Source organism: Celeribacter baekdonensis B30 (genome assembly GCF_000299875.1).
In the GTDB taxonomy this organism is placed as follows: Bacteria; Pseudomonadota; Alphaproteobacteria; order Rhodobacterales; family Rhodobacteraceae; genus Celeribacter; species Celeribacter baekdonensis_A.
On record NZ_AMRK01000016.1, the window covers coordinates 1 to 56,253 of the forward strand.

Annotated in this window: 55 protein-coding genes, 1 tRNA gene and 2 riboswitches (1 of these 58 only partly in view); of the genes, 27 read left to right on the plus strand and 29 right to left on the minus strand. The window is 58.6% G+C overall.

Annotated features, from left to right (window positions below):
- Positions 1–48: 48 nt before the first annotated feature.
- On the minus strand, positions 49–963 hold the full coding sequence (locus B30_RS19045; protein ID WP_009573827.1) for a LysR substrate-binding domain-containing protein: 915 nt from the start codon (positions 961–963) through the stop codon (positions 49–51).
- Between the two features lie 75 nt (positions 964–1,038).
- On the opposite strand from B30_RS19045, the gene pcaD reads away from it, so the two are divergent.
- From pcaD to B30_RS19070, 5 genes are all read left to right on the plus strand, one after another.
- A complete protein-coding gene (gene pcaD, locus B30_RS19050; protein WP_009573828.1) occupies positions 1,039–1,821 on the plus strand; it encodes a 3-oxoadipate enol-lactonase in 783 nt (260 codons plus the stop codon).
- A complete protein-coding gene (gene pcaC, locus B30_RS19055) occupies positions 1,818–2,204 on the plus strand; it encodes a 4-carboxymuconolactone decarboxylase (protein ID WP_009573829.1) in 387 nt (128 codons plus the stop codon). Before pcaD ends, pcaC begins: the two co-directional genes overlap by 4 nt.
- Positions 2,197–2,925 carry a protocatechuate 3,4-dioxygenase subunit beta gene (pcaH, locus tag B30_RS19060; protein ID WP_009573830.1) on the plus strand — a complete coding sequence of 243 codons (729 nt, stop codon included), beginning with the start codon at positions 2,197–2,199 and terminating at the stop codon, positions 2,923–2,925. The genes pcaC and pcaH overlap by 8 nt, the downstream gene beginning before the upstream one ends.
- A gap of 1 nt (position 2,926) precedes the next feature.
- Complete coding sequence (gene pcaG, locus B30_RS19065; RefSeq protein WP_009573831.1) at positions 2,927–3,532, plus strand: protocatechuate 3,4-dioxygenase subunit alpha; 606 nt, start codon at positions 2,927–2,929, stop codon at positions 3,530–3,532.
- A gap of 68 nt (positions 3,533–3,600) precedes the next feature.
- Positions 3,601–4,653: a 3-carboxy-cis,cis-muconate cycloisomerase gene (locus B30_RS19070; RefSeq protein WP_009573832.1), complete on the plus strand. Its 1,053-nt coding sequence runs from the start codon at positions 3,601–3,603 to the stop codon at positions 4,651–4,653.
- Here the strand turns inward: B30_RS19070 and pobA are convergent.
- Positions 4,650–5,819, minus strand: coding sequence for a 4-hydroxybenzoate 3-monooxygenase (gene pobA, locus B30_RS19075; protein ID WP_009573833.1), 1,170 nt, complete (start codon positions 5,817–5,819; stop codon positions 4,650–4,652). The genes B30_RS19070 and pobA overlap by 4 nt on opposite strands.
- Before the next feature lie 91 nt (positions 5,820–5,910).
- On the opposite strand from pobA, the gene B30_RS19080 reads away from it, so the two are divergent.
- Positions 5,911–6,768, plus strand: coding sequence for a helix-turn-helix domain-containing protein (locus B30_RS19080; RefSeq protein WP_009573834.1), 858 nt, complete (start codon positions 5,911–5,913; stop codon positions 6,766–6,768).
- On the opposite strand, the gene B30_RS19085 is transcribed toward B30_RS19080, so the two are convergent.
- From B30_RS19085 to B30_RS19130, 10 genes are all read right to left on the minus strand, one after another.
- Positions 6,765–8,321: an acyl-CoA dehydrogenase family protein gene (locus B30_RS19085; RefSeq protein WP_009573835.1), complete on the minus strand. Its 1,557-nt coding sequence runs from the start codon at positions 8,319–8,321 to the stop codon at positions 6,765–6,767. The genes B30_RS19080 and B30_RS19085 overlap by 4 nt on opposite strands.
- Positions 8,318–9,193 carry a 4-hydroxyphenyl-beta-ketoacyl-CoA hydrolase gene (locus B30_RS19090; protein WP_009573836.1) on the minus strand — a complete coding sequence of 292 codons (876 nt, stop codon included), beginning with the start codon at positions 9,191–9,193 and terminating at the stop codon, positions 8,318–8,320. The genes B30_RS19085 and B30_RS19090 overlap by 4 nt, the downstream gene beginning before the upstream one ends.
- A 10-nt stretch (positions 9,194–9,203) precedes the next feature.
- Positions 9,204–11,021, minus strand: a complete 1,818-nt coding sequence (locus B30_RS19095; protein WP_009573837.1) for a feruloyl-CoA synthase — start codon at positions 11,019–11,021, stop codon at positions 9,204–9,206.
- A gap of 39 nt (positions 11,022–11,060) precedes the next feature.
- A complete protein-coding gene (locus tag B30_RS19100; RefSeq protein WP_009573838.1) occupies positions 11,061–11,516 on the minus strand; it encodes a MarR family winged helix-turn-helix transcriptional regulator in 456 nt (151 codons plus the stop codon).
- A gap of 13 nt (positions 11,517–11,529) precedes the next feature.
- Positions 11,530–12,852: a TRAP transporter large permease gene (locus B30_RS19105; RefSeq protein ID WP_009573839.1), complete on the minus strand. Its 1,323-nt coding sequence runs from the start codon at positions 12,850–12,852 to the stop codon at positions 11,530–11,532.
- Entirely contained in the window at positions 12,852–13,391 is a 540-nt protein-coding gene (locus tag B30_RS19110; protein WP_009573840.1) for a TRAP transporter small permease, read from the minus strand. Before B30_RS19110 ends, B30_RS19105 begins: the two co-directional genes overlap by 1 nt.
- A 3-nt stretch (positions 13,392–13,394) precedes the next feature.
- Positions 13,395–14,435 carry a TRAP transporter substrate-binding protein gene (locus B30_RS19115; RefSeq protein WP_100220156.1) on the minus strand — a complete coding sequence of 347 codons (1,041 nt, stop codon included), beginning with the start codon at positions 14,433–14,435 and terminating at the stop codon, positions 13,395–13,397.
- Positions 14,436–14,532: 97 nt separating this feature from the next.
- Complete coding sequence (locus B30_RS19120) at positions 14,533–15,306, minus strand: crotonase/enoyl-CoA hydratase family protein (RefSeq protein WP_009573842.1); 774 nt, start codon at positions 15,304–15,306, stop codon at positions 14,533–14,535.
- Between the two features lie 23 nt (positions 15,307–15,329).
- On the minus strand, positions 15,330–16,094 hold the full coding sequence (locus tag B30_RS19125; RefSeq protein ID WP_009573843.1) for an SDR family NAD(P)-dependent oxidoreductase: 765 nt from the start codon (positions 16,092–16,094) through the stop codon (positions 15,330–15,332).
- Between the two features lie 208 nt (positions 16,095–16,302).
- Complete coding sequence (locus tag B30_RS19130; RefSeq protein WP_009573844.1) at positions 16,303–16,773, minus strand: MarR family winged helix-turn-helix transcriptional regulator; 471 nt, start codon at positions 16,771–16,773, stop codon at positions 16,303–16,305.
- 166 nt (positions 16,774–16,939) lie between these two features.
- On the opposite strand from B30_RS19130, the gene B30_RS19135 reads away from it, so the two are divergent.
- The 8 genes from B30_RS19135 (at position 16,940) to B30_RS19170 (ending at position 24,363) form a co-directional block, all read left to right on the plus strand.
- Entirely contained in the window at positions 16,940–17,974 is a 1,035-nt protein-coding gene (locus B30_RS19135; protein WP_009573845.1) for a TRAP transporter substrate-binding protein, read from the plus strand.
- A gap of 78 nt (positions 17,975–18,052) precedes the next feature.
- Positions 18,053–18,550, plus strand: coding sequence for a TRAP transporter small permease (locus B30_RS19140; RefSeq protein ID WP_009573846.1), 498 nt, complete (start codon positions 18,053–18,055; stop codon positions 18,548–18,550).
- Complete coding sequence (locus B30_RS19145) at positions 18,543–19,934, plus strand: TRAP transporter large permease (protein ID WP_009573847.1); 1,392 nt, start codon at positions 18,543–18,545, stop codon at positions 19,932–19,934. Before B30_RS19140 ends, B30_RS19145 begins: the two co-directional genes overlap by 8 nt.
- 136 nt (positions 19,935–20,070) lie before the next feature.
- On the plus strand, positions 20,071–21,273 hold the full coding sequence (locus tag B30_RS19150) for a 3-hydroxybenzoate 6-monooxygenase (protein ID WP_009573848.1): 1,203 nt from the start codon (positions 20,071–20,073) through the stop codon (positions 21,271–21,273).
- 28 nt (positions 21,274–21,301) lie between these two features.
- Complete coding sequence (locus B30_RS19155; protein ID WP_009573849.1) at positions 21,302–22,000, plus strand: fumarylacetoacetate hydrolase family protein; 699 nt, start codon at positions 21,302–21,304, stop codon at positions 21,998–22,000.
- A 15-nt stretch (positions 22,001–22,015) separates the two neighbouring features.
- Positions 22,016–22,663 carry a maleylacetoacetate isomerase gene (maiA, locus tag B30_RS19160; RefSeq protein WP_009573850.1) on the plus strand — a complete coding sequence of 216 codons (648 nt, stop codon included), beginning with the start codon at positions 22,016–22,018 and terminating at the stop codon, positions 22,661–22,663.
- 27 nt (positions 22,664–22,690) lie between these two features.
- Positions 22,691–23,794: a cupin domain-containing protein gene (locus B30_RS19165; RefSeq protein ID WP_009573851.1), complete on the plus strand. Its 1,104-nt coding sequence runs from the start codon at positions 22,691–22,693 to the stop codon at positions 23,792–23,794.
- Positions 23,794–24,363 (plus strand): maleylpyruvate isomerase N-terminal domain-containing protein, encoded by a 570-nt coding sequence (locus tag B30_RS19170; RefSeq protein ID WP_009573852.1) that lies wholly within the window; start codon positions 23,794–23,796, stop codon positions 24,361–24,363. Before B30_RS19165 ends, B30_RS19170 begins: the two co-directional genes overlap by 1 nt.
- Before the next feature lie 9 nt (positions 24,364–24,372).
- Here the strand turns inward: B30_RS19170 and B30_RS19175 are convergent, their stop codons facing one another.
- From B30_RS19175 to B30_RS19190, 4 genes are all read right to left on the minus strand, one after another.
- The gene (locus B30_RS19175) at positions 24,373–24,987 is read right to left on the minus strand and encodes an AAA family ATPase (protein ID WP_009573853.1); all 615 of its coding nucleotides are present in this window, start codon (positions 24,985–24,987) and stop codon (positions 24,373–24,375) included.
- Complete coding sequence (locus B30_RS19180) at positions 24,987–25,778, minus strand: ATP-binding cassette domain-containing protein (RefSeq protein ID WP_009573854.1); 792 nt, start codon at positions 25,776–25,778, stop codon at positions 24,987–24,989. Before B30_RS19180 ends, B30_RS19175 begins: the two co-directional genes overlap by 1 nt.
- On the minus strand, positions 25,775–26,854 hold the full coding sequence (locus B30_RS19185; protein ID WP_009573855.1) for an ABC transporter permease: 1,080 nt from the start codon (positions 26,852–26,854) through the stop codon (positions 25,775–25,777). Before B30_RS19185 ends, B30_RS19180 begins: the two co-directional genes overlap by 4 nt.
- A gap of 83 nt (positions 26,855–26,937) precedes the next feature.
- On the minus strand, positions 26,938–27,948 hold the full coding sequence (locus B30_RS19190) for a sugar ABC transporter substrate-binding protein (RefSeq protein WP_009573856.1): 1,011 nt from the start codon (positions 27,946–27,948) through the stop codon (positions 26,938–26,940).
- A gap of 173 nt (positions 27,949–28,121) precedes the next feature.
- Between B30_RS19190 and B30_RS19195 the strand changes: the two genes are divergently transcribed.
- Positions 28,122–29,294 carry an ROK family transcriptional regulator gene (locus tag B30_RS19195; protein WP_009573857.1) on the plus strand — a complete coding sequence of 391 codons (1,173 nt, stop codon included), beginning with the start codon at positions 28,122–28,124 and terminating at the stop codon, positions 29,292–29,294.
- Between the two features lie 449 nt (positions 29,295–29,743).
- Here B30_RS19195 and B30_RS19200 read toward each other — a convergent pair whose 3' ends face one another.
- From B30_RS19200 to trxC, 3 genes are all read right to left on the minus strand, one after another.
- The gene (locus B30_RS19200) at positions 29,744–30,319 is read right to left on the minus strand and encodes a recombinase family protein (protein ID WP_009573858.1); all 576 of its coding nucleotides are present in this window, start codon (positions 30,317–30,319) and stop codon (positions 29,744–29,746) included.
- Positions 30,320–30,479: 160 nt separating this feature from the next.
- Positions 30,480–30,555, minus strand: a tRNA-Ala gene (locus tag B30_RS19205).
- Between the two features lie 94 nt (positions 30,556–30,649).
- Entirely contained in the window at positions 30,650–31,111 is a 462-nt protein-coding gene (gene trxC / locus B30_RS19210) for a thioredoxin TrxC (RefSeq protein ID WP_009573859.1), read from the minus strand.
- Between the two features lie 85 nt (positions 31,112–31,196).
- On the opposite strand from trxC, the gene B30_RS19215 reads away from it, so the two are divergent.
- Positions 31,197–31,376: a hypothetical protein gene (locus B30_RS19215; RefSeq protein ID WP_009573860.1), complete on the plus strand. Its 180-nt coding sequence runs from the start codon at positions 31,197–31,199 to the stop codon at positions 31,374–31,376.
- On the opposite strand, the gene gcvP is transcribed toward B30_RS19215, so the two are convergent.
- The 4 genes from gcvP to gltX form a co-directional block, all read right to left on the minus strand.
- Complete coding sequence (gene gcvP, locus B30_RS19220) at positions 31,377–34,223, minus strand: aminomethyl-transferring glycine dehydrogenase (protein WP_009573861.1); 2,847 nt, start codon at positions 34,221–34,223, stop codon at positions 31,377–31,379.
- Between the two features lie 12 nt (positions 34,224–34,235).
- Entirely contained in the window at positions 34,236–34,607 is a 372-nt protein-coding gene (gene gcvH, locus B30_RS19225; RefSeq protein WP_009573862.1) for a glycine cleavage system protein GcvH, read from the minus strand.
- Positions 34,608–34,630: 23 nt separating this feature from the next.
- A complete protein-coding gene (gene gcvT, locus B30_RS19230; protein ID WP_040403005.1) occupies positions 34,631–35,758 on the minus strand; it encodes a glycine cleavage system aminomethyltransferase GcvT in 1,128 nt (375 codons plus the stop codon).
- Positions 35,759–35,866: 108 nt separating this feature from the next.
- A riboswitch (glycine riboswitch) is annotated at positions 35,867–35,956 on the minus strand.
- Position 35,957: 1 nt separating this feature from the next.
- A riboswitch (glycine riboswitch) is annotated at positions 35,958–36,045 on the minus strand.
- A 128-nt stretch (positions 36,046–36,173) separates the two neighbouring features.
- The gene (gene gltX / locus B30_RS19235) at positions 36,174–37,496 is read right to left on the minus strand and encodes a glutamate--tRNA ligase (RefSeq protein ID WP_009573864.1); all 1,323 of its coding nucleotides are present in this window, start codon (positions 37,494–37,496) and stop codon (positions 36,174–36,176) included.
- Positions 37,497–37,593: 97 nt separating this feature from the next.
- Between gltX and B30_RS19240 the strand changes: the two genes are divergently transcribed.
- The gene (locus B30_RS19240; protein ID WP_009573865.1) at positions 37,594–38,022 is read left to right on the plus strand and encodes a metallopeptidase family protein; all 429 of its coding nucleotides are present in this window, start codon (positions 37,594–37,596) and stop codon (positions 38,020–38,022) included.
- Between the two features lie 110 nt (positions 38,023–38,132).
- Complete coding sequence (locus B30_RS19245; RefSeq protein WP_009573866.1) at positions 38,133–39,062, plus strand: MBL fold metallo-hydrolase; 930 nt, start codon at positions 38,133–38,135, stop codon at positions 39,060–39,062.
- A gap of 63 nt (positions 39,063–39,125) precedes the next feature.
- Here B30_RS19245 and B30_RS19250 read toward each other — a convergent pair whose 3' ends face one another.
- Together B30_RS19250 and B30_RS19255 are read right to left on the minus strand one after the other, a co-directional pair.
- Complete coding sequence (locus B30_RS19250) at positions 39,126–40,124, minus strand: DUF6976 family protein (RefSeq protein ID WP_009573867.1); 999 nt, start codon at positions 40,122–40,124, stop codon at positions 39,126–39,128.
- Positions 40,125–40,136: 12 nt separating this feature from the next.
- Complete coding sequence (locus B30_RS19255; RefSeq protein WP_009573868.1) at positions 40,137–40,346, minus strand: hypothetical protein; 210 nt, start codon at positions 40,344–40,346, stop codon at positions 40,137–40,139.
- 206 nt (positions 40,347–40,552) lie between these two features.
- Here B30_RS19255 and B30_RS19260 point away from each other — a divergent pair, with 206 nt between their 5' ends.
- A complete protein-coding gene (locus B30_RS19260; protein ID WP_009573869.1) occupies positions 40,553–41,506 on the plus strand; it encodes a 1-phosphofructokinase family hexose kinase in 954 nt (317 codons plus the stop codon).
- Here the strand turns inward: B30_RS19260 and B30_RS19265 are convergent.
- The gene (locus B30_RS19265) at positions 41,503–42,747 is read right to left on the minus strand and encodes an Hsp70 family protein (protein ID WP_009573870.1); all 1,245 of its coding nucleotides are present in this window, start codon (positions 42,745–42,747) and stop codon (positions 41,503–41,505) included. The two genes, B30_RS19260 and B30_RS19265, sit on opposite strands and share 4 nt — an antisense overlap.
- A 183-nt stretch (positions 42,748–42,930) precedes the next feature.
- Entirely contained in the window at positions 42,931–44,589 is a 1,659-nt protein-coding gene (locus tag B30_RS19270; protein ID WP_009573871.1) for an NAD+ synthase, read from the minus strand.
- Positions 44,590–44,884: 295 nt separating this feature from the next.
- On the opposite strand from B30_RS19270, the gene B30_RS19275 reads away from it, so the two are divergent.
- Complete coding sequence (locus tag B30_RS19275) at positions 44,885–46,345, plus strand: MORN repeat-containing protein (protein ID WP_040403009.1); 1,461 nt, start codon at positions 44,885–44,887, stop codon at positions 46,343–46,345.
- Between the two features lies 1 nt (position 46,346).
- Here B30_RS19275 and B30_RS19280 read toward each other — a convergent pair whose 3' ends face one another.
- Both B30_RS19280 and B30_RS19285 read right to left on the minus strand, forming a co-directional pair.
- On the minus strand, positions 46,347–47,009 hold the full coding sequence (locus B30_RS19280; RefSeq protein WP_009573873.1) for an SDR family NAD(P)-dependent oxidoreductase: 663 nt from the start codon (positions 47,007–47,009) through the stop codon (positions 46,347–46,349).
- An 83-nt stretch (positions 47,010–47,092) separates the two neighbouring features.
- On the minus strand, positions 47,093–48,364 hold the full coding sequence (locus tag B30_RS19285; protein ID WP_009573874.1) for an NAD(P)/FAD-dependent oxidoreductase: 1,272 nt from the start codon (positions 48,362–48,364) through the stop codon (positions 47,093–47,095).
- Between the two features lie 498 nt (positions 48,365–48,862).
- Between B30_RS19285 and B30_RS19290 the strand changes: the two genes are divergently transcribed.
- The 7 genes from B30_RS19290 to rodA form a co-directional block, all read left to right on the plus strand.
- Positions 48,863–50,440, plus strand: coding sequence for a 2-isopropylmalate synthase (locus B30_RS19290; protein ID WP_009573875.1), 1,578 nt, complete (start codon positions 48,863–48,865; stop codon positions 50,438–50,440).
- 74 nt (positions 50,441–50,514) lie between these two features.
- The gene (locus B30_RS19295) at positions 50,515–50,970 is read left to right on the plus strand and encodes a zinc-binding dehydrogenase (protein ID WP_009573876.1); all 456 of its coding nucleotides are present in this window, start codon (positions 50,515–50,517) and stop codon (positions 50,968–50,970) included.
- Between the two features lie 280 nt (positions 50,971–51,250).
- A complete protein-coding gene (locus B30_RS19300) occupies positions 51,251–52,288 on the plus strand; it encodes a rod shape-determining protein (RefSeq protein WP_009573877.1) in 1,038 nt (345 codons plus the stop codon).
- Positions 52,289–52,350: 62 nt separating this feature from the next.
- Positions 52,351–53,259, plus strand: a complete 909-nt coding sequence (gene mreC / locus B30_RS19305; protein ID WP_009573878.1) for a rod shape-determining protein MreC — start codon at positions 52,351–52,353, stop codon at positions 53,257–53,259.
- Between the two features lie 52 nt (positions 53,260–53,311).
- On the plus strand, positions 53,312–53,791 hold the full coding sequence (locus B30_RS19310; protein ID WP_100220157.1) for a rod shape-determining protein MreD: 480 nt from the start codon (positions 53,312–53,314) through the stop codon (positions 53,789–53,791).
- Positions 53,788–55,707, plus strand: a complete 1,920-nt coding sequence (gene mrdA / locus B30_RS19315) for a penicillin-binding protein 2 (protein ID WP_009573880.1) — start codon at positions 53,788–53,790, stop codon at positions 55,705–55,707. The genes B30_RS19310 and mrdA overlap by 4 nt, the downstream gene beginning before the upstream one ends.
- Positions 55,704–56,253, plus strand: partial view of a rod shape-determining protein RodA gene (rodA, locus tag B30_RS19320; protein WP_009573881.1) — the start only. 599 nt of this gene lie beyond the right edge of the window; 550 of the gene's 1,149 nt are visible here — the first part of the coding sequence; its start codon is at positions 55,704–55,706; the stop codon falls past the right edge of the window. The genes mrdA and rodA overlap by 4 nt, the downstream gene beginning before the upstream one ends.

A 56,253-nucleotide genomic window follows, 5' to 3' on the forward strand; every position in this document is an offset into this window, starting at 1 on the left:
GTCGGCCAAGGCATCGCGATCGCGTTGGAGGCCGTGTAAGATCGAAGATCAGCGGGCGGACATCTGTTCTGCCCGCCGATGAAGCAAGCTCGCCAAAAGATCGGCAGGGGTGTTTTGACCAAAGGCGAATTTGCGCGTCAAACCGACCGCGCCGGACATGTAATCGGCCTTCATATCAAGCGTCCCCAATGTGCCCGCCGCCAATTCCCGCGCCACCACGCCGCGCGAGATGAACCACAGCATATCCGAGTGCTCCAACAACGTCAGCGCCACCGGCAAAGCCACGGTTTCAAACACCGGACGCAGCGCCGACAGCCCCATTGCAGAGAGATATTGATCGACCGTGGCCCGGATGATCGCGCCGGGATTGGGCAGGATCAGCGGATAGGTCGAAAGCGCCTGAACCGGATCACGACCCAAGGCCGGATGACCGGCGCGTGCGACCAATTCAATCGGCTCATCATAGAGATATTCAAAGGACAGGCCGGGCATGTCCTTGGACCCCGGCATGCGCCCAATCATCAGATCAATTTTACCCGACCGCAGCATGTCGATCAGGTAGCGATTGGGGCCGGTCATCACGCCAATGCGCGCCTCTGGCCGCAGATCGTGAAATTCCAAAGCGACCGAGGGAAAAAATCCACCCGCAACCGTGGGCAGGACGCCAACCTTGACGAGATCGCGATGCGACGGGCCACTGAGCACCCGACACCCGGCCTCAAGGCTTTGCAGGGCAGCAATAGCATGACGGCGAAACGCCTCGCCACCGGGGGTGAGGATCGCGCGCCGCCCTGTGCGTTCAAACAACTCCGTGCCAAGCTGCGCCTCAAGTTCCGACACGGTTTTCGAGAGCGCCGGTTGCGAGACATTGCGCACCCGCGCCGCAGCAGAGATCGTGCCCGCCTCAGCAACGGAGAGGAAGGCTTCGAGGTGGCGGAGTTTGAGACCGTTAGGTATATTCATTTGGTTATGCTTTTTGCATGATATTGTATTTTTTCCAATGAAAATATTATGGCAATCTAAAGCAAGGAGGATCACATGCACGCATTCACCCGCCCTTGGGGCACACAGCATTTGAGCCAGACAGAGGGCGAGGGAACCGCTTTGGTGTTCCTGAACTCTTTGGGCACCGACCTGCGGATGTGGGACGCGGTTTGCGCGCGCCTACCAAAGGAGTGGGCCACGCTACGGATGGACAAACGCGGCCATGGCCTGTCCGAGACAGCGCCCGAGGGCTATGGCATTCCCGATTTGGCCAAAGACGTTTTGGCCGCGATGGACCACGCCGGGATTGAGCGCGCTGTGATCGTCGGCTGTTCCATCGGCGGGCTGATTGCGCAACATATCGCGCTGATGGCGCCTGAGCGGGTGATCGGTCTGGTTCTGTCCAACACCGCGCCGCAACTGGGCCCGGCTGAGGGTTGGTTGTCGCGCATCGAGGCCATTCGCAGCACTGGCATGGCCGCGATGGCCGAGGGGATTTTGCCGCGGTGGTTCGGGCCGGATTTCCTAACCCACCCCGATGCAGCACTTTGGCGCACCATGCTCGCGCGCACCGATCAGGACGGCTACATTGCCACCTGCGCCGCGATTGCGGGCACCGACATCACCGAGCGCCTCGGCGAAATCACCCAACCCGCGCTGGTCATCGCTGGCAAGCACGATCTGGCCACGCCCGCGCCCGTGGTCGAGGCCCTCGCGCGCGCCCTGCCCCGCGCCGATTTCATGATGTTCGACACCACCGGGCACCTGCCCGCAATTGAAACACCCAATGCCTTTGCTGAGGCACTTGTCCGATTTGTCGAAAGGATCACCGCATGAGCAAGACATTCGATCAGGGGATGAAAACCCGCCGCGAGGTCTTGGGCGATGCCCATGTCGACCGCGCCGAGGCTGCGAAATCCGAATTTGACCTGCCGTTTCAAACGCTGATCACCGAGGGCGCCTGGGGCACGGTGTGGTCGTCGGACAAAATCTCGCGTCGGGAGCGGTCGATGTTGACCATCGCGCTTTTGGCCGCGACCGGAAATTTTGAGGAAATTCCGATGCATATCCGCGCCACCGCGCGCACGGGCGCATCGAAAGAGGATGTGGCGGAGGCGCTGCAACATGTGGCGATTTACGCGGGTGTGCCAAAGGCAAATCACGCGCTGAAATTGGCCAAGCAGACCTTTGCCGAAATGGAGGAGAGTGGAAATGACTGATATGGGTCCCTTGATCCCGCGCAATCGCGCGATCCATCCGGTGCCGTATGACCCGGATTATAAGACGAGCGTGTCGCGCTCGCCCAACCTGCCGCTTTTGTCGATGGAAAGCAGCCCGTCCGAGGAAACCGGCCCGACGTTCGGCCATAACAAACTCGGCGCTTTGGACAACAACCTGATCCTGAACTGGACCAAGGGCGCGGCTCCGGCTGTGGGCGAACGCATCCTCATGCATGGTCGGGTTTTGGACGAAATGGGTCGCCCTGTGCCGAACACATTGATCGAAATTTGGCAAGCCAACGCAGGCGGGCGCTATCGTCATAAAAAAGACAGCTATTTCGCCCCGCTTGATCCGAATTTTGGCGGCTGCGGTCGGACCATTACCGATGAAAACGGATATTATGAGTTCCTGACTGTGCGCCCCGGTGCCTACCCTTGGCCGAACCGCGCCAATGATTGGCGGCCGATGCACATCCATATTTCGGTCTATGGCCACAGCTTCGGCCAGCGCCTGATCACCCAAATGTATTTTGAGGGCGATCCTTTGATCAATCACTGCCCGATTGCGGCGACAATCAAAGACCGCAGCTCGCTGGATCGTCTGGTCGCGCCGCTGGATTTCTCGAAATCGCGTCCGCTCGATTTCCTCGCCTATAAATTTGACATCGTGCTGCGCGGTCGCCGCCAGACCATGTTCGAGAACAAGCTGGAGGGCATGTAAGATGGTCCAGAAACTTGACACATTGATTGAAACCGCCTCTCAGACGGCGGGCCCCTATGTCCACATCGGCTTGATGCCGACCTACGCGGGCAATGGCGGCTATTACGACGAAGAAATCGCCACGACGCCTTTTTTGGACGAGAGCAAAGCCCAAGGCGAAGTCATCGAGATTGTCGGTTCGGTGTTTGATGGCACCGGCTGGGCGATGCGCGATGCGCTTATTGAGTCCTGGCAATGCGATGCGGCTGGCGTGTTTCCGGGAACTGAAGGTGCTGATCCGGCCTTTACCGGACATTGCCGGTTTGCCGCCGATGCCGAGACCGGCGAATTTACGCTGCGCACCGTGAAACCCGGCGTTTATACGGGCCGGGGCGGCGTCACAAGCGCGCCGCATATCTCCCTTTGGGTGGTGGCGCGCGGGATCAACATTGGTCTCAACACCCGAATTTATTTCGAGGATGAGGACAATGCCAATGACCCGCTGTTGAACCGGATCGAACAGCGCCCGCGCGTGGACACATTGATCGCAAAAAAGACCGCCGAGGGCACATATCGCTTTGACATTCGCCTTCAGGGCGCCGGTGAGACAGTGTTTCTCGACCTGTAACTTTTGCACAATTCAAACTATAAGGGGCGGAAACCACCGCCCCTTTCGCCGTAAACAAGGACAATTCGATGAGCAGCTCTGTTTTTGATCACCCGTGGTTGTCCGGTCTGTTTGGCGATTCTGAGATGGCCGCGATCCTGTCGCCTGAGCGGCAGATGGCGCATATGTTGGCATTCGAAGCCGCATGGTCGCGCGCCTGTGGCACAGCGGGCATATTTGATCCGGCGCTGGCGGAAGAAGCCGCGCGCGCGATTGAACGCGCGACAATCGACTTTGCCGATATTGCCGAGGGCATGGCGCAAGACGGCGTGCCCATCCCGCGCCTGATTGCGCAACTCAAAACCATCGCCCCCGCCGCAGCTCTGCACAAAGGCGCGACCTCGCAAGACGTGGTCGACACGGCTTTGGTGCTCTGCCTCCGCGAGGCGTCCTTTTTGATTGCCGGGCGATTGATGGCGTTGGAAACCGCATTGAAAGCGCTGGAAGACCGGTTTGGCGATACGCCCTTGATGGGTCGTACCCGAATGCAGGCAGCCACCGAGATCACCGTGTGGGATCGGGTTTTGAGCTGGCGGTTGCCGCTTGCGGATCACCTCAAAACGCTCGATCAAAAGCGCACCGATGTTGAAAAAGTGCAAATCGGCGGCGCCTCGGGCGACCGCAAGGCGCTTGGGGATCAGGCCGATCTGGTTGTCGCTGAGGTCGCAAAAACCCTTGGTCTCGCGCCCACAGACAAGGCATGGCACAGCATGCGGCATGGCCTCACAGGCTACGCCTCTTTCCTCTCCCTCATCACCGGAAGCCTTGGTAAAATCGGCCAAGACATTGCCCTTATGTCGCAACAAGGCATTGAAGAGATTGCCCTTTCGGGTAGCGGCGGCTCATCAGCCATGCCGCATAAACAAAACCCCGTCGCGGCCGAGCTTCTCGTCACCCTCGCGCGGTTCAACGCCACGCAGGTCTCAGCCATGCATCACGCCATGATCCACGAACAGGAACGCTCGGGCGCGGCATGGTCACTGGAATGGATGGTCCTGCCGCAAATGATGATGGCCACGGGGCGGTCTCTCGCCATGGCCATCACCTTGATCAAAAATGTTGACCGGATCGGCACGCGTTAAAACGGCAAGCCGATGTAGTTTTCCGCCAAATCGCGCCGCGCGGTTTCCGAGGTTGCGAGATGAGTGAGCGTGGCCTTGCGCATCTGTTCAGCAAAGGCATCTTCGCCATCAAACCGGTGCAACATCGTGGTCATTTGCCAACTAAAACGCATGGCTTTCCAGATCCGCTCCAAGGCGCGGGCAGAGTATTCGTCGATGCCCGTCTTGGAGCCGCCCTTCACCGCGTCAATGAGCGCTTTGTACAAGTAATAAACATCAGAAGCCGCAAGATTAAGCCCTTTTGCCCCGGTCGGTGGCACGATATGTGCAGCATCCCCAACAAGGAACATATTGCCCCAACGCAAAGGTTCTGCCACGAAACTGCGCAGCGGCGCGATGGATTTTTCGATCGACGGGCCAGTGATCAAACGTGCGGCCGCGTCAGAGGGAATACGCCGGGAGAATTCGTCCCAAAACCGCTGATCCGACCAATCTTCGACCTTATCCGACAGCGGCACCTGCACATAATAGCGCACCAGATTTTCGTTGCGCATCGAGGCAAGCGCAAAGCCGTGGCGCGAATTGGAATAAATCAACTCGTCATGAACGGGCGGGGTTTCGGACAATATCCCAAGCCAACCAAAGGGATAGACGCGTTCGAACTCGCTGCGTTTTTCCTCGGGGATGGTTCTGCGCGACACGCCGTGAAAACCATCACAACCCGCCACATAAAGACACTCAAGCCGCTTGCGCGCACCCTCATGGGTGAATTCGACATAGGACGTGGCTTGATCAAGATCGTGGATCGACACATCTTCGACGCCGTGGATCACGGTGGTGCCGATGGCGTCTTGGGCATTGTAAAGGTCGGTGGTGACCTCGGTCTGACCGTAGACCATGACCTGTTTTCCGGTCAGCTCCTTAAAGTCGATATGGACCATCAACTCGTCGTCGGTGAGGTAACAACCGTCATGCGGGATGCCCTCTTGCGCCATACGCGCGCCGACGCCCGCCTCGTTCAAAAGTTCGACCGTGCCCCATTCCAAAATACCGGCACGGATGCGCGACAGGACATGCGCGCGGGTGGAGCGTTCCAAAACGACGGTCTCGACTCCCGCTTTGTTCAACAGTTGTGACAGCAAGAGGCCAGATGGGCCTCCGCCGATAATGGCGACTTGGGTTTTCATATGCGTCTCTCCCTTTTCTTAGGAATGACATTAGTGCCATCCCGCCCTCACCAGAATGGACGGGGTCGGCAATGAATGGTATTATTCAGGCATGAGTGACACAAACATCATCCCCGCCTTCAACCTCTTTGGCGAAACCAGCGCCTTTCCCGATGTGGTGCATTGCGAACGGGTGTTTGACCGGGCGGGATTGCATGATTGGGTGATCTCGCCGCACCGCCACCATCAAATGACCCAGATTTTCCACATCGAACAGGGTCACGCCCGCGCGACCTTGGATGGCGAAGAAAAAGCCCTTAAAAGCGGAGAATTCCTATATATTCCGACAAAAATCGTGCATGGGTTTTCCTTTCAAAAGGGCACCGAAGGTTTGGTCCTTTCCCTCCCGTCCCCAGTGGTGCAACGCGTGGGCCCCCGCACGCCGGCCCTTACCGCGTGGCTGAACACGCCCCATCACGGTCCATTGGGCACTGCGGGCACGCAATTGCTCAATGCGATTGCACAATCGTATGCGTATACTGGTACATTTCGCACACAGCGCTTGATTGCCCTCTCAAACGCCCTGCTGGTGACACTGGCCGAGGAAAGTGATGAGGGCGCGCCGCCAAATCACGCCCCGACCCAGCAAATGCAACGGCTTGAAGCACTGATTTCCGATCATCTGAATGAGGGATGGGGACCAAGCGAGTTTGCAACCGCGCTGCATATGACCACGGGGCATTTGAACCGGATTGTCAAACATCAGACCGGAGCGAGCCTGTCGCAATTTTTGGAAACAACCGTGATGACCGAGGCCTGCCGCCTCCTGGCCTTCACGCGGCTGTCCGTGGCCGAAGTGGGCTATCGTTTGGGCTATTTTGACCCGCCGTATTTCTCCCGCCGCTTCCGGGCGCGCATGGGGGAAACCCCCACCAGATACCGCGCCCGGGTCGCGGGAGAGGCCGGTTAAACCGCCAAAGGCAGACGCACCGGCAAAGGACGGCGTGCCACGCGTTTGGACAGGCGGATCAGCTCCGCATCGCCCGTAGATGCGAGTTTACACCAGAGGGCTTGAAACAAAAGTTCAGAAGTTAAGGTCATGAAATCATGGGCTTTCTCAAAGGTCTCTTTGGACATTGCCGCACGTTCTCCTTGCCAATCAGACAAAAGCGCCAAACACGCCGCATCCCCGCCCGCAAGCCGTTCAATCAGCGCAGCGAACGCATCGGGCCCCTCAGGCGCACGCAGGCCCCGCGTGGCGGTGGAGATGGCATGAATGCCATTCGCGCCCTCGTAGATCGAAGTGATGCGGGCATCACGCCAGGTCTGCGACACGCGATATTCCGTCAGGTAGCCATAGCCGCCCAGCACCTGCATGCCCAAATCCGCCGACACAATCCCGGCATCGGTACAGAACACTTTGCAGATCGGCGTGAGGAAATCGACCAGCGCACGATTTTCGCCCAGAGCAAGTTCCACCATGGTCAGATAGGTCATGGCGCGGGCGCCAAGGGCCAGTGATTTCTGGGTATCGAGCATCCGGCGCACGTCCGGGTGATCGGCCAACACCGCGTCTGTGCCGTCCGGCTTGCGGCCTTGTTTGCGTTCGCGGGCGTAGGTTTCCGCGATCTGGTGGGCACGGCTGGCGTGGGCGACACCTTGCAGCGCCACATCCAGACGGGCGTGGTTCATCATGGTAAACATCGCCATCAGCCCGCCGCCCTCTGGGCCGATCAATTCGGCACGCGCGCCATCAAAGGCCAATTGGCAGGTGGGCGAGGCATGAAGGCCGAGTTTTTCCTCGATCCGGGTCACGGTGACCGCATTGCGAGTGCCGTCGATGTCAGAGCCACAGAGAAACAGAGACAGGCCTTTGATCCCCTCGTCCGGCGCGCCGGTGCGGGCCAAAACGAGGTGCAAAATCCCCTCCGACATGTCTTGATCGCCGCCGGAGATGAAAATTTTCTCCCCCTCGACCCGCCAAAAATCGCCTTCACGGGTGGCTTTGGTGCGGATACGAGAGAGATCGGAGCCCGCCCCCGGTTCGGTCAGACACATGGTGGAGAGCACCTCACCTGACACCAGTCGCGGGATCCAAGTGTGTTGCTGCGCCTCAGTGCCGAATTTCATCAGCGTCGAAATGGCACCGGGCACGAGGTTACAGACCATTTGCAACGCGTGGTTTGCGCCCGAAAACATCTCGGACACACCCGCCGCGATCACCGCGCTTTGCGCCATGCCGCCGAAGGCTTCGGGGGCTGTGAGGCCCTGCCAGCCGCCGTCAGCGAGTTGAGCAAAGGCGTCTTTGAACCCGTCCGGCATGGTGACGCGGCCCTCCACCAAGGCACAGCCCCGCGCATCGCCCGGCTCGTCCAAGGGCGCGATCACGCCCTCGGCGAAACTGGCAAAATGCGACAGGATGCCCTCGGCCAACTCATCATCCCAATCGGGCAGGCGATCTGCGCCTGCAACCTCTTTCAAACAAAAGAGAATATCCTCAAGAGGGGCCTGAAACGGGGTCATTCAGCCACCCCCAAAAGCCGCATCGCGTTGTCTTTCAAAATCAACGGGCGGACCTCGTCGCGGAACTCGGCTTTTTCAAACGCCGCCAACCATTTTTCCGGCGCGATCATCGGCCAGTCGGAGCCAAAGAGCATCTTTTCCTTCAGCATCGTGTTGGCATAGCGCACGAGGATTGGCGGGAAATATTTCGGCGACCAACCGGACAGGTCGATGTAAACATTCGGCTTATGCGTTGCCACCGACAAAGCCTCTTCTTGCCAGGGGAACGACGGGTGGGCGAGGATGATTGGCATGTCGGGAAAATCCACCGCCACGTCGTCAATATACATGGGATTTGAATATTTTAGCCGCATCCCATTGCCGCCCGGCATCCCCGATCCAACGCCGGTTTGACCGGTGTGAAACAGCGCCGGTTTGCCAGACTCGGCGATGGCCTCATACAGCGTGTAGGCATTGCGATCATTGGGGTAGAATCCCTGCATCGTCGGGTGAAATTTAAAGCCCTGAACGCCGTGATTTTCGACCAAATCGCGGGCCTCACGCGCGCCCAGTTTGCCCTTGGCCGGATCAATAGAGGCGAAGGGAATGAGGATGTCCTCATGTTTGGCGGCGGCCGCGGCGACCTCGTAATTGTTGTAACGGCGGTAGCCGGTTTCGCGCTCGGCATCGACTGGGAAAATCACCGCAGCGATGTTCATCTCGCGGTAATGCGCGGCGGTTTGATCAATGGTCGGCGGATGCGACCACGGCGCGCCAAAATAGGACGCCATCGAGGCCTGAAGGTCATCATAGCCATCGTCATCATGACAGCCACAGGCCTCTTCGGCATGGGTGTGAAAATCAATCGCGCGGACAGAGGTAAAATCTACCATTTTCAGCTCCTTACACCCGGATCAATGCGGGGTCTTCATTGTCATACATCCGCTCCAAAAGCGCGGCACGACGGGTGATAATTTTGCGGGTATTCAGTGACCCTTTGTCGGTGATCTCGCCGTCTTTGACCGAGGGCGGTTCGGCCAAAATGATGGCACGCGCGATGCGTTTGGCGGAGCCGGAGGCGGCGCGGGCCATTTTGCGCAACACATGGTGAATTTCGGCCTGAAGATGCTCGTCAATCACGGCACCTTCAGAGCTGTTGTCACCATGAACATGATCGGGGCGCGGGAAGACCATCAGACCAATTTCGCCACGATCGTGACCACAAACGACCACATCCATCACCAACCCACGCAACGCTTCCAAAGCGTCAAGCCGCAGCTTGCCCGCCTGCACCCAAGTGCCGGTCAAGAGTTTGAAATCCTCGGACACACGACCATCAAACACCAGTCCGCGGTTCATATCCACGGGATCGAGAAACTTGACCGCATCGCCGGTGATGAAAAAGCCCTCGTCATCAAAGGCCTCGGCGGTTTTATCGGGATCGTTGAGATAGCCGGGCATGACATTCGGGCCTTTGACCCGGATTTCACAGCGCATGTCGGCATCGGGGATGAGTTTGACCTCAACGCCGGGCAAGGCCACGCCGATGACGCCCGAGCGACCGATCGGTTCATGCACCATGACGTTGGCGGGGGCGGTTTCGGTCAGGCCCCAGCTTGAGATCATCAGCGGCAGCTTGCCCCGCACTTCGATGGCCATCTCTTCGAGTCGCGTCCAAACATCTTGTGGCAGGGAGGCCCCGGCATAGAACAGCATGTCGAGGTCTTTGAAATAGGCCTCTTTGAGGGCTTGATTGTGCTCCATCTCATGCACCAGCATGGCAAAGCCCACCGGCACGTTGAACGCCGCAGTACAGGATTTTTCCGTTACGTTATCAATGGTATGCTGAAACAGCGCCTTGGTTGGCTTGCCATTGTCGATGTAGAAAGACCCGCCGTGCATCAGCATCATATTGACGTTATGCGAGCCGCCGAAAACGTGGTTCCACGGCAGCCAATCAACGATGCGCTGCGGGCGCTCTTTCATGAATGGCAGGACCGAGGCCATTTGGGCCTGATTGGCACACATCATCCGCTGGGTCGTCATCACGCCTTTGGGGTCAGAGCTTGACCCCGACGTGAAGAGGATTTTGGCCAAAGTGTCGGGACCGACCTTGGCATGGACCGCGTCAAGATCAACAGAAGCGTCGCCTTTGAGCAGGTCGGCAAAGGCCGTAACCGGACGCGGCGCGCCTTCGGTGTTGGAGGCGACAATTTCGATCCCGTCGAGATCGGCAAGGGCGATGGCTTTGCCGTAGCGGGCGGCGTCATCGACAAAGGCCAGTTTCGGTTTGGTCTTTTTGATCGCGTATTGCAGGCGGAAATGGGCTTCCTCAATGAGCGAATATTGTTCGGCCAAAGGCACGGTCGGCACCCCGGCCCATTGCGCGCCAAAGGAGAGCAAGGCGTGATCAACCGAGTTGCCGGACATGATCAGGATCGGCGTGTCTTGTCCCAACCCGCGGGCGGCCAGCGAGGCGGCGATGGCCTTGACACGCGCGAACACCTCACCATAGCCCAGTTCGCGCCACCCTGCCCCGTCGCGTTCGGCCAAAAACACCGTATCAGGTGTTTCTGCGGCCCATTTTTCCAACCACACGCCCGTGTGCGCCACGACCGAGTCGAGCGGCACGTCAGAGGTCAAAATCAGGCTCGTATCGTCACGTTTTTCCAGCCGAACAGAATGCCCAACCAGCGTGAGCCCCGTGGTTTGATCTTTCATCATTTCCTCCCTTGGCCCTTATTGAGGGCCGGTATCCGATCATGCCTCCGGGCGTCTGACCCGGCGCAACAGCTCTTTGAGAACAGTCACTTCCGCCTCTGTGAGCTTTGAAAACATCGCCGCCTCATGTGCATTGACGGCGGTCTCTGCCTCTTTCCATTTTGCCATTCCGGCCTTGGTCGCGCGCAGGGCGTATTGGCGTCGATCCCCCTCAACCCGTCCGCGCGAAATCAAATCGGCGCTTTCCAGTTCATCGACCAAAACCACCACGCCGGAGCGTTCGATACGAAGCGCCTCGGCGAGGCGGCTTTGGGAAATGTCAGGATTTTCGATGATCACCGCCAAAGCCGAAAACGAGGTCATGCGCAGCCCGAGCGGCTCCAATGTATCGGCCAAATCCGCACGCACGTTGAGAAAGGCGCGTTTCATATTATAGCCCACGAACTGACGCAGGTTCTCGTCGGTGATCTCTTTGGCGGCACACTCTTTTTTCACGTCTCTCTCCCGATCAATTGGCCACGATATCGACCAACCAATAGCTCAGAACCGGGAAGCTCACCAGAATGGCGATCCGGAAGAACTCGGCGATGATAAAGGGCGTGGTGCCCCGGAAAATCTGGCTGGTCGGGATGTCTTTGGCCATCGACGAGATGACGAACAGGTTCATCCCCACCGGCGGCGTGATCAGCCCCATTTCGACCACCACCAAAGAGATGATGCCAAACCACATCGCTTGTTGTTCCGGCATGAGGCCGAAGTCCAGCGCCATGATCGTTGGGAAAAACACCGGCACGGTCAAAAGGATCATCGACAGGCTGTCCATCAAACAGCCCATCACCAGATAAAAGGCGATGATGCCCAACAGCACCACGATGGGCGCGACATCCGCAGCGGAGAAAAACGCGGCCACATCAGACGGCATCCGCGAGAGCGCCAAAGCGACGTTAAAAATATCGGCGCCGTAAACGATGGCAAAGATCATCGCGGTCGATCCGGCGGTGTCGATCAGGCAATCGAGGATCGTTTTCGGCGTCAGCCCGCCGGTGAACAGACCCGCGACCAGCATCAGGACGACGCCCACGGATGCACCTTCGGCCGGTGTAAAGAAGCCGCCATAGATGCCGCCCAAAACCACGACAAAAATTGCCACCACATGCCAAATGTCGCGCAGTGCCTTAAACCGGGTTTTCATATCGGCGGGCGCGTGGGTCGGCCCTTCGTTCGGAAACAGACGGACGTAAATGGCGATGGCGATGAAAAAGCCAATGACCGCCAAAATGCCCGGAATGGTCGCCGCCAAGAACAGTTTGACGATGTTCTGTTCGGTCAAGAGTGCATAGATGATCAGCACGACGGAGGGCGGGATCAGGATGCCCAATGTGCCGCCCGCCGCCAAGGACCCGGACGCCAAAGCACCGGAGTAGCCGTTTTTGCGCATCTCCGGCAAAGCCACCCGCGCCATGGTCGAGGCGGTGGCCAAGGACGACCCCGAGATGGACCCGAACATCGCACAGCCCGCAACCGATGCCATCGCCAAACCACCACGCAAATGCCCGATCCAGGCATTGGAGGCGGCAAAGATCGAGGCGGAAATGCCCGAGCGGGTCGCAAGATGACCCATGAGGATAAAGAGCGGCACGATGGCCAACTCATAGGACATGAATTTGTCGACCCAGGCGGTGTTGAAATAGGCCATGAGCGCATAGGGCGAAGCGAGCACCATATAGCCCACGGCCCCCACCATCCCCATCGCCAAAGCAATCGGCATCCGGGCAAAGATCAGGATCAGCAGCACAATGACCATGATGATCGCGATTGTCAGCGGTTCCATCAGCGGACCTCCATGGCACGAAAAGCGTGGCTCAACATTGGCAGGCTTTGCAAAAATGCGACAACGGCCGACAGCGCAGTGCCGAACAGGGCGGGCAGATAGACCCACCAAACAGGCGCGCGCAGCAACATGGTGCGGTCGCCATACTCGTGCATTTCACCAAGCCCCACCGACAAACGCCACGCCAAAAAGGCCCAGCCGAACGCGAAGAGCAATGTCCAAACCCCATCCATGCGGCGTTGGGTCAAAGGCGAAAGCCAAAGGGTGAAAAGATCGACCATGACATGGCCTTTGTTGAATTGGCACAGAGGCAAAAACAGCGAGGCGCAGGCGGCACAGGCCAATTCGACCAGTTCGAAATCGCCACGAATACCGCCAAGGCCAAGGTTACGCATGATCACCGAGGCGGCGACCGTGATCGAGGCGGCAAAAATCACCGCCCCGCCCACGCCAGCCGCGCCAAGGCAGACCCGTTGCAGGATCAGGAACACGCGGCCATGCGGCGCCTGTTCCGTCTCATTTGGGAGCCGCTCGGCCATGGGTTACCCCGCGTCCAACAGGGCGTTGGCCCGCGCCACAATCGCCGCGCCATCATGGCCTGCGTCATTGAGCTTGCCGATCCATGTGTCATAAATCGGGGCCGCCATCTCACGCCATGTATCGATTTCAGAGGCCGCGATGGTGTGAATTTCATTGCCCTGTTTTTCGACAACGGATTTGCCAAAGGCCTCGAATTCATCGAATTGCGCGCCCAGACGACGCGACAGATCGGCACCGGAATGGGCGTCGATCACCGCGCGCAGATCATCGGACAGGCCTTCATATTTGCGCTCGTTCATCACGAGGGCAAAGGTGTTGGCATAGATGCCGCGCCCGCCCGCTTCGGGTTCGTTGGTCACTTTGGTCAGTTCTTGCAGCTTGAACGCCGGCACCACCTCATAGGGCAGGCAACAGCCATCAATCACGCCGTTTGAGAGCCCCACGACCATTTCGGTCACCGGGAAAAACACCGTCTCCGCGCCCATCAGGGCCAGCATTTCGCCGGTCGCTTGGTTCGGTGCGCGCAGTTTCAGACCTTTGATGTCCTCGGCGGAGGAGACGATCTGACCACGGGTGTGAATTTTGCCACCATCATGGGTGTGGAAGGCCAAAGGTTTCATGCCTTTGTATTCGTTTTGACCGAATTCTTCCATCAGTGTGTGCATCGCCACCGATGTCTTTTCGGCATTGGTCACCATAAAGGGCATCGCCATGGTTTCGGCCACCGGGAACCGGTCCGGCGTATAGACCGGCAGGGTCCATGCAATGTCACAGATGCCTTGGCGGGCCTGATCGGCGAGCTGGGGTGGTTTGCCGCCAAGCTGCATCGACGGGAACATTTGCATCTCGATCGCGCCACCCGAGGCCTCAGAGATTTCCTGGGCCCAGACGTCAAAGAACCGCGTCTGCATCGGGGCGACGCCCGGCAGGAAATGGTGCACGCGCAGGGTCACCTCTGCGGCATGGGCTTTTTTCAGGAATGCGGGTGTGGCCAAAGCCGCCCCCAGTGTCGTCATCGCCATCCGGCGTGTCATAGTCGTCATATTGGTTCCTCCCATTGATGACATTTGGCCCCTCGCCCGAGCCTTGATCCTCTTGCAGCGGCCCCGCGCTCCTCCGCGCAAGGCCCCTCACCGCGCGTTACCGAAAGACCGGAGCGCGCTTTTCGAGAAAAGCTTTCAGGCCCTCCCCGGCATCTTCACTGGTCTGCGACACCGCCGCACACATGCTTTCCATGAACAGACCATCGGATTTGGACATGTCGGAAATCCGGCTGATCGCCTGAATCATCATGTAATTCGACAGGGTGGCGTTTTTGGCAATTTTGGTCGCCAGTTTGCGCGCCAAATCCATCGCCTCGCCCTCGCCCACCGCATAATGCGCCAGCCCGAGATCAAGCCCCTCAATTGCGTTATATTTGCGCCCGGTCAGCATCATTTCACACATCCGGTCGGCCCCAAGAATGCGCCCGATCCGAACGCTCGCGCCACCGCCCACAAAGATGCCGCGCATCCCTTCGGGCAGTTGAAACATCGTCGAAGGTTCGGCAATGCGCACATGGGTCGACGCCGCCAATTCCAAGCCACCGCCGATCACCGCGCCAAACATGGCGGAGATCACCGGCAGGCCGGAGAATTGAATTTTGTCCATGACGCCGTGCCAATTGCGCGAATGGCGCATCGTGCCTTCGGCATCGCGGGCAACATGTTCAGAGAGATCAAGGCCCGAACAATAATGCCCCGCCGTCCCGGTCAGGATCACCACGCGCACGCCCTCTGGCGGGCGAGAAAAGAACGCGTCGATCGCGTCCAAAAGCGCGTCGCACATGGCATTGCGTTTGGCCGGGCGGTTCATCGTCAGCGTGGCGATGGTGCCCTCAATCTCGACCTTCAGGATCTCTGTATCAGCTGTCATTTTATTTTCTTCTTTTTATTCAGTTATTTGATCGGCATACGCGCGGCGGCATCCAGTCGGATCACCGTGCCGTTGAGCATCGGGTTCTCCACAATCGACTGCACAAGCTGCGCATATTCTTCCGCATGGCCCATGCGCGAGGGGAACGGCACGGATTTGAGAATGTCGGCTTTGATGTCCTCGGGCAGGCCCGCGCTCATCGCGGTTTCAAACAAGCCCGGTGCAATCGCCATGACCCGAATGCCGAAACGCGCGAGTTCACGCGCGGCGGGCAAGGTCATCGAGGCCACCCCACCTTTGGAGGCGGAATAGGCCGCTTGGCCGATTTGACCGTCTTCAAAGGCGACAGAAGAGGTGTTGATGATCACGCCGCGGGTGCCGTCGTCGTCCAGCGGGTCGGCTTTGGCCATGGCCCGCGCGGCGATGTTCATCACCGCATAAGTGCCCAAAAGATTGACGTTCAGCGCCTTGGCAAAGGCGTCAATCGTCAGGCTGCCATTGCGCGGCAGGATACGCGCGGCGGTGCCGATCCCGGCGCAGGATACGGTGACGCGCGGGGTGCCAATGGTATCCTCGATCTTGGCAAACGCGGCCTCAACGGCGGCGGCATCGCTGACATCAACGCCAAATCCCACACCACCGATCTCGGCGGCGGCATGTTCGGCGGCCTCTTTTGACAGGTCCAACACGACCACTTTCGCGCCCAGCGCCGCGAGCCGTTTGGCGGTGGCAAGGCCAAGCCCACTGGCCGCACCCGTCACAACGGCGACATGCCCTTCGATCTTCATGTGATCTCCTCCCATTTGAGCAAACCATGCGAAGATTTAATTGTTATGTCAATGAACAATTAATGGAGTGATCTATCTCGCAGATGCAGCATGAGAGACGTCCCTGCAGCGCGATTTGAAAAGGCAAATAAAAAACCACACGGCACGCAGGCTGTGTGGTTTCTTCGGCCTTAAAACAGACAAGACGCGGCAGCGCAGAAAAATCAGATCAGGGCTTTCGATCAAGAATCAGTGGCGCGCGGCTGAGGTGATTGCCGGCATCCGCAACCTTGGCAGCAAGCCGCAAAAACTCCGCCCGCTCCGCTTCGTTCAGCCCCAATAGGATCTCATCCTGAAACCGCTTCACCACCGGGATCAACTCTTGCAAAATCTGCTCCCCCTCGGGCGTCAGCGTGATCGTGCGGGCGCGGCGGTCGCGTTCATTCACGATCCGTTTGACCAACCCCTTGCCCTCCAAGCGATCCACCACGCCGCCGATGGTCGCCCGGTCATAGGCGATCACCCCGGCAAGGCTGGCCTGATCCAGACCGGGTTTGGCGTGCAGCGCATTCATCGCGGCGAATTGCACCGAGGTCAGCGCATGGCCCGTGGCCCGCATCCGCTCATTAAAGATCGACATCGAGATCTGATTCAGTCGGCGAATCAAATGTCCTGCCATGTTGTGGATCTCAAGTTTCATCGGCCCTCTTATCATTATTTTTGCCACCATATGCCTCCTCCATAGCCCACGGGACTTGAGGCAGGTCAATAATAAGTATGCTTACAGACTTGACCCAGATCAATAGTAAGTATACCCACTATCTGCGCAACGGGAGTGCGCCCAGATAAAATTCGGAGGAGCTCATATGTTTTCTAAAGCCAAAATTCTCGGCACACTCACGGCCGCCGCGATCCTGTCGGCCACCACCGCCATGGCGCAGGACGTCACGCTGATCATGCACCATTTCCTGCCGCCGGTGGCCAATGCCCATAAGGTGATGTTGGAACCTTGGGCCCAGACCATAGAAGCCGAAAGCGACGGTCGCATCGACATTGAAATCTATCCGGCCATGTCAATGGGTGGCAAACCCAGCGAGTTGTACGGTCAGGTCCGCGACGGCACCGCCGACATCGTTTGGACCCTCTTGGGCTACACGCCGGGGGTATTCCCGCGCACCGAGGTGTTTGAATTGCCTCGCGTTCACAAAGGCTCCGCCCGCGACACCACCATCGCGCTCAATGCCTCGCTTGATCTGTTGGCCGAGGATTTCAAGGACATCCACGTGCTGTTTTTGCACGCCAATGACGGCAACCTGATCCATTCCGCCAGCACACCGATCACCACATTCGAAGACGTCGCGGGCATGAAACTGCGCACGCCGGGTCGTTCTGGCGCCTGGACGATTGAGGCCATGGGCGCAGAACCCGTCAGCCTGCCCGTCCCCGCCGTGCCGGAATCCATGGCCAAAGGCGTGATCGACGGTGCCCTGACCACCTATGAAATCGTACCGGCGTTGAAATTGCAGGAACTTGAAAAATACACCGCCGAATTGCCCAATGGCGACCGATTTGGCACCGCCGTCTTCATGGTGGCGATGAACCAAGACGCCTATGACGCGCTGCCGGATGATCTTAAGGCGGTGATCGACGCCAACTCCACGGTCAATGTCGCCGCAGAAATCGGCCAGATGTGGGAAGATTTCGAAGTCGAAGGCATTGCCGCCTTGGACGCGGCGGGCGTGACCCGCACCGTGTTCTCTGCCGAAGAGGGTGCGAAATTTGACGCCGCCAATGACACTGTCGTGACCCGCTGGATCGACGAAGTCTCCAGCAAAGGCATTGATGGCGCGGCGCTTGTCGACGCGGCCCGTGCCGCAGTGGCCAAAGCCGAAGCCCAATAAACCCAACCTAAGCGGGGGCGCTGGTTCACCCAACACCCCCGCTACCGACCCCACCACCACCCAACCGGGAGGCCTGCTATGCACGCTCATGTGACGCGTCTGGCTGACATCTTTGCGATGCTTGGAGGCGTGATCCTCTTTGTCATCGTCATGGTCACCACCACCAACACCGGCGCATTCATCCTCGACCGCATCCTTGCGCCCGTTGGCGTCAATGTCTCTGGCCTGCCCGGCTATGAAGACTTTGTTCAACTCGCCATTTCCGGCGCGGCCTTGATGTTTTTCCCTTACACGCAGGCCTCGCGGGGCCATGTCGCGGTCGACCTTTTCGTCGCCAACGCGCCGATGGTGGTCAAACGTGTGCTGGATCACATGTGGCTGATCCTCACCGCCGCTGTGGCGTTGTTTTTGGCCTATTGGATGATCAACGGCTTGCTGGAATCGCGCTCGGACGCAGCGGTGGCCGGGGTGCTCGGCTGGCCGATCTGGCCGTTTTATATCCCCGGCATCGCCTCGATGATCCTTTGGGCCATCGTCTCTGTGAGCCAAATTTTCGGAGATGCCCGCTATGCTTGATCCCATCACCATCGGCGTGGTCGGCCTTGTTGTCCTGTTCGCCCTTTTGATGCTGCGGATGCCTGTGGGCATCGCAATGATCTTGGTCGGCGTCGGCGGCACCTATGCGCTGTCTCTGTCTGTGCCATATGTGCGGTTTGTGCCCTATATTCGCCAGTTCAAGTCTTTGCTTTGGGAAAACGTGGCCAATTATGACCTCTCGGTCGTGCCTCTTTTCGTGCTCATGGGCTATATCGCCGCCGAAGCGCGGCTGTCCTCTGATTTGTTCAAAGGCTTGGAGGCGTTGCTGTCGCGTCTGCGCGGCGGCGTGGCCATGGCGGCGATTGCGGCCTGTGGGGGCTTTGGCGCGGTCTGCGGATCATCCTTGGCGACGGCCGCGACCATGGGCAAAGTCGCCCTGCCGGAGTTGAAAAAACTCGGCTACGCGGATCGTTTGTCAGCGGGCGCCTTGGCGGCAGGCGGCACGTTGGGCATTCTCATTCCGCCCTCTGTCGCGCTGGTGATCTATGCGATCATCGTTGAGGGCTCGATCCTCAAAATGTTCCAAGCCGCGGTCCTCCCCGGCCTTTTGGCGGTGCTGTCCTTTATCCTCGTGGTTGCCATTCAGGTGCGGATCAACCCGTCCCTGGCCCCCGAACCGCGCCCGATGCCACGCGACGAACGCAACATCGCGCTCAAACGCCTGTTCCCGGTCATCGCCATTTTCGGCGCAATCATTTTGGGGCTGGGGTTTGGCCTGTTTACCCCCACCCCCGCCGCCTCCATTGGCGTGTTCATGATCGCCGCTTATGGCTTTGTTTTGCGGGCACTGACCGGCGAGGGGCTGAACCTCAAAGGCCTCAGACGCGCGGTTCAGGCGACGGCGATCACCTCCGGCATGATCTATCTGATCCTGTTTGGCGCCGAAGTGCTCAAGGGCTTTTTCACCCGATCCGGCCTGCCGCAAGCTCTGTCTGACTGGGCCGCGACCTCTGGCTTGGACCCGATGTTGGTGCTGGTCATCATGTTGATCGCCTTCGTGATTCTTGGCTGTTTCATGGAAAGCCTGGCGATGATCCTTGTCGTCGTGCCGTTCTTTTGGCCAACCCTGATTGCCCTCAATGGCGGCGAATATGTCAGTGCCGCCGATGCCGCCTTTGGCATGGACATCGAGGATTTGAAAATCTGGTTCGGCATTCTGGCGCTGATCGTGGTCGAGCTTGGACTGATCACGCCGCCTGTCGGTCTCAACGTGTTCATCATCTCCTCTCTGGCCAAGGACACGCCGATGTCGACCGTGTTTCGCGGTGTCATGCCCTTCCTTGGCTCTGAAGTCATCCGTGTGGCGCTGATCATCCTGATCCCCGCTCTCACCCTCACCATTCCGCGCCTGATCGGCGGCTAAAGCGTTTCGCGTTAAACTTGAGACACAAGTTTGATGCGAAACGCGCACAACATCTAAATCTTGCACGGCGTTTCGCGAAAATCTGTGATCCAGGCCTTTCACGAAACGCTTTAAGTTCCGAAAAAGGAGATATCTCATGTCTGATCTTCCTATCCTCATCGCCGGTGGTGGCATCGGGGGGCTCGCCGCCGCCTGTGGCCTCGCCCGCAAAGGTCATCGCTCCATCGTCGTCGAACAGGCCCCCGCGCTTGGCGAGATTGGCGCGGGCATTCAAATCGGCCCGAACGCCTTTCATTGCTTTGACTATCTCGGCATCGGTGACGAGGCACGCGACAAGGCCGTCTACATTGACGCCCTGCGCCTGATGGACGCGCAAACCGCCGAAGACATCACCTCGATCCCGCTCGACGCGCCGTTTCGCGAGCGTTTTGGCAACCCCTACGCCGTGGTCCACCGCGCCGATTTGCATGGGGTGTTGTTGAAATATTGCGAAGACAGCCCGCTGATCGACATCCGCACCAACCATGTTGTCGAAGGCTACGACCAAGACGGCACCTCGGTCACGCTCAAACTCAAAGACCGCGATGCGATCAAAGGCTCGTTTTTGATCGGGGCTGAGGGGCTGCGCTCGTCGGTTCGCGCCCAGATGATCGGTGATGGCGAGCCGCGCATTTCCGGCCACACCACCTATCGCTCAGTGATCCCGACCGAACAAATGCCCGAAGACCTGCGGTGGAACGCCGCCACATTGTGGGCCGGTCCGAAATGCCACATCGTTCATTACCCGCTCAAGGGCTGGAAAATGTTCAACCTCGTGGTGACCTATCACCGCGACGTCAAAGAGGCGATTGCCGGAAAACCTGTGTCGAAAGAAGAAGTCGCGCAGGGCTTTGAGCACATCCACCCGAAAGCGCGTCAGATCATCGAACATGGCAACGATTGGAAGCTTTGGGTGCTCTGCGACCGCGAGCCGATTTCCAACTGGGTTGAGAACCGTGTGGCTCTGCTGGGTGATGCCGCGCATCCGATGCTGCAATATTTTGCCCAAGGTGCCTGCATGGCGATGGAAGACGCGGTGGCCTTGTCCCATTGCATTGAAAACTATGGCGATCATGTCGAAAACGCGCTTCAGCGCTACCAAGATATGCGCCGTGTGCGCACCGCCCGGGTTCAGATGAATTCCCGCCTGATCGGTGAATATATCTACCACCCGGATGACGCCAAAGCGGCCGTGCGCAACCATGTGATGAAGGGCATGTCCCCCGCACAATGGTACGACCAACTCTCATGGATTTATGGCTCCACAGGCCTCGACGAAACCGCTTTGGCGGCTGAGTAACCTCCCCAAAAACCAAAGGACAGATCAGATGACGTATGTCTTCCCCCCCGCGCCTCAGGCCACGATTGCAGTTGAGGGCACCGACGAGCGCCTCCCCGTGCGTCGCATTTTCTGCGTCGGCCGCAACTACGCCGCCCATGCCCGCGAGATGGGCAAAGACCCGGATCGCGATCCGCCGTTTTTCTTTACCAAACCGGCGGATGCGGTTGTGGACAGTGGCGAGACCGTGGCCTACCCGCCCGAGACCGAGAACTTTCACTACGAGGCCGAATTGGTCGTGGCAATCGGCACCGGCGGTAAAAACATTACCGAGGCCGACAGCCTGTCCCATGTCTGGGGCTATGCGGTGGGCAACGATTTGACCCGGCGCGATCTGCAACTCAAAGCCCGTGAACAGGGCCGCCCGTGGGACTGGGGCAAGGCGTTTGACCGCTCTGCCGTGATTGGCCCGGTGTTCCCGGTCGCCAAGGTCGGCCACCCGTCCAGCGGCGCGATCACGCTCACCGTCAATGGCGATGTGAAACAGGATGCGGATCTCAATGAACTGATTTGGTCGGTGCCAGAGATTATTTCGATCCTGTCGCATTCCATTGCGCTGGCCCCCGGCGATTTGATCATGACCGGCACGCCCGCAGGCGTCGGCCCGCTCGTTTCTGGTGATGTCTGTGTCGTCTCCATTGAGGGCCTAGGGTCGATCGAGACCCCTATTGGCCCCAAAGAAGATTGAGCGAGGCCGAATGCCATGACATTGAAGTTACACAACTTCTTTCGCTCCTCCACCTCAACGCGGCTGCGTGCCGCGTTGAACCTCAAGGGGGTGGATTTTGACTATATCCCCTATGTGCTGCGGACGGGGGAAACCCGCACGCCGGAGTATTTGGCGAAAAACCCGCAAGGCTTGGTGCCGACCTTGGAGCGTGAAGACGGCACGTTTATGACCCAGTCTCTGGCCATCATCGAATGGCTGGAGGAAACCCACCCCGAACCCGCGCTTTTGCCTAAAGATGCCGACGGGCGGGCGCGGGTGCGGGCGCTGTCTTACATGATCGCTTGCGAAATCCACCCGCTCAACAATCTGCGGGTGCTGTTCCGCCTGCGCGATCAATTCGACGCCGACGAAGAGGCACAAAAAGACTGGTTCACCCATTGGGTCACCACCACTTTTGACGCGTTTGAAGCGGCCCTGACGCACAGCGCAGACACCGGCACCTATTGCCACGGCGACACGCCCACTTTGGCGGATGTGTGCCTTTACGCGCAGGTCTGGAACAACAAACGCTTCGGCATTCCGCTTGATCCCTGGCCGACGATTGCGCGCATTTATGCCGCCCTCGACCAACTCCCCGCCTTTGCCAAGGCGGCCCCGCCCCAACAGCCGGACGCAGCCTGAGCGTCCCCAACCCGCAAGGAGGTTCCCATGAATGAACAGCTTGATCACGACAGTGTAGACCATGCGATGCAGCCCGACGACACGCCAGAATTGCGCGCGCTTTACAAAGGGTTTGAGGCCGAAAGCCTGATCCCGCTTTGGACCCAGCTTGGCGATCTGATGCCGATCCATCCAAAATCCAAAGCTGTGCCGCATGTTTGGAAATGGTCGAACCTGCTGCCCTTGGCGGAAAAATCCGGCGAACTGGTGCCGGTGGGTCGCGGGGGCGAGCGCCGGGCCCTTGGGCTAGCCAATCCAGGCCTTGCGCCCAACGCCTATGTCACACCGACCATGTGGGCCGCGATCCAATATCTCGGCCCGCGAGAAACCGCGCCCGAACACCGCCATAGCCAAAATGCGTTTCGCTTTGTCGTCGAGGGCGAAGGCGTGTGGACCGTGGTCAACGGCGATCCGGTGCGGATGTCGCGCGGCGATTTGTTGCTCACCCCGGGGTGGAATTTCCATGGCCACCACAATGACACGGACAAACCGATGGCATGGATCGACGGGCTCGATATTCCGTTCAGCCAGCAAATGGATGTGGGCTTTTTTGAATTCGGCTCCGACCGGGTGACCGATTACGCCACGCCGAATTTTTCGCGTGGCGAGCGGCTTTGGTGTCATCCGGGCCTGCGGCCACTGTCGCAGTTGCAAAACACCGTGTCCTCACCGATCGGGGCCTATCGCTGGGAGTTCACCGACCGGGCGTTGACCGAGCAGCTTTTGTTGGAGGACGAAGGCCAACCCGCCACCGTCGCCCAAGGCCATGCCGCGATCCGTTACGTCAATCCGACCACCGGCAATGATGTGATGCCGACGATCCGTTGCGAGTTCCACCGTCTGCGCGCAGGCGTTGAAACCGCACCGCGCCAAGAGGTCGGATCGAGTGTGTTCCAAGTGTTCGAGGGCAAGGGTTCGGTGGTGCTCAACGGCGTGACCACCCCACTTGAAACCGGCGATATGTTCGTCGTGCCGAGCTGGGTCAAATGGTCGTTGCAAGCGGAGAGCCAATTCGATCTGTTCCGGTTCTCTGACGCGCCGATCATGGAAGCGCTGTCGTTCATGCGCACGAAAGTCGAGGGGCAAAGCTGATGACGCTTGGCGAGACCGATCAGGTCGCCCGCGCAGCGCTCAAGGCCCGCCAAGGCAAGGGCGCGCGCTATGACGCCGCCGGTGCGCCCGCCGAAGACCTGTTGATGGCGCGTCGTGGCACCGCCTATTTTGCCCGCAAACTCAATGAGTTGTCGGATAACGATCTGGACGGGGCAGTCTTGCGCCCCGACTGGACCCGACGGCATGTGATCGCCCATGTCAGCTATCATGCCCGCCATCAGGCTTTGCTGCTTGAGGCGTTGGTCAAGGGCGTGGCCTATACGCCGCCGAATGACGAAAAGCACCAAATGCCCGCTTTGGACCTGGCCGCGACCTTGCCGGCGCGCGCCCTGCGGCACTTGTTTCATCACTCGGAGGTGCATTTGAACGTCTGTTGGCGTGACCTCACCGATGCGCATTGGGACATGCCGCTGACACTGCCTGATAGCGCGGCGACCACCGTCCGCGCTCTGCCCATGCTGCGCGCGCGCGAGGTCTGGTTTGGCGCGTTGGATTTGGACAATGGCGGGCGGCGGACGGACCTGCCGCAAGCGGTGCGCGGCCTGTAATAACCGCCTTTAATCGCTCGATATGGTCCAATCGGCGGACGTGCTTTGCGTGATCACTGTGTCGGCGTTGATCAAATCATTGCTCTGCGCCCGCACGCGCGCCGCATCCGGGTCCAAGCCGTGATCCAACCAACGCGCGATCAGGCGGCGTTCAAGCTCCGCCTTTGGCACGTCGATAAAGACCGTCATATCCCAAAACCGGGCGAGATCGCGCCAAATGGGGCGGTCGAGCAAGAGGTAATTGCCCTCGATAAGCAGAATACGCGTGGCGTCAGACAGCGCCCCCGCCTCGGGCACGGTGCAATCTTTGGTACGGTCAAACAGCGGAAAGCGCGGGCTGTCACCCGTGGCGAACTGTGTGATCAGGCTCAAAAAAGCCGCCGCATCAAAGGTGTCTGGCGCACCTTTGCGCGCCAGAAGGTCGTGCTGGCTCAACCAGTCATTGTCGCGATGAAACCCGTCCATCGGGATGACCTGCGCCTCTGGTCCGATCTGATCGGCCAACGCCTCGGCCAGCGTCGATTTGCCCGCGCCGGGAGGTCCGGCAACGGCAACCAAAAGCCGCGTCCGCCCGTCTGCGGCGGCGCGGATTTTGGCAACCAAAGCGTTCAGGCGGCTCTCCATCAGGCGGCTGCGGCCTCGGCCGGTGGCTCTTTTGCCCCGGTCATAAAGGCCACGGCATCCGACATGGTGTATTCTTTCGGATCAATCACGCAAAGCCTGCGACCAAGGCGGTGGATGTGAATCCGATCCGCCACTTCGAACACATGCGGCATGTTGTGCGAGATCAAAATGATCGGAATGCCACGCGAGCGCACATCCTGAATGAGCTCCAACACCCGGCGGCTTTCCTTGACGCCAAGAGCCGCTGTCGGTTCGTCCAAAATGATCACCTTTGAGCCAAAGGCCGCGGCGCGGGCCACGGCGACGCCTTGCCGTTGCCCCCCCGACAGGGTTTCCACCTGTTGGTCGATGTTCTGGATCGTCATCAGACCCAGCTCGGACAGTTTTTCACGGGCGAAATCGCGCATCGCCCCATGATCCAAAGCCCGAAGGAACTTGCCCGCAAAGCCGGGTTTGCGAATCTCGCGCCCTAGGAACATGTTGTCGACGATGGACAGCGCAGGCGAGAGCGCGAGGGTTTGATAGACCGTGGCGATGCCTGCGTCCTGGGCCTCAAGCGGCGAGCGGAAATGAATCTCTTCACCATCCAGTTTGATCGTACCCGCATCGGGTTTGACCGCGCCAGACAGCGCTTTGATCAAGGAGGATTTGCCCGCGCCGTTGTCCCCGATCACGGCCAAAATCTCGCCCGGATAGAGTTCGAAATCACAGGTGTCGAGCGCGGTGACGCGGCCATAGCGTTTGGTCAGGCCCTTGGCCGAAAGAATGGGCTGAGTGTTGGACTGTGTCATGCCGAAGCCTTTCTGATCCATTGGTCGATGGCGACCGCGATGATGATGAGCCAACCGATGGCAAAGACCTGCCAGAGCACATCCACACCGGCCAGACGTAACCCGGATTGGAACACGCCGACGATGAGCGCGCCAAACAGAGCGCCAAGGATCGAGCCGCGCCCGCCAAAGAGCGAGATGCCCCCGATCACAACGGCGGTGATGGATTGCAGGTTGCCCTCATAGAAGGCCTGCGGCGAAATAGACCCAACCCGACCGATAGAGGCCCATGCGGCGACGGCACAGATGAAACCGGAAAGCGCATAGACCGACAAAAGCGTGCGGTCGGTGCGAATGCCCGCCAATTCCGCCGCCTCTTTGTCGTCGCCCACGGCGTAAACATGACGGCCCCAGGCGGTTTTGTTGAGCATGTACCATAGCACCGCAAAGACCAGCACCATTAGGATCGAGCCATAGGTGATGCGCGCGCCGCCCATTTCGATGGTCTGGCCAAAGAATTTCAGCAAAGGCGCATTGGCGTCGATGTCTTGCGAGCGGATGGATTGCGCACCTGATAGCCATAGGTTGAGCGCGAAAAAGATCGACCACGTGCCCAAGGTGGAGATAAAAGGTGGCAATTTGATCTTGGTGACCAAGAAGCCGTTGATCAGCCCCGCCACGGTCCCGCCAACAAAGGCAACGATGAGCGCGATGGGCGCAGGTACGCCGTTATACACCGCCAAATTGCCCGCAATCACCGCCATCAAAACCATGATCGCCGCAACCGACAGGTCGATCCCTGCGGTGAGGATGATCAGGGATTGCGCGGCGGCGAGGATACCGATGATCGACACCTGCTGCATGATCAAAGTCAGGTTGAAGGCAGAGAAAAATTTACCGCCTGCAATCAGGCCGAACACAACAACGGCGGCGGCCAAAACGATCACCGGGACCAGCGTTGGATTGCCATGCAAAGCCGACTGAAGCCGTTCGATGATATTTTTCTGGGAGGTCTCAAACGAGGCGACAGACCGGTCGCTTTTATCCAGAACCTGTTTAAAATCTTGGCCTTTTTTGGCCGAGGTGGTGTCACTCATTTCCCTGTCCTTCGAGGTCGGAGGGCGAAAAGAGGGAGGAGAGGCAGCACGCTGCCTCTCCCGGTGAAACGATGCAGATCAGATCAGCCCCAGCACTTGCCGAGCGCTTCTTCGGAGGTGATCGACGGGATACCTTCGACCGGTTGATCGGTGACAAGCTCAACACCCGTGTTGAAGAAATCGAGACCTTCGGAGTTCATCGGCTTTTTGCCCGTGTCGGCATAGGCTTTGATCGCCTCGATGCCTTTGGAGGCCATCAACAACGGGAACTGCATGGAGGTCGCGCCGATCACGCCGTCCTTGACGTTTTGCACGCCGGGGCAACCGCCATCGACCGACACGATCAAGGCCTGAGACTCAAGGCCCATGGATTTGAGCGCTTCATAAGCTCCAGCTGCGGCCGGTTCGTTGATGGTGTAAACCACATTCACGCCGCTGTCTTTTTGCAGCAGGTTCTCCATCGCAGTGCGACCGCCCTCTTCGTTGCCGTTGGTCACGTCATTGCCAACGATGCGCTCGTCGTCTTCGTCACCGATGTCTTTCGGGTCTTTGATGTCGACGCCAAACCCCTGCAAGAAGCCGTTGTCACGCAGGTAATCGACGGACACTTCGGAGGGATTGAGGTCCAAAAGCGCGATTTTCGCCTTGGACGTATCGCCCATTTTCGCCGCCGCCCATTGGCCGATCAATTCGCCAGCCAAAAAGTTGTCGGTGGCAAAGGTCGCGTCTGCGGTGTCGGTCGGCTCAAACGGGGTGTCGAGCGCGATCACCAATAGACCGGCTTCGCGGGCCTGGGTCACGACAGGTGCCAAGGCGCGGCTGTCAGACGGGGTGATCAGGATGCCTTTGGCACCCCCTGCGATACAGGATTCAACGGCTGCGATTTGTGTTTCCACATCACCGTCAAGTTTGCCCGCATAAGTATTGAGTTTGATGCCCAAAGCCTCGGCTTGCGCGCTTGCACCCTCTTTCATTTTCACAAAGAAAGGGTTGGTGTCCGTCTTGGTCACAAGGCATGCGCTGATGTCCTCAGCAAAGGCCCCGGATGCCGTCAAAGCCAGCGCAATTGCGCTTCCAGTCAGAAGTTTTTTCATGGTCGTCCTCCCAAAATATCGTCGCGCTGCCTTTACAGGATCACGCATCACTCTCACCACTTCCTCCGAGCGGCTCACGGTGAAAAGACATGATTCCTAACGTCCCGTCAATAAATAAATCCATTTGATTTATTAATGCGAGTTCGACAATATGACCTACGGGAGGACGACAGATGAATGATATTGAGGTGCGCCAGCTTCGATCCGGCGTCAATCAGATTGGCGTGCGTGAGATCAACGAAAGACTGATCCTCTCGCTCATTCAACGCCATGGAGGCATGCCCGGAAGCGAGCTTGCCAAGCGCACTGATCTTTCGGCTCAAACCGTATCTAACATATTGAGAAAACTTGAAAATGAAGGCTTTCTCAAACGCGGAACCCCTAAGCGTGGCAAGGTAGGAAAGCCCTCAATTCCGATGGAAATCGACTCGGACGGAGCGCTGTCGTTTGGCCTTAAAATCGGGCGACGCTCGTCAGATTTGGCGGTGATGGATCTGTCTGGCCGAGTGTTGGAACAGCGCTTGATCACCTACCGTTATCCGATGCCCGACCAAATCTTTACCTTTTTGCGTGAGGGTATGGAGGCGCTCGCCGGGGCGTTGACCCCCTATCAACGCAAGCGCCTGTGCGGCATTGGCGTCGCGGCGCCGTCGGAAATTTGGCGCTGGAGCGACGCTTTGGGCGCGCCGGAGGATTTCAACATTTGGCGCGAAATCGACTTTGCAACAGAGATCGCGACATTCTCCGACCTGCCGCAATATACCGACAATGACGCCACGGCCGCCTGCCGCGCCGAACATTTTTTTGGCCGCGGACGCGCCTTTTCCGACTACGCCTATTTCTTCATTGGCTCCTTCATCGGCGGCGGCATTGTCATGGCCTCCTCGGTCGTCGAAGGCCGGCAACACAATGCCGGGGCTTTTGGCTCCCTGCCCCACATCACCGCCGAGGGCAAAGAGGTGCAATTGATCGACGCCGCCTCGCTCTATCTGTTAGAGGCCGCCGTGCTTAAAGCCGGGGGCGACACCGCCGCGATGTGGCGCATGCCACAAGATTGGACCGGCTTTGGCACAGATTTGGATGACTGGATCACCCAGTCCGCCAAGGCCCTTGCCTCCGCCAGCCGCACGGTCTGTAGCGTGATTGATTTCGAAGCGGTGTTGATCGACGGAGCCTTTCCCGCCGACGTACGCGAGCGGCTTGTGGCCGAAACCCGCACGGAACTTCAGGCGCTCGATCTGCGCGGCTTGATCACACCCCGGATCGAACCCGCCCAAATCGGCGGCAATGCCCGCGTGATCGGGGCCGCCGCCGAACCGATGTTCTCGCAATTTTTCCTGACCTGAACCGGATCGACACAAAGCCTGCGCTCAGCGCCTCAATGACTTGGCGGCGCTGGCTGAGGAAGACGGACGCATCTCCTTAAGACCCAATGCGTTGCCATGAGTAATGGCGGAGATGACGTCTTACCCAGAAATCCAAAACAATAAGAGACAGAACAAGGAGAAGCATGCGCAAAGCAGGCTCTTCCGCAATCTTCGAGGTTCCGTTTTCCCCACCTTCCGGCCCAGCTGCTCAAAGTTCTGGATATTGTCATCCAGCTCAGGGATGCCCGACAATACCAGCAAGAAAGGCCGGATCTCGGATTTCAGGATAGACTTGAAAGAGTCCAATTCCGCACCCCGTGATGCTGCTAGAATTTGAATAATTCGGAATATTGTTCTGCCAATTGGCCCCAAAGCGCTGCATGAGAGTTTTTCAACACAATCCGCCCCTCGTGTCTGATCACTCCCTCTCAGCCTACCACGTTTTCTGCCAGAGGTAATAGGCTGATTGGCTGATCGGCGGGCCTTCCAGAACCGCGAGGGTTTTCCATATTTTTGTCCCTTTTGTACCCGGCCTCAATCATTTGGATGGCGACGGCTTTTCGCAGGTCTGTCATGCTCGGCATGCGCCCCAGACGTTGGCCACGGGCCTTGGCCTCTTGCAGCGCGATCTTGGTCCGGTCGGAGAAGCCTTTGCGGTCGAGGCGGTTGAGGGCGGTCAGCAGAGTGCCGATTTGGGACTGCCAATCGTTTCGGCTGTCGAATGCCTCATCAAGGCAGCGAACATGAATGCCCAACTCCCGCGCTGCCTCGACCGTGGCGGCGATGCCTTGTGTTGAAAGATTGAGGTCGCTCAGAGACGGGGCGATGAGTTCCGCGTCTGCACTCAGATCGTTAAGCCAGACGGGCGGTGCATTTGGCTCTTCTGGGTCGGTCGCGAGAATCCGCTCCGTCGGAACACCTTCCGCTTCAAGCCGTGCAATCGCGAGCTGCCGATCCTCCGCGCTTCGCACTCCAGAGATCACGCCATAGCGATTTTCGGACATCGGAGACCTTTCGGAGAGAGCGTAAAACGGAGCGCGTTTGTGTTGGACCTGCGAAACAGCTACTATATCTTGTGTTTCAGAATTTTCTTGACACTGAGATGCACGTTTATGCTCCAAAAATGCACTCTTATGGTCCAATGACAATGACAAACTGAGATTTTGGTGGAGTTGATCGGGATCGAACCGACGACCTCGTCATTGCGAACGACGCGCTCTCCCAACTGAGCTACAACCCCATATGGCGCGATTTTTGTCCCTCTCCGACGCCAAAGTCAAGACGGGCATGGGAGAGGGTTCTGCGCCAGACTGTCACGCCCATCGCGCCAGATATCAGGCGGGCAGTTTGCCGTTTTCCACCACAAAGGCCACAATATCACGCGCCGGACGGGCACCTGCAATGCGCGCCACCTCTTGGCCGCCTTGGTACAGGATCAGCGCCGGAATCCCCCGGATGCCGTTTTGCATCGACACTTTCGGGTGCTCCTCAGTGTTGATCTTGGCAAAACGCGCACGGCCTTTCAGCTCCTGCGCCGCTTTCGCAAATTCTGGCGCCATCATCCGGCAGGGGCCGCACCACGGCGCCCAGAAATCCACCAAGACCGGCAGGTCGTCCTTTTTCGACAGCGCTGTCAGCCCCTTCGGGTCCAGCTCCGCCACTTTGCCGGACATCAACGGCTCGCCACAGGTGCCGCATTTCGGCCCGGCGCTGAGTTTGTCGGTTGGCACACGGTTGACCTGACCACAGGTGGCACAGGCGAGTTTGACGGCATCTTTTTGCAAAGTCGCGGCCATGATGGCCTCCTTTTCATATTCGGGCTTTTCACATTCCAGTTAAGGAATATATGTACCCTGCCCCTGCCCTGTTCAAGAGGTCAAAATGACACCGTTCAAAACCCTGCCGCCCGAGGTTCAGGCACAATTGCGTGACACCTATGCCAAAGAGATGGAACCACAGGCAAAGACCTGTTCATTGGACGAAAAAATCGCCCGCTTTAACGCCTGGCTCGCGCCGCAGGGGGTGTCCTTTGATCTGGACGACCTCCCGCGGCGCAAATGATCAGTCTGCCGCTTCGATATAATGCTCCGGCGGCGGGCAGAGACAGATCAGATTGCGGTCGCCATAGGCGTTGTCGACCCGGCCCACAGGCGGCCAATATTTGTCGACCCGGAACGATCCCGGCGGGAAACAGCCCTGTTCACGCGAATAGGGACGATCCCATTCAGCAACCAGATCATTGACCGTATGCGGCGCATGTTTGAGCGGGTTGTTGTCCTGCGGCAGTTCACCGTTTTCGATCTGGGCAATCTCGGAACGGATCGACAGCATCGCCTCGCAAAACCGATCCAACTCGGCTTTGGTCTCTGACTCGGTCGGTTCGATCATCAGCGTGCCGGGCACCGGGAACGACATGGTCGGCGCGTGAAATCCGCTGTCGACCAGACGCTTGGCGATGTCATCCACGGTCACGCCTGTCGGCTTTTCAAACCCGCGCGGATCGACGATACATTCATGCGCCACGCGCCCCTGTTTGCCCTTATAGAGCACCGGAAACGCCGCATCCAAACGCGCGGCGATATAGTTGGCGTTTAGGATCGCCACCTTGGTCGCCTGCGTCAGCCCCGCACCGCCCATGAGCATGCAGTACGCCCATGAGATCGGCAGGATCGAGGCCGAGCCATAAGGTGCGGCCGACACCGGACCGGTCTCGCCACCGGTCTCAGGATGACCCGGCAAGAACCGTTCCAAATGCGCCTTGACCCCAATCGGCCCCATACCCGGACCTCCGCCACCATGCGGGATACAGAACGTTTTGTGCAGGTTGAGATGGCTGACGTCCGAACCAATGTCGCCGGGTTTGGCCAAGCCCACCAACGCATTGAGGTTCGCGCCATCGAGATAGACCTGTCCGCCGTGATCATGGGTGATCTGGCAGACCTCCTTCACTGTCTCCTCGAACACGCCATGGGTCGAGGGATAGGTGATCATACAGGCGGCCAGTTTGTCCCCCGCCGCTTCGGCTTTGGCGCGGAAATCCTCAAGATCAATATCGCCATTGGCCGCCGTGTTCACCACCACCACCTTGAGACCGACCATCTGGGCCGAGGCCGGGTTGGTGCCATGCGCCGACATCGGAATGAGGCAAATGTTGCGCCCGCCCTGCCCGTTGGCACGGTGATAGGCCATAATCGTCAACAGCCCGGCATATTCGCCCTGCGCGCCGGAATTCGGCTGCATCGACATGGCGTCATAGCCGGTGATGTCACACAGTTTGTCCGCCAAGTCTTTGATCATAAAGGCATAGCCTTCGGATTGATCTTCGGGGGCAAAGGGGTGGATCGCGTTGAATTCCGGCCAAGTGATCGGCATCATTTCGACGGCGGCGTTGAGTTTCATCGTGCAAGAGCCCAGCGGGATCATCGCGCGATCGAGCGCCAAATCCCGATCCGCCAAACGCCGCATATAGCGCATCATTTCGCCTTCGGCTCGGTTCATCCCGAAAATCGGATGGCTCAAGTAACTGCTTTTGCGCAGCATTTTTTCCGGGACCCCAAGCCCCGGAAAGCCGCCCGGCACCTCGGCGTCAGAGCCAAAGGCGCGCCAGACCTGGGCGATGATTTCGGGCGAGGTCAGCTCGTCGACCGAAATGCCGATCTTATCCGTGCCGACCTTGCGCAGGTTGATCCCCTCGGCCATCGCCGAACGCAGGATCACACCCTGCATCGCGCCGACCTCCACCGTGAACGTGTCATAAAACGCCGCAGGGGCGATTTTGAAACCGGCGGATTTGAGGCCTTCGGCCAGACGCACCGCGTTGAAATGGATCATTTCGCCAATGGCACGCAGGCCCGCAGGGCCATGAAACACCGCATAAAACGAGGCCATAACGGCGAGCAAAGCCTGTGCGGTACAGACGTTGGAGGTCGCCTTTTCACGCCGGATATGTTGTTCGCGGGTCTGAAGCGACAGGCGATAGGCACGGTTGCCTGCGGCGTCGACAGAGACGCCAACAATCCGCCCCGGCATGGCACGTTTCATCTCGTCCTTGCAGGACATAAAGGCCGCGTGCGGGCCACCAAACCCCATCGGAACACCAAAGCGTTGCGCCGAGCCGACGGCAATATCGGCGTCCATTGCGCCGGGGTCTTTGAGCAACGTCAGCGCCATCAAATCGGTCGCCATGATTGCCACGGCTTTGGCCTCATGCAGGGCTGCGATCTGTGGCGTGAAATCCGTGACCACGCCGTAGGTACCCGGATATTGGAAGATTGCGCCAAAGACTTTGGCCGGGTCCAGATCGCGCGGGTCCCCCATAACGATCTCGATGCCCAAAGGCGCGGCGCGGGTCTGCATCACTGCGATGTTTTGCGGATGGCAGTTTTCATCGACAAAGAACCGCGTCATTTTCGATTTCGACACGCGCTGCGCCATGGTCATTGCCTCGGCGCAGGCAGTGGCTTCGTCCAACAAAGATGCGTTGGCGACCGGCAATCCGGTCATATCGGACACCATGGTTTGGAAATTCAACAGCGCCTCAAGACGCCCCTGCGCGATCTCCGGCTGATAGGGCGTATAGGCCGTATACCACGCCGGATTTTCCAAAATATTGCGCTGAATCGCGGGCGGCGTGACCGTCCCGTAAAACCCCTGACCGATGAGCGAGGTCATCACCACGTTCTGTTTCGCCACTTTGCGAATGTGACCCAGAACCTCGTGTTCAGTCATCGGCGCCCAGTTCAAAGGCTCCATCTGCCGAATGCCCATGGGCACTGTCTCGTCAATCAGCGCATCCAAAGAGGGCGCGCCGATCACCGCCAACATCGCGTCCATCTCCTCAGGCGAGGGACCAATGTGACGGCGGTTGGCAAAATCGTAGGGATTGTACGTCGATGGGGTATAGGCCACGCCTGATGCTCCTCAGCCGATATAGGTTTTGTATTCAGCTTCGGACATGTAGTCGTCGAGCTCGGACAGGTCTTCGATCTTCATCTTGAAAAACCAAGCGTCGCCCAGAGGGTCTTCGTTCACCTTGCCCGGATCATTGGCCAGCGCTTCGTTGACCTCAACGATCTCGCCGTCCAAAGGCGCGAGAATATCGGAGGCCGCTTTCACGGACTCGATCACCACCACTTCGTCGTCTTTCGACACCACGGTGCCCTCATCCGGCAGTTCGATGAACACGACATCGCCCAATTGCGTGGCGGCATGTTCGGTGATGCCGACGACGACCAAATCGTCCTCGATGCGCAGCCATTCGTGTTCTTCGGTGAATTTGGTTTCAAGTGCCATGTGGGAGTGTCCCTTTGATCAATTTAGCGTTTGTAAGTGGAAGGCCGGAACGGCATATCCGCGACCGTAACGGGCAGCCGTTTGCCGCGCAATTCCGCATAGATTTCGGTGCCGATTTTTGTGAACTCTGCGGGCAGGTAGCCCATTGCGATGGGGCGTTCCACCGAGGGGCCGAAGCCTCCCGAGGTGATCACACCGATCTGATCCGCGCTCTCACTGGTGGCAAACAACGGCGTGCCTTCGCGCATCGGCGCACGGCCTTGCGGCAAAAGCCCGACGCGCTTGCGCTCCGCGCCGTTGTGCAGTTCAGACAGGATGCGATCCGCGCCGGGGAAACCGCCCGCGCGTGCGCCCCCGGAACGGCGCGTCTTTTGCATCGCCCAAGCGATATTGCCCTCGACCGGTGAGGTGGTGCTGTCGATGTCATGACCATAGAGACACAGCCCGGCCTCAAGTCGCAGGCTGTCGCGCGCGCCAAGACCGATGAGTTCGACCGCATCCATCGCGACCAATGTCTTTGCAAAATCGACCGCCTCACCCGCTGGCACAGAAATCTCAAACCCGTCTTCGCCAGTGTAGCCCGAGCGTGAAATCCACCACTCGGAACCGCCCACAGCAATGCGCAGCGAGTCCATGAACCGCATTTCAGCCACCTGCGGCACGATTTGTGCAAGAACAGCTTCGGCTTTCGGGCCTTGCAGCGCCAAAAGTGCACGATTTGTGATCTCTGTCACAGTGACATGGCCGGGCAGATGGGTGATCAGATGGGCGATGTCTTGCTGTTTACAGGCGGCATTGACCACAAGGAACAACGCGTCTCCGGTATTGGAAATCATCAGATCATCCAAAATACCACCCGCGTCATTGGTGAACACGCCATAGCGTTGCCGCCCCGGCTTCACCGCCAAAACATCGACAGGCGCCAGCGTCTCAAGCGCCAAACCCAGCGCCTCGATGCCCTCAGGCGAGGTCAACATCACCTGCCCCATATGTGAGACATCAAAAAGCCCCGCCTCAGCCCGCGTGTGCAGATGTTCTTTCATCACGCCCAGCGGATATTGCACCGGCATGTCATAGCCCGCGAAGGGCACCATTTTGCCGCCCTGCTCGACATGAAAATCATAAAGCGGTGTCCGTTTGAGCCCCGTCATCTCACTCATCTGTTCCGTCTCCTTGCGCCATTGCGCCTAAGGGTCTGCGCCTAAGATAAAGCCGAAGGGTCGATGACGCCCGGCACCTTGACGGGTCTACGCCCGCCCGATGCCCCCTCTGTCTTGTGCGCCTGAGATCGTTATCCCTTCGGCGGATGCCCTCTTTGCAAACAGGCACCTCTCTCCAGAGTTTTGCGCGCACGAAGGTCCGTTTACCTGAGAGTTTACCGGGGCGGTTGCTCCTTCGGTACGGGTTTGACCTGCGAGTCTCCCGTTCTCCCAACGTGCGATTGAACGCGACGATATGCGAGCCGTGGATTCGGCGCAAGAGGGGAAGTTTCCTATCGGAAACACGACATGAAAAAACCGCCGCGCGGTTCTCCCGGCGGCGGTTTGTCTTTCTCAAAAGCAGCGTTTAAAGCGTTGGCTTTTTCTGCATCAACGGCATGACATGGGACATGTCCGGCCCGCGTTCCATGCCCGTCACCGCCTTGCGCAGCGGCATGAACAGGCCCTTGCCCTTACGCCCTGTCGCGTCTTTGACGGCGCTGGTCCACTCTTTCCATGTCTCGCTGGTGTAGGGCGGTTCCGGCAAAAGCGCATAGGCGGCGGGGATGAAATCCTTGTCCTCGTCAGAGATCAGCGGCGTCGCGCCATCGCGGAACAGCTCCCACCACCCTTTCATATCGGCTTTGACGGTGATGTTTTCGCGCACCACGGTCCAGAACGGTTCGGCAATCTCAGCAGGCACGCCAAGGGCGGCCACCTCGTCGGCCACATCCGCAAAAGGACGGGCGTGATTGACTTGGGCGGTCAGGGCGAACAGGTCCTGCACGTCGAATTTCGTCGGCGCAGAGCCAAAGGTCGAGAGATCAAAGCCCTCGATCAGCTCGTCCATGGACGTGCGCACCTCAACCGGCTGGCTCGATCCAATCCGCGCCATCAGCGACAAAAGCGCCATCGGTTCAACACCTTGCGCACGCAGGTCGCGCAGACTCAGCGTACCAAGACGTTTGGACAGCGCCTCGCCTTGCGGCCCCGTCAAAAGCGAATGGTGAGCAAAGCTCGGCACAGTGCCACCCAAGGCTTCGATGATCTGAATTTGCGTTGCGGTGTTGGTGACGTGATCCGAGCCGCGCACGATATGGGTGACGCCAAAATCGACGTCATCACAGACGGAGGCCAGCGTGTAGAGAAACTGCCCGTCGCCGCGGATCAGCACCGGATCGGAGACCGAGCCCGCATCAATAGAAATATCGCCAAGGATGCCATCGGCCCAGTTGATCCGCTCTTGGATCAGCTTAAACCGCCAATGGCCATTGCCGCGCTCAGCGCGCAGTTTGGCTTTTTCCTCATCGGACAGGGTCAGTGCGGTGCGATCATAAACAGGCGGCTTGCCCATATTGAGCAATTTCTTGCGCTTCAGATCCAGTTCGGTCGGCGTTTCAAACGCCTCGTAAAACCGCCCCTTATCGCGCAATTCCTGCGCCGCCTCTTCATAGCGCTCAATGCGCTCGGATTGCTTTTCAAAGCGATCCCAAGTGAAGCCCAGCCATTCGAGATCCTCTTGAATCCCATCGGCATATTCCTGTTTCGACCGCTCCTGATCCGTGTCGTCGAGACGCAGGATAAACTGCCCCCCGGCCTTGCGCGTGATGAGGTAGTTGAACAACGCTGTGCGCAGGTTGCCGACATGGATGAAACCCGTGGGAGACGGGGCGAAACGTGTGACGATCATTTTCGAACTCCTGTTGCGCTTCCTCTTTCATATCGCAGGCAAAGAGTCCATATCGCAACCTGTGTTCAGATGTGAGAAAGCCGCAAAGGAAAGCCCCATGACAGACGTGCCATCCCTGCCCCCGCTTGCGGCCATTGCCCCCGACCTTGATCAGATCGAAGACATCGCCCGCGCCACCATGGCCGCCCTGCCGCCCGCGTTCAAAGTGCTGGCCGTGCAATTGGGCCTGGCGGTGATGGATTTCGCGCCCGAGGATTTGTTGGCAGAAATTGGTATCGAGGACCCGTTTGAATTGACCGGGCTTTACACCGGAATCCCGATGACCGAAAAATCGACCATGGATCAGGCGACGGCGCCGGACACGATTTGGCTGTTTCGCCGTCCGATTTTGGATGAATGGGCGGCGCGTGGCAATGTGACGTTGCAGCAAATGGTGGCCCATGTGACCGTGCATGAATTGGCGCATCATTTTGGCTGGTCGGACGAGGACATCGCTTCGATAGACAAATGGTGGGAATGGGACTGACGCCCCGCTCACGACCGCGTGATCTCATGTTTGGCTTTGCCCAAACCGTGCTATCTTTGCCTTCACGAAACCCGTTTCCAACACGAGAAACCTGTTCCGGGAGGACGCACATGACGACCACACCCTATCTGTCTCGCCGCCATCTGCTTTTGGCCGCCGCTGCCACGCCCTTGGCCTCTGCCTTGCCCTTTTCTGCCCGTGCCGATGCGCCGATGATGGGTGCAAGCCTGGCCCCCTATCGTCGCTTTAAACTGGGCGCGTTCGAAGTCACCACCTTGTTGGCCGGGACCCGCACCGTGCCAGATCCCCATAAAATCTTTGGTCTCAACGCCAGTGACGAAGAGTTTGCGGCCGCCTCGAAGGCCAATTTCATCCCAACAGATGCGGCGCAGTTCTTTTTTACGCCCACATTAATCAACACCGGCTCAGAGGTGATCTTGTTTGACACCGGTCTATCGCCCGCAGGCACAATTGCCGCGATTGAGGCGGCGGGTTACACCGCCGATCAAATCGACCGCGTGGTGATCACCCATATGCATGGCGACCATATTGGCGGCATCTATGAGGGCGCGCCGACCTTTGCCAATGCCAGCTATTCCACAGGTGAGGTTGAAATGGACCATTGGGACATGTCCGGCAACGACGGGTTTGAGGCCAAAATCCGCCCAATCCAAGATCAATTCGACCTGATGAAAGAAGGTTCTGCGGTGGCCTCCGGCATCACCGCAATGGAAGCCTTTGGCCACACACCGGGCCATTTGGCCTTTCACGTCGAGAGCGAAGGTGAACGCCTGATTTTGGGCGCCGATTTCGCCAACCACTATGTCTATTCATTGGCCCACCCGGATTGGGAGGTGCTCTATGACACCGACAAATCCATGGCCGCACAAACCCGGCGCAACATGTTGGACATGATGGCCACGGATCGCGTGCCCTTCATTGGATATCACATGCCGTTCCCGGCGCTTGGCTATGTCGCCGCCCGCGATGGTGGGTTTGACTATGTCCCGGCGTCCTATCAGACCATGATCGAGGGCTGACCCCCAACGAATTTCAGGCCAACAATGGCCGCAGATGCTTCTGCGGCCATTGTTGGAATAAATTCAGGCCACGGCGCTTTGTACCAAAGGCTGAACGCCGACGCGCACCATCGTTTGATTGAGCAGGATATAGGCGATCTCACCAAAGGTCGCAGGGCCGGTAAACGTGCCCGTGCTTTTGCCCTCAAGCTCACCATAGAGATAATTGAGGATACAGTTGCAGGACAATTCATTGGCCCCGTCGCCTTCAACTTTTGCAGCGAAACTGGCCGCATAGTCGCCCGTCGGCTTGGCAATGTGATATTCCGCCCCGGCGACAACCGGCGCATAAAAGGCCACGCCGTTTTCTGCATCCACCGACTGGAACGACACATTGACCATAGCGCCAGCGTAATTGGCCACCAAAGGCAATTTCGTGTCGATGCCTTTTTGCGTCAAATAGGCCGCAAAATCAACGATCTCGCCATTCACAGACGCGGTTTTTGCACCGAAACCGTTCTCGGAGAAGGTGATGAGATCCGCCTCTGTATCGGGTTGGAACAGGTTCAGAATACCAATGTCTGCGACGTAGCCCGCAGGCATTTCGACGTGAAGCACCGCAGCCCCCTCTTCAAAGGACGCGCCGGTTGCGCCGTCAAAGATTTTTGGCGTGGTGGAACCAAGATCATCCAGATGCACACCGGTGATCCAGCCCAAAAGCGGCTGGTCGAAAACCCCCGGAAATTCCGCGCCCTTGATGGCAAATTCCGAATGCGCCTGTGAGAAGGCCGGGATCAAGATCATCGACAAGCCGTTGTCAAAGCGGTTCATCGACAGGTTGGCGAGATCATCCCCGGCATAGATCACGGCGCGCGCATCGGTGGCTTGATCAAGTTCGGTCACGAAGACATTTTCGCGATCCACTTTACCGCCCTCTTCGGTTACGAAATAAACCGAGGTGCCACCAATCCATTTGCCTTTCGGCAGTTGCGACAAAGCCTCTTGCGATCCCGCCAAAAGCAGCACCGCACCCTCATTGATTTTACGCGTGGCATCTGCCACAGACATCATGGAGTTCTTCATGTCGTTATCCTCTCAAAATGCCGCAAAATCGGCTTGGGCAAAGGCGTTTTTCTCAAAATAGGCACGCAGTTCGCCAATCTTTTCCTGAATTGCGGCGGGGGCATTGCGCACCTCGCGCCGCAGGCGCGTGATCAGAATTTTTGTGGCGAGGCTGGCGCTTGAAAGATCACCATCCGAGGTCAAAACGCGCTGCCAGCGCGGGTCAGTTGCAGCAGGAACCATTTGCATCTCCCTAAAAATTAAAACTCGAACATGCATTGCACGTCTCGTTGCTTTCTGACGTCCACAGATTACTTTCCGCTTAATTGTTGCGCGCAGCTTGCGAAAAAATTGATGAAAAATCGTTGTTCGTGACCTGCATCAAAGATGTTAACGCTACCACGCCTAGAGTGATGTAAAATGTGACTCACCCAGAATTGGAGACGCAGATGGCACAGATCCTCACGATCACACTCAACCCGACTGTGGACCTGTCCACCAGTGCCGCCTCTGTGACCCCCGGCCCCAAATTGCGCTGCACAACTCCTGAGGCGGACCCCGGCGGCGGCGGCATCAATGTGTCGCGCGCGATCCGGTTTTTGGGCGGGGAAAGCACGGCGTTCACTGCTGTTGGTGGCGAAACAGGGGCGCTTTTGTTGCGGCTTTTGGCCGAAGAACGCGTGCGCTTTACCGCCTTTTCGGTCTCCGGCGGCGATACCCGGCAATCCATGGCGATCACCGACCAATCTACCGGCGAACAATACCGCTTTGTCATGCCCGGCCCCTATTGGAACCACGACATGGTGGACGAATCGCTCAATGCCATCGCCGCCGCGGCCACCGTTGACGGGATCGTGGTGCTGTCCGGCTCGCAACCTCCCGGCGTGCCGATAGATTATACCGCACGCCTCTCCCGGCGCCTCTCGGCCCATGGCATTCAGCTTTTTGTCGACACCTCGGGGGCACCCTTGCATGAATTGGTCAAACATCCGGCCAATCCCTATGTGTTGCGAATGGATGATGTGGAGGCCGAAGACCTCGCCGGGCGCGCCTTGCCGACCCGCACAGACACCGCCGATTTCGCGCAGGCCCTGGTCGAGCGCGGCGTGGCCGAAAATGTCATCGTGGCGCGCGGATCGGACGGGTCGACCTTGGCCAATGCCACAGGCCGCTGGCACGCCTCGCGCGCCATTGATCCGGCTGACGTGGTCTCTGCCGTGGGCGCGGGCGACAGTTTTGTCGGGGCGTTTTCCATGGCCCTGACGCGGGGCGATACGTTCCAACAGGCGCTCTGTTTTGGCACGGCTGCGGCCTCGGCTGCTGTGCTGACGGCGGGCACGCAGCTCTGTTCAGCGCAGGATGTGGCGCGGCTTTTGCCCGGCTGTGTCTTGGTCGAGGTTTAAGCGCCTTGCCGCGCCTCGGATGAGGCCAAGGCCAGCCCGTCGATCACGGCGGTGAAGGCCTCGCCACGCAAGGCCCGCGCCTGTGGCAGCACCTCCTCGGTCGCGCGCGCCACCACATCCATCAGGCTAGATCCGCCAACGTAAACCACCGCACCAATGGCGTCAGGGGCAAGCCCCGCAAGTGCGAGTGTATCTCGGATCGCCTCGGACAGCTCGGCCCGGTTGCCCGCCAAACAGACCGCCAAATCGGCAGGTGTTAAGGGCGCAGACAGGCCCTTTTCCACCAAAGACAGGTTCACGGCCGCATCCTTGCCGCCATTGGCACCGATCTTGGCCGCTTCCACGGCAAAGGCGATGTCATGGCCGAGCTCGGCCTCAAGCACCTCGATCAAACGCACCAATTTTTCCGGTTCAACCGCGTGACGGGCCAGATCGCGGGCCAGAGACAGGGTGTCACGGGTGTAGAGAAACGGGATTTTCTGCCAAGTCGCCAGATCGTTGAACAGGCTGGCGGGCACGGGCAAACGCCCCTCTGCCAAGGCGCGGCGCACCTCGGTCCCGGCACCGAGCAAGGGCATGGCGTGGCGCAGGCTGAGCGCACGGTCGAAATGCGTGCCACCCAGACGGATGCCGTGGGAGGCGAGGACCTCGGCGCGGCCATTCGCTTTGCGAAACAGAGTGAAATCGGACGTACCGCCACCGATGTCCACCACCAAACCGATCTCTCCCGCGGCCAAATCGCGTGCAGAAAGCGCCGCCGCTTCGGGTTCGGGCAGAAAGCGAATATCGGAAAATCCGGCCATCGTATAGGCCTCGCGCAGGTCGCGTTCGGCCTGTGCGTCCATCGCGGCATCGCGGGAATGGAAATGCACCGGCCGGCCAGAGACCACACCAGTGACCGGGTTGCGCAGTTGATCTTCGGTGCGCACACGCAAGTCACGCAGGAACAGCGCGATTACATCCAAAAGGCTTTGCCTTTTGCCGCCAATGGGCCGGGTTTCGCGCAACAAAGGCGTGCCCAGAACGGATTTGAGTGCCCGCATATAGCGCCCCTCTTCGCCGTCAATCAGCGCGCGGTTGGCGGCAGAGCCAAGCCGCATCCCGCCTTTCGGATCAAAAAACACCGCCGTCGGCAAAGTCTTTTCACCGGGTTCCAGTTCGACCAGCCAAGGCTGCCCATTCACCGCCACGCCGACGGCGGAGTTGGACGTGCCGAAATCGAGACCAACGGTGAGATCCATGACGCGCTCCTCAATCAGAAAGTCGCGGTCATAGGCGTTGAGGCGGTGGGCGTAAAGCCTTAATCCGCCTTAAAGCGGCGGGGCAAAAATCCTTCTTCACCGGTTTTGACCCCACCGCGCGCACCCTTGATATGTGGCACGACGTTTCCATTCAAACCTGTCTCAGGTTTTCGTCGAAACGGTTTAACTCGGATCACGCCAGCCATTGGCAATCGGATAGCGGCGATCAAGCCAAAACGCCTTGAGCGTCAGGCGCGGACCGGGGGCGGATTGAAAGCGTTTATACTCGGAAATATAGAGCAGATGCTCGACCCGCTTCACCGTCTCGCGCGCATAGCCTTTGGCCACCAGATCGGCCACCGATTCCTCATGATCCACCAGCCCTTCGAGGATCGCGTCCAAGACCTCATAGGGCGGCAGGCTGTCGTCATCGCGCTGATCGGGGCGCAGCTCGGCCGAGGGCGGTTTGTCGATGATCGCCACCGGGATGACCTCGCCTTCGGGGCCTTTCATCCACGGACGGTGATTGGCATTGCGCCAACGGCATTGCTCGAAGACGCGGGTTTTGTAGAGGTCTTTGATCGGGTTATAGCCGCCGTTCATGTCGCCATAAATCGTGCAATAGCCCACAGCGACCTCGGATTTATTACCTGTCGTCAACAACATAGAGCCGAATTTATTGGACATCGCCATCAGCAACAGACCACGCAGGCGCGATTGGATGTTCTCTTCTGTGGTGTCAAACGGCAGATCGCCAAAGATCGGCGCAAGCGTGTCGGTGATCGCGTCCCGCCCCGCCTTGATTGGCACAAAATCATAGCGACAGCCCAGCCGCGTGGCGATGTCTTTGGCATCCTCAAGCGAGCCTTGCGAGGTGTATTCGGACGGCAGCATCACGCAATGAACGTTTTCGGCACCGATGGCATCCGTGGCGATGGTGGCAACAATCGCGCTGTCAATCCCGCCGGACAGGCCCAAAATCACCTTTTTAAACCCGGTCTTGCCAAGGTAATCGCGCAGGGCCTCGACCATGACCCGGTAATCTTGCTCCCACGCGTCGGGGTGATGGGCAATCTCACCCTCCTCGGCGACCCATTTCCCGTCGGTCAGGGTGAAATCGACATGGCGGAGGCATTCATCGAACACCGGCAGGATATGCGCCGGGCGACCATGCCGGTTGAGCACGAAAGAGCCGCCGTCAAAGACCTGATCATCCTGCCCGCCAACCATGTTGAGATAGACCAGAGGCACATCGTTCTCGGTGACGCGCGACACCATATGGGTCAGGCGCACATCGAATTTGTTGCGAAAATACGGCGACCCATTGGGCACCAGTAGGATTTGCGCCCCGCTTTCAACCTGCGCCTCGGCCACATCTTCGTGCCAGGCGTCTTCGCAAATCGGCGAACCGATCCGCAACAGGTTGATCGCGTAAGGTCCCTCAATCGGACCTTCGGCAAACAGGCGCTTTTCGTCAAATACATTAAAATTCGGCAAGTGATGTTTGCGCAGGACTTGTTTGACCCGGCCCTCCGCCAGAATCCAATAGCCATTATAAAGCGCATCACCGTAAGCATATGGCGCGCCGAGACCAATGGCCGGGCCATCCAACGTCAGCGCCGCAAGCTCTTCCATCATCGCCATGGCCGTGTTCACAAGGATCGGTTTCATCACCAAATCCTGCGGCTGATAGCCGATCAGGAACAGTTCGGGAAAAGCGATCATATCCGCCTTGGCGGCTTTGGCCTCGGCATAAGCGGTGCGCACTTTCTCGGCATTGGCGGCGATCGCGCCCACGGTGGGATTGAGTTGCGCCATGCTCAGGCGGAATGTCTCGGTCATGCTCACAGGTCCTGTCTCTGCGTACCGTTGGGCCATGCCTTTGGGCCGGACCCGCTGGCCTTGCCCTTGGGTTTAGCAGAAAGACCGGCAAGGGAAAGCCGATTGGGGCAAAAACATTTGAAGAGGCCCGCGCTTATCCTTAGGCTGCGCGTGACCGCGCGGCGAGAGTTGAAGTAAACGGCTTGGCGCGCAGGGCTGTGCGGCGATCGGCCCATGGACCACCACCCATATGACGGACCAGCATGACTGGGATGAGGACAACATAGTGACACGCAAGCGTTTCGCGCGCCCCCGGATGGGCCTGACAAGTCTGATGGCTTTGGTGGCATGGATGCCCCTATGGAGTCCCATGACGGCTCTCGCTCAGGACAATGGCAAAGTGGTCACCCACCAATTTGACGAGGGCGGCGTCTATGAGGGCACCTTTACCGATGGCCAACAAGATGGCGTTGGCACCTACCGCCTGCCCAATGGCTATGAGTACACCGGCGAATGGGTGAAGGGCGAAATCAAAGGTCAGGGCATCGCGCGGTTCACCGACGGATCGGTCTATGAGGGGGCGTTCGAGAAAGGCAAACCGCATGGGTTTGGCAAAATCACCTATGCCGATGGCGGCACCTATGAGGGTGATTGGGTCAATGGCGAGGCCACGGGATCAGGCGTGGCGGTCTATGCCAATGGCGTGAAATACGAGGGCGGATTTTTGGCCGCAAAGCTGCATGGTCAGGGCCGGATGGAAAGCCCCTCCGGCTATGTCTATGAGGGCGGCTGGGTCAATGGTGCCAAAGAAGGCCGGGGCAAAATCGCCTATCCCGAAGGCGCCACCTATGAGGGTGAAATGTCGCGCGACACCCGCCATGGCAAAGGCGTTTTGACCACCCAAGACGGGCTGATTCTGGATTGCGACTGGGTTGAAAACCAATGCAATGGCACCGGCACGATCACCCAGCCCAATGGCGATGTCTACGTCGGCAATCTGGTTGCTGGCAAACGTCAGGGCAAAGGCCGCGTGACCTATGCCAATGGCGATGTCTATGAGGGCGATTTCGACGATGACAAACGCCACGGCCAGGGCGTTTTCACCGGCTCGGACGGCTATCTTTACACCGGCCAATGGATCGACGGGCGCATTGAAGGCAAGGGTCAGGTGACCTACCCGGATGGCTCTGTTTACGTTGGAGATTTCCTCGATGACCTGTCGCACGGCACCGGCAAGATCACCTATCCCAATGGCACCACCTATGAGGGTCAGTGGCAATATGGCGTGATCGACGGCGACGGTGTGGCGCGCTATGCCAATGGGCTTGTCTATGAGGGCACATTCAAGAACGCGCAAAACCACGGCACCGGCAAAATGACCTATGTCGATGGCTTTGTGTATGAGGGCGATTGGGTCGAGGGTCAGCGCCAAGGCAAAGGCCGCGCCACCTATGCCGACGGCACGGTCTATGAGGGCGATTACGTTGCGGGCAAACGCGACGGCATGGGCACGATCACCATGCCCTCAGGGTTCACCTATACCGGCGAATGGGCGGGCGGTGAAATTCAAGGGCGCGGTGTGGCGACCTATGCCAATGGCGATGTCTATGAAGGGCTGTTTGTGGCCGGAAAATCCAACGGGCGCGGCACGATCGCCTATGCCGATGGCCGCACCGTTTCGGGCGATTGGGTCGATGGCGCTTTGGTGTCTGAGGACACGCCCGCCACCACGCCTGACACCGAGGACACCCCGGCGGAAACGCCTGCGTCTGAGTAACTCACCAAGGCACTTGGTCGCCCTTCCAGTCATAAAACCGTCCCGTTTGAGCCGCACTCAGGCGGGACATCAGGCAAAGGCAATGCGCCGCTGCCGCCTCGAGCGGGAGCTTATCACGGGCATAGTCTTTGGTGAAATCGGAGGCCACGGTGCCGGGGTGATAGGCAATCAAACAAGCCTGTTTATAGCTGCGCGCAATCTCGATCGCGGCAGTGCGGATCACTTGGTTCGCCGCCGCTTTCGCCGCACGATAACTGTACCAACCGCCCAGATGATTGTCGGAAATCGATCCGACCCGTGCGGTCAAGATGGCCACTGTCGAGGGCGCGTCCTTTGGCAAAAGCCGCGGCAGTTCGCGCAGCACCAATGCCGGACCGATGGCATTGGTGGCAAATTGATCCACCATGGCCTCGGCACTGAGCGCCTTAAGAGATTTCTCGGGCGGCAGCCCTGCCCCATCGAGTTTTCCTGTTGCTAGGATAATCAGGTCAAACGGGCCTTTGAGAGCCCCAAGATGACCCGCAACAGAGGCCGGATCGGTGACATCAAACCCATCGCGACTGCGCGCGAGGGCGGTGACCGGAGTGCCCTGTGCGGTGAGTGCTGCGACCAACGCGCCGCCAATCCCGCCCGAGGCCCCCAGGATGAGTGCATTTTTAAACATACATTAAAGATGGCGCGGTTTGGCCAAAAGAAAACCCCTCCCGATGCGGATCGGAAGGGGCCGGTCTTAACAAAGCACAAGCCTCAGTTCTTGAGCTTGTTCACTTTCAGCATTTTCATCACCATCCGCTCATAGAACGGCTCGGAGACGCCTTTGCGAACTTTGCGCATGAAGTACCATTCAAAGCCCAGCTTGGCCCAATGCACCCATTTGCCAGACGCCGCCCAGTTGACGTTGCGCGGTGGGTTTTGCGGCATGGCCAAAAATGCCGCCCCGCCATCGCCAAAATCGGCCAGACACAGCGCGTTCCATGTCGCGAGTTTTTGCGGCTCTTTGCCTGCCATCACCAGCGGGATGTTATGAGCGGTGGCGGTGACCATGGATTCGATCATGAACCCGGTTTTTGGTACGCCTGTCGGCACGGCGGTCGGCTCTTTCGGGGCAATCGCGATGCACACGCCGATGCCGAAGATGTTCGGAAACGTCGGGTTGCGCTGAAATTCATCAACGATAACAAAGCCGCGCGGGTTGACCAACCCATCGATCCCCATCAGCGCCGGGATGCCCCGGAAGGCGGGCAAAAGCATCGAATAGCTGAAGGGCAATTCATGCTCTTTCTTCGGTTTGCCGTCCTCGTCATGTTCTGTCACGAACACTTTGCCCTCTTCAAACCGGTTCACCTTGGCGTTGGTGATCCAGCGGATCGAGCGTTCGCGCATGATGGATTCGAGCATCCCTTTGGTGTCGCCCACCCCGCCAAGGCCAAGGTGGCCGATATAGGGTTCAGGCGTGACAAAGGTCATCGGCACCTGATCGCGGACCTTGCGGCGGCGCAGATCGGTGTCGATGGTCATGGCATATTCATAGGCCGGACCAAAACAGGACGCACCCTGAACCGCGCCGACGACAATCGGACCGGGATTGGCACAAAACGCATCCCAACCGTCGCCCGACACTTCGGCATGTTCGACATGACAGACGGAATGGGTGAAGCCTTTGGGACCAAAGCCCTCGATCTCGTCAAAGGCCAGATCGGGACCCGTGGCCAAGACAATGTAGTCGTAGGTGACTTCTTTTCCGCTGTCCAAAATGATCTTGTTTTCCTGCGGGATCAGCTTTTTAGCGCCATCACAGATAAACGCGATGCCGCGCTTTCTCATCACCGGCTCAAGCTCGATGATCAGGTCTTTCTTTTTGCGCCAACCCACACCCGCCCAGGGGTTTGACGGCGTAAATTGAAAATAACTTTTGTTGGAAATCACCGTGATTGTGTCGTTCGGCCCCACGGTTTCTTTCAATTCATAGGCCTGAATGGTCCCCCCAAGGCCTGCTCCGAGTACAACGATATGCGCCATAATCTTCTCCCCTTTGTGTTTTCCCGCAACGCTTTGATCCGGGCGCGGGCCCGGTCTTTGGTTCAGTATACCACCGATTAAAGAGAACCGACTTGATCTGAGTCTTTGCGCAATCGGGATTTGTATGCATTGATATTCATAAACTTGAATTCAGTGAAAAGCCAATTTTGGGGTTTTCAACGCCGCATTGGCGCGTATAGTCGCCCCATGACGAACCAGGCACATATCCTTTTAGCGATCGCTGCCCAGCCCCTGCGCCTTTGCGCGGGCTTTCGTCGTGGCCTCCTTCTTCTTAGCTGCCTCTGAGCGTGCCTTCGGCGCGAGGCTCAGAGGTGACCAAATGCGCCGGATCACGCAGCTAAAGCCTTTTGCCATTCATTTGAGACACGGATTATGTGTAAAAGGGCTGCAACATTGCAATGTTGAACGGCGTTTTACAAAAATCTGTGCGCTAGGTTTTTCGCAAAACGCGTTGAGGACTATGAGAAAGATTTCAAAATGACCCAGACTTCCAAACAGGATCACGTCCTGATCTTCGACACGACCCTGCGCGACGGCGAACAAAGCCCCGGAGCCACAATGAGCCACAATGAGAAGGTCGAGATCGCTGGCCTGCTTGATGAAATGGGCGTCGACATCATCGAAGCCGGGTTCCCGATTGCCTCTGAGGGCGACTTTGAGGCGGTGCGCGACATTGCACTGAACGCGAAAAATTCGGTGATCTGTGGTTTGGCGCGCGCCAGCACGAATGACATTGATCGCTGCTGGGAGGCGGTGAAACACGCGCCGCGTGGTCGCATTCACACCTTTATCGGCACCTCGCCCTTGCACCGCGACATCACCGCGCTCACCATGGATGAGATGGCCAATAAAATCCACGACACCGTGACCCATGCCCGCAATCTGACCGACGATGTGCAATGGTCTCCGATGGATGCGATCCGCACCGAGCATGATTATCTCTGCCGCGTCGTAGAAATCGCGATCAAGGCCGGGGCAACCACGATCAACATTCCCGACACAGTCGGCTACACCATCCCGCGCGAAAGCTCCGACATCATCAAAATGCTGTTGCAACGTGTGCCGGGCGCGGATGAAATCATCTTTGCCACCCATTGCCACAACGATCTGGGCATGGCGACCGCCAACGCGCTGGCCGCCGTGGAGGCCGGGGCGCGTCAGATCGAATGTACCATCAACGGCTTGGGCGAACGGGCGGGCAACACAGCACTTGAAGAGGTCGTCATGGCATTGAAAGTGCGCAACGACGTCATGCCCTACAGCACCAGGATCGACACCACCAAGATCATGAACATCTCGCGCCGCGTGTCGCAGGTGTCGGGCTTCCCGGTGCAATATAACAAGGCCATCGTCGGCAAAAACGCCTTTGCCCATGAGAGCGGCATCCACCAGGACGGGATGCTGAAAAACAAAGAAACCTTTGAAATCATGCGCCCGCAGGACGTCGGCCTGGCGGGAACGTCGCTGCCTTTGGGCAAACATTCGGGCCGTGCGGCACTGCGCGCCAAGCTCGATGAGATGGGGTTTGCGCTGGCGGACAACCAACTCAAAGACGTGTTTGTGCGCTTCAAAGACCTCGCAGATCGCAAGAAAGAAGTGTTTGACGACGACCTGATCGCGCTCTTGCGCGACTCTGGTGCGGCCGAGCAAAACGAACGGATCAAGGTGAAATTCCTGCGCGTGATCTGTGGCACGCAAGCCCCGCAATCCGCCGATCTGATTTTGGAAATCGACGGCGTCGAGCATCAGAAAACCTGTGAAGGCGACGGCCCGGTCGATGCCACGTTCAAGGCGATCAAAGAGCTGTTTCCGACCACCGCGCGGCTGCAACTCTATCAAGTGCATGCCGTGACCGAGGGGACGGACGCGCAGGCGACCGTGTCCGTGCGTTTGGAGGAAGATGGCAAAATCGTCACCGGGCAATCGGCGGACACCGACACGGTGGTGGCCTCGGCCAAGGCCTATGTCAACGCGCTCAACCGCCTGTTGGTGCGCCGCGAAAAATCCGCGCCTGACGCGGATGTCAAAACGGTGAAATACACCGACGCCGGGTAATACAGCTACATGGCTTGATCCTTTGGGGCGTGCTTCGGTGCGCCCCTTTTCATACCCGGCACGCGTTTGCGCACATGGTATCTGAGTATCTGATCACTCCCGCACCAAACCCTCCCCGCTCCACTGATAACGCGGATTGGATCGCCAAAGCCAAGGCGCTTATCCGCGACATGGGTGCGCACGCGGCCATCGACTCCGTCGGCGGCGCTTTGGCCGAAGACCTCACCGCCTTGCTCGGATGGGAGGGGCTTTTGGTCACTTTCGGCACCGCAACAGGCGCGCCGCTCAAACTGTCGTCCGGGACGCTGATCACCAAACACATCACGATCAAGGGATTTTGGGGCGCGAAAGTCATCGAAAAGATGGACCCAGAAAAGCGTCGCACTCTCATTGTAGGGCTGATGTCATTGGCCGCGCAGGGCAAATTAACCCTCGACACAGAAGCGATTTTCCCGCTTGGAAAAATCCAGAACGCGGTCAAATCCGCCCTGATTCCGAGCCATAAAGGCAAGGTTTTATTGCGCCCGTAACGAAGGTTTCTGAGGCACGCGTAAAAATGTAGCGCAACGCCAACATGCACATATCGGGCACATGTGCCCCGAGTTATGCTTCAAAGATAATTGAAATAAGACAAACCCAACATTTCGGCCTGTCGCGTGTGAGACGTGGCAGGCCTCTCTACGTCGCCTGTGGCGAGACTTCGCCACCCTCTGGCAACCACGCCCTTTTACAAAACCTATGACGGTTCTATAAGTCCTCCGACATGGGGGATTCTCTCCTTTTGAACGACGACGGGGCATCAGGGACACTATGGCGGGATTTGGCGGGATTTTCTCCTCAGACATGGCAATCGACTTGGGGACAGCGAACACGCTGGTCTATGTGAAAGGCAAGGGGATCATTTTGAATGAACCCTCCGTGGTCGCCTATCACGTCAAAGATGGCCGCAAACAGGTTTTGGCCGTGGGCGAAGACGCCAAGCACATGCTCGGCAAAACCCCCGGCTCCATCGAGGCGATCCGGCCGATGCGTGACGGGGTGATCGCGGATTTTGACACCGCCGAGGAAATGATCAAACATTTCATCCGCAAAGTCCACAAACGCACCACCTTCTCCAAGCCCAAGATCATTGTCTGCGTGCCCCACGGTGCCACCCCCGTTGAAAAACGTGCGATCCGTCAATCTGTCTTGTCCGCAGGCGCACGCCGCGCCGGTCTGATTGCCGAACCGATTGCAGCCGCCATTGGGGCAGGCATGCCCATCACCGACCCGACCGGCAACATGGTTGTCGACATCGGCGGCGGCACCACAGAGGTAGCCGTTTTGTCCCTTGGTGACATCGTCTATGCACGCTCCGTGCGTGTCGGTGGCGACCGGATGGATGACGCGATCATCGCCTATCTGCGCCGCCAACAGAACCTGTTGATCGGCGAAGGCACCGCCGAGCGGATCAAAACCTCCATCGGCACCGCGCGAATGCCTGACGATGGGCGTGGCTCGGTTTTGGTCATCCGGGGACGGGATTTGCTCAACGGTGTGCCGAAAGAAATCGAAATCAACCAAGCGATGGTGGCCGAAGCCTTGGCCGAACCGGTGCAACAGATTTGCGAGGCCGTGATGGCCGCGCTCGAAACCACCCCGCCCGATCTTGCCGCCGATATTGTCGACCGTGGCGTGATGCTGACCGGCGGTGGGGCTTTGTTGGGCGATTTGGATCTGGCGCTGCGCGAACAGACCGGTTTGGCGATCTCCGTCGCGGACGAACCACTAAATTGTGTAGCGCTGGGGACTGGCAAAGCGCTGGAATTTGAGAAACAACTCCGGCACGTTATTGATTACGACAGCTAAGCCCTGCCGCGTGCAGAGCCTTTTTTTCGGCTGAGCCGTGACGAAGACGTCGGGAGCGAACCGTGGCCAAAGACAGAGGCAATTCAGAGGACTATGTCCGCCCGATCCGGCGTTTGCTGATCGGGATTCTGTTGCTGTGCCTTGTCGGGCTGTTCATCCTCTGGCGGATTGACAGTCCGCGCGTTGAGCGCATGCGCGCGCAACTTATTGATAAATTTGTGCCTTCTTTCGAATGGGCTTTGGTTCCCGTGACCAAAACCGTTGGCATGGTGGAGAATTTCCAAAGCTATCAACGCATCTATGACCAGAACCAGGAGCTCCGCCGGGAACTGCGTCAGATGCAGGCGTGGAAAGAGGCGGCGCTACAGTTGGAACAGAAGAACGCCAAGCTGTTGGACCTCAACAAAGTGCGGATCGACCCGAAATACACCTATGTCACCGGCGTGGTGATGGCGGATTCGGGTTCGCCCTTTCGGCAATCCGTGCTGTTGAACGTCGGGTCGCGCGATGGCATCCGCGATGGCTGGGCCACGATGGACGGAATCGGGCTGGTTGGACGGATTTCGGGCGTTGGCACCAACACCTCACGGGTGATCCTGCTGACCGACAGCAATTCGCGTCTGCCCGCCACGATCCAACCCTCGGGCCAACGCGCCATCTTGTCTGGCGACAACAGCAGCCGCCCACCTTTGGATTTCATCGAAAGCCCCGAACTTGTCCGTCCCGGCGACCGCGTGGTGTCGTCGGGCGATGGCGGCGTGTTTCCCACCGATCTGCTGATCGGACAGGTTGCGATGGGCCCGGATCGGCGCCTGCGGGTGATTTTGGCGGCGGATTACGAACGTCTGGATTACCTGCGGGTGCTCAGAACCCATGAGAGCGAACAGATCAGCGATCCGGGTGGGTTGATCCTGCCGGACACGCCATTGACGACCCTGCCGCAAGACGCGGAGGCCAATCCCGATGGTTGACCCGCGCACCACACGACGGTGGAGCTACAGAGTCGCGTTTCTCGCCCTCTCTATGATAACGTTTTTCTTTTATCTTCTGCCTCTTAAGGTCGGATACGGCCATTGGCCGGGACCGGATCTTTTGTTGGCGTTTGCCTTTGCATGGGTGCTCAGACGCCCGGATTATGTCCCGGTCTTTTTGTTCGCCGCGATCCTGCTTTTGGCGGATTTCATCTTTATGCGCCCGCCCGGACTATGGACCGCGCTGGCTGTGATCGGCCTTGAATTCCTGCGTCGGCGCGAACCGACATCGCGCGACATGTCCTTTGTTGTCGAATGGGCGATGGTGGCCGGGGTGATGCTGGCCATGGCGCTTCTGTACCGTTTCGTCCTGGCACTCTTCATGGTCGATCAAGCGCCTCTCATGTTGACGATTTTGGGACAAATTTCGACGGTGATCGCCTATCCGGCCGTCGTTCTGATATCCGCCTTGGCGATGAATGTGACCAAGATCACCCCGTCTGAGGCCGATGAGATGAGGTATGTGCGATGAGGCGTTCCCCCGCAGACACCGCGCAATCTGCCCGCAAAATCTCGCGTCGGGCGTTGTTTTTGGGCGGCAGCCAATTGGCGTTTATGGGCATTCTTGGCCTCAGAATGCGCTATATGCAGGTCGATCAAGCCGATGAATTCCGGCTTTTGGCCGAGGAAAACCGTGTCAAATTCCGGCTTTTACCCCCGGCGCGCGGGTTGATCTATGACCGCAACGGCGCGGTGATTGCTGAAAACGAACAGACCTTTCGCATCGTGATCCGCAAAGAGGACGCCAGTGAGTTGGACCAAGTTTTGGTCGAACTGGAGCGCTTGATCGGCCTGCCGCTTGAAGAACAGGAGCGTGTGCGCGCCGAGTTGAAAAAAGCCGGTCCATCCGCCCCCGTGACCATCGCCGACCGGTTGAGTTGGGAGGCGTTTTCGTCCGTCTCCGCCAATGGTCCGGCCCTTCCGGGGGTAACGCCGGAGGTCGGCCTGTCGCGCCATTATCCGCTGCATGAGGATTTCGCCCATGTCGTCGGCTATGTTGGCCCCGTGTCCGATTATGACCTCTCGAAAATGGACAATATCGACCCGCTTTACCGCATTCCGAAATTCCAGATCGGCAAATCCGGAGCGGAAAGCCGACTTGAGGATGTTTTGCGCGGCAAGGCTGGATCGCTGCGGGTGGAACAAAACGCCTATGGCCGGATCATTCGCGAATTGGACCGTCACGAAGGCGAACCGGGGGTGAACCTGCAACTCACCCTGGATCGTAACATGCAAAATTTCGTGCAAGCCCGACTTGCCGGTGAAAGCGCCTCTGCGGTGATCATGGATGTGGAAACCGGCGATATTCTGGCCGCCGGATCGACCCCGGCCTTTGATCCCAACCTGTTCGTGCGTGGGATTTCTTCGGCCGCTTATAATGAGCTGTTGGAAAACGATCACCGCCCCTTGCCGTCAAAATCGGTTCAGGGCGCCTACCCGCCCGGATCAACCTTTAAAATGGTCACGGCCATGGCAGCGCTTGAAGCGGGCGTTGTCACCCCCGAAGACACGGTCCGCTGTTTGGGTCACACCGAAATTGGCGGACGACGGTTCCACTGTTGGAAACGTGCCGGGCATGGCAACGTCAATTTGGTCGGCTCCTTGCGCCATTCCTGTGACGTCTATTATTACGAGATGGCCCAGCGCGCAGGCATTGAAAACATCGCTGAGATGGGCCGCAAACTTGGGCTGGGTCTGCGCTATGATCTGCCGCTTCCGGGGATCAATTCCGGGCTCATGCCCGATAAGCAATGGAAACTGGAAAACCGCGGTGCCGAATGGGTGGTGGGCGACAGTTTGAACGCCGCCATTGGCCAGGGGTTTGTCCTAGCGACCCCCATGCAGCTTGCGGTGATGACCGCGCGTTTGGCAACCAACCGCGAGATCTTGCCCCGGATGATCAAATCCATCGACGGGGTGGAACAACACATCCTCGGCGGCGCGCCTTTGGGGCTCAATGAGAACATGTTGCGCTCGGTACGTCAGGGCATGTTTGAGGTGATCAACTCAAATCGTGGCACCGCCTTTTCTGCGCGCATCGAAGACGACACCACGAAAATGGCGGGAAAAACCGGCACGGCACAGGTCCGCTCCGCCGTGGTGAACAACAATAACGTGCCATGGATCGAACGCGATCACGCACTGTTCGTCGCCTTCGCGCCCTATAATGCGCCGCGCTATGCCGTCTCGGTCGTGGTCGAACACGGCGGCGGCGGCTCCTCTGTCGCCGCCCCGATTGCCCGCGACTTGATGCTCTATGCCCTCCATGGTGCGGTGCCACCTCTGGCCGCCTATCCAAGCTCGCAACGCAACACCATCCGCGAACGGTTCAAGGCCATGCCCCTGCGCGACCTCGATGGCGACGAGACCACAAGAGGCCGTGCATGAGCTATCTTGAAAGCACCCTCAAAACCATCCCAACCGGTCTGTCAAAAGTCCTTTATGTCAACTGGGCGCTGGTGCTGTTGCTGGCTGCCGCCGCCTCGGTCGGTTTTTTGATGCTCTATTCCAATGCGGGGGGGTCGTTCCAACCCTGGGCCGAGCCACAGATGAAACGCTTTGCCCTTGGCATGGTGGCGATGTTGATGATCGGCATGGTGCCGATCTGGTTTTGGCGCAACATCGCCGGTCTGGCCTATATCGCCTCGTTTACGCTGTTGATTTTCGTCGAATTTTTCGGCCATGTCGGCATGGGTGCGCAACGGTGGATTGATCTCGGGCCGATCAAACTTCAACCCTCCGAATTGATGAAAATCTCGCTGGTGATGTTGTTGGCGGCCTATTACGACTGGCTCGACATCGACAAGGTCTCAAAGCCGTTGTGGGTCTTGATCCCTGTTGTGTTGATCCTCATGCCCACAGCTTTGGTGCTCAAACAACCCGATCTTGGCACTTCGATCCTGTTGCTCGCGGGTGGGGCCATCGTGATGTTCG

Excerpts from the sequence above, each read along its gene's own strand:
- B30_RS19185 (WP_009573855.1), bottom strand. The coding sequence starts at position 26,854 with ATGAGTGACACCACCTCGGCCAAAAAAGGCCAAGATTTTAAACAGGTT.
- pcaG (WP_009573831.1), top strand. The coding sequence starts at position 2,927 with ATGGTCCAGAAACTTGACACATTGATTGAAACCGCCTCTCAGACGGCG.
- B30_RS19070 (WP_009573832.1), top strand. The coding sequence starts at position 3,601 with ATGAGCAGCTCTGTTTTTGATCACCCGTGGTTGTCCGGTCTGTTTGGC.
- B30_RS19155 (WP_009573849.1), top strand. The coding sequence starts at position 21,302 with ATGACGTATGTCTTCCCCCCCGCGCCTCAGGCCACGATTGCAGTTGAG.
- pcaH (WP_009573830.1), top strand. The coding sequence starts at position 2,197 with ATGACTGATATGGGTCCCTTGATCCCGCGCAATCGCGCGATCCATCCG.
- B30_RS19165 (WP_009573851.1), top strand. The coding sequence starts at position 22,691 with ATGAATGAACAGCTTGATCACGACAGTGTAGACCATGCGATGCAGCCC.
- gcvH (WP_009573862.1), bottom strand. The coding sequence starts at position 34,607 with ATGGCACTTGAAACCAAATTCACCGAAGAACACGAATGGCTGCGCATC.
- B30_RS19105 (WP_009573839.1), bottom strand. The coding sequence starts at position 12,852 with ATGGAACCGCTGACAATCGCGATCATCATGGTCATTGTGCTGCTGATC.
- B30_RS19300 (WP_009573877.1), top strand. The coding sequence starts at position 51,251 with ATGGCGGGATTTGGCGGGATTTTCTCCTCAGACATGGCAATCGACTTG.
- B30_RS19215 (WP_009573860.1), top strand. The coding sequence starts at position 31,197 with ATGACACCGTTCAAAACCCTGCCGCCCGAGGTTCAGGCACAATTGCGT.
- B30_RS19140 (WP_009573846.1), top strand. The coding sequence starts at position 18,053 with ATGCACGCTCATGTGACGCGTCTGGCTGACATCTTTGCGATGCTTGGA.
- B30_RS19170 (WP_009573852.1), top strand. The coding sequence starts at position 23,794 with ATGACGCTTGGCGAGACCGATCAGGTCGCCCGCGCAGCGCTCAAGGCC.
- B30_RS19145 (WP_009573847.1), top strand. The coding sequence starts at position 18,543 with ATGCTTGATCCCATCACCATCGGCGTGGTCGGCCTTGTTGTCCTGTTC.
- B30_RS19250 (WP_009573867.1), bottom strand. The coding sequence starts at position 40,124 with ATGAAGAACTCCATGATGTCTGTGGCAGATGCCACGCGTAAAATCAAT.
- B30_RS19110 (WP_009573840.1), bottom strand. The coding sequence starts at position 13,391 with ATGGCCGAGCGGCTCCCAAATGAGACGGAACAGGCGCCGCATGGCCGC.
- B30_RS19130 (WP_009573844.1), bottom strand. The coding sequence starts at position 16,773 with ATGAAACTTGAGATCCACAACATGGCAGGACATTTGATTCGCCGACTG.
- B30_RS19190 (WP_009573856.1), bottom strand. The coding sequence starts at position 27,948 with ATGAAAAAACTTCTGACTGGAAGCGCAATTGCGCTGGCTTTGACGGCA.
- gcvT (WP_040403005.1), bottom strand. The coding sequence starts at position 35,758 with ATGACGGGGCTCAAACGGACACCGCTTTATGATTTTCATGTCGAGCAG.
- B30_RS19095 (WP_009573837.1), bottom strand. The coding sequence starts at position 11,021 with ATGAAAGATCAAACCACGGGGCTCACGCTGGTTGGGCATTCTGTTCGG.
- B30_RS19135 (WP_009573845.1), top strand. The coding sequence starts at position 16,940 with ATGTTTTCTAAAGCCAAAATTCTCGGCACACTCACGGCCGCCGCGATC.
- pcaC (WP_009573829.1), top strand. The coding sequence starts at position 1,818 with ATGAGCAAGACATTCGATCAGGGGATGAAAACCCGCCGCGAGGTCTTG.
- gltX (WP_009573864.1), bottom strand. The coding sequence starts at position 37,496 with ATGATCGTCACACGTTTCGCCCCGTCTCCCACGGGTTTCATCCATGTC.
- B30_RS19115 (WP_100220156.1), bottom strand. The coding sequence starts at position 14,435 with ATGACGACTATGACACGCCGGATGGCGATGACGACACTGGGGGCGGCT.
- B30_RS19180 (WP_009573854.1), bottom strand. The coding sequence starts at position 25,778 with ATGACACAGTCCAACACTCAGCCCATTCTTTCGGCCAAGGGCCTGACC.
- B30_RS19085 (WP_009573835.1), bottom strand. The coding sequence starts at position 8,321 with ATGACCCCGTTTCAGGCCCCTCTTGAGGATATTCTCTTTTGTTTGAAA.
- mrdA (WP_009573880.1), top strand. The coding sequence starts at position 53,788 with ATGAGGCGTTCCCCCGCAGACACCGCGCAATCTGCCCGCAAAATCTCG.
- B30_RS19255 (WP_009573868.1), bottom strand. The coding sequence starts at position 40,346 with ATGGTTCCTGCTGCAACTGACCCGCGCTGGCAGCGCGTTTTGACCTCG.
- B30_RS19120 (WP_009573842.1), bottom strand. The coding sequence starts at position 15,306 with ATGACAGCTGATACAGAGATCCTGAAGGTCGAGATTGAGGGCACCATC.
- maiA (WP_009573850.1), top strand. The coding sequence starts at position 22,016 with ATGACATTGAAGTTACACAACTTCTTTCGCTCCTCCACCTCAACGCGG.
- B30_RS19175 (WP_009573853.1), bottom strand. The coding sequence starts at position 24,987 with ATGGAGAGCCGCCTGAACGCTTTGGTTGCCAAAATCCGCGCCGCCGCA.
- B30_RS19195 (WP_009573857.1), top strand. The coding sequence starts at position 28,122 with ATGAATGATATTGAGGTGCGCCAGCTTCGATCCGGCGTCAATCAGATT.
- B30_RS19240 (WP_009573865.1), top strand. The coding sequence starts at position 37,594 with ATGACAGACGTGCCATCCCTGCCCCCGCTTGCGGCCATTGCCCCCGAC.
- B30_RS19125 (WP_009573843.1), bottom strand. The coding sequence starts at position 16,094 with ATGAAGATCGAAGGGCATGTCGCCGTTGTGACGGGTGCGGCCAGTGGG.
- B30_RS19270 (WP_009573871.1), bottom strand. The coding sequence starts at position 44,589 with ATGACCGAGACATTCCGCCTGAGCATGGCGCAACTCAATCCCACCGTG.
- B30_RS19200 (WP_009573858.1), bottom strand. The coding sequence starts at position 30,319 with ATGTCCGAAAATCGCTATGGCGTGATCTCTGGAGTGCGAAGCGCGGAG.
- B30_RS19285 (WP_009573874.1), bottom strand. The coding sequence starts at position 48,364 with ATGGCGCATATCGTTGTACTCGGAGCAGGCCTTGGGGGGACCATTCAG.
- B30_RS19265 (WP_009573870.1), bottom strand. The coding sequence starts at position 42,747 with ATGGATCTCACCGTTGGTCTCGATTTCGGCACGTCCAACTCCGCCGTC.
- B30_RS19080 (WP_009573834.1), top strand. The coding sequence starts at position 5,911 with ATGAGTGACACAAACATCATCCCCGCCTTCAACCTCTTTGGCGAAACC.
- B30_RS19260 (WP_009573869.1), top strand. The coding sequence starts at position 40,553 with ATGGCACAGATCCTCACGATCACACTCAACCCGACTGTGGACCTGTCC.
- pcaD (WP_009573828.1), top strand. The coding sequence starts at position 1,039 with ATGCACGCATTCACCCGCCCTTGGGGCACACAGCATTTGAGCCAGACA.
- B30_RS19290 (WP_009573875.1), top strand. The coding sequence starts at position 48,863 with ATGACCCAGACTTCCAAACAGGATCACGTCCTGATCTTCGACACGACC.
- B30_RS19275 (WP_040403009.1), top strand. The coding sequence starts at position 44,885 with ATGGGCCTGACAAGTCTGATGGCTTTGGTGGCATGGATGCCCCTATGG.
- B30_RS19090 (WP_009573836.1), bottom strand. The coding sequence starts at position 9,193 with ATGGTAGATTTTACCTCTGTCCGCGCGATTGATTTTCACACCCATGCC.
- B30_RS19295 (WP_009573876.1), top strand. The coding sequence starts at position 50,515 with ATGGTATCTGAGTATCTGATCACTCCCGCACCAAACCCTCCCCGCTCC.
- B30_RS19150 (WP_009573848.1), top strand. The coding sequence starts at position 20,071 with ATGTCTGATCTTCCTATCCTCATCGCCGGTGGTGGCATCGGGGGGCTC.
- B30_RS19280 (WP_009573873.1), bottom strand. The coding sequence starts at position 47,009 with ATGTTTAAAAATGCACTCATCCTGGGGGCCTCGGGCGGGATTGGCGGC.
- trxC (WP_009573859.1), bottom strand. The coding sequence starts at position 31,111 with ATGGCCGCGACTTTGCAAAAAGATGCCGTCAAACTCGCCTGTGCCACC.
- pobA (WP_009573833.1), bottom strand. The coding sequence starts at position 5,819 with ATGAAAACCCAAGTCGCCATTATCGGCGGAGGCCCATCTGGCCTCTTG.
- B30_RS19045 (WP_009573827.1), bottom strand. The coding sequence starts at position 963 with ATGAATATACCTAACGGTCTCAAACTCCGCCACCTCGAAGCCTTCCTC.
- B30_RS19310 (WP_100220157.1), top strand. The coding sequence starts at position 53,312 with ATGATAACGTTTTTCTTTTATCTTCTGCCTCTTAAGGTCGGATACGGC.
- B30_RS19245 (WP_009573866.1), top strand. The coding sequence starts at position 38,133 with ATGACGACCACACCCTATCTGTCTCGCCGCCATCTGCTTTTGGCCGCC.